Source organism: Massilibacterium senegalense, assembly GCF_001375675.1.
Lineage (GTDB): Bacteria > Bacillota > Bacilli > Bacillales > Massilibacteriaceae > Massilibacterium > Massilibacterium senegalense.
Map to the genome: position 1 here is coordinate 412843 of NZ_LN831785.1, position 57671 is coordinate 470513.

Consider the following 57671-nt stretch of genomic DNA (forward strand, 5'->3'; position numbering starts at 1 on the left):
TCCATTATCTAGTAACTTTACTCTCTCCTTAATCGCGATAAAATGTAGTTATTCCACTTTTATAAATAGTTAGCTATCTCACACTTAATTGCTCCGATACTTATATGCATCTAATTTCACTACCGGTTAATGCAATCTAAAAGCCAAAATTAATCACTAATAAAAGATATATAACTTATCACAATTTTCGCAAATACTTTTTCTAAATTTAACAACGCTCGTTCGTCGAAATCAAATTTTGGATGATGATGCGGATAATGGGTACGTTCCTGTTCATTTTGTGCCCCTACTTTAAAGTACGTCCCTGGTTTTTCCCGTAAAAAATAGGCAAAATCTTCTGCACCCATAGATGGTTGGAAAGCAATAATATTTTCTTCAGTAAACATAGTAGATAGCAATTTTCCTACTATTTCCGTTTCTTGTGGATGATTGTATAACGCAGGATATCCGTGCAAATAATCAATATGATACGAAGCACCAAAGGCTTCTGTTATTCCTTTCACTATTGTATGAATGTCATTTTTTACTTGCATTCGCACTTCTTCATCAAAAGTACGGACCGTTCCTTCTAAAGTAGCCTTGTCAGCAATTACATTGAAGGCACTTCCCGCTTGAAAGACACCAATCGTCACAACAGCAGGTTGCAATGGATTTACTCTACGACTCACTACTTTTTGCAAAGCACTTACTACTTCACTACCGATTACAATCGAATCTACCGTATGATGCGGTCGTGCTCCGTGCCCACCTTTTCCTTCAATGACTATTTTAAATTTATCAACGGCCGCCATTCGATATCCTTCCCCGACAGCTACTTTTCCTAGTGGAATTTGTGAATCTAGATGCGCACCAAACACATAATCGACACCATCTAGTACGTTTTCTTCCACCATAAACTTTGCGCCACCAGGAGGCGTTTCTTCTGCATGTTGAAAAATAAACAACACATTTCCGTTTAATTGATTGCGGTAAGTACTTAACACTTTCGCGACACCTAACAACGCAGCAGTATGGCCGTCATGTCCACATGCATGCATCGCACCTGGTGTTAAAGAACGGTAAGGAGCCTTTTTTTCATCTTGCATAGGAAGTGCATCAAAATCTGCTCGTAACGCAATAGTCGGACCAGGTTCCTTGCCCTTTAAAAAACCAACTAAGCCATTTCCGCCAATGTTTGTCTTCACTTCTATGCCAAATTGTATTAGTTTTTCTTTAATATATTGCGCTGTTTTTACTTCTTGAAAAGAAAGTTCCGGATGTTGATGTAGATACCTTCTCCACTCCACCACTTCTTGATAATTTTTTTCTAAATCTGTCCATATAGCAGCTAACACGTCATTTCTTTTTTCTAACGTCATCGTTTCCACACACTCGCTTTCTATCTATCCAACCATGTAAACACGAAATAAACTTTTTATCGCTATTGTTCGTCTAATAGTACGATACTCTATATATAATAGAAAAAGGAGGTGAACATCATGCATGCATCCATAAATGAAAGACATCTTGCATTACGAAATGCGGAAAAAAATGCGGAAAAGTTGTTCCAGGCAATTGAAGCAAAAGGAATTATCCGCAGCGGCGTCACAGAAAAACAAGTGAATAAAGAAATTTACGAACTCGCTTTCCAACTGTTTGGTATAAAAAAGTATTGGCATAAGCGAATTGTCCGCACCGGAAAAAATACATTGCACCCTTATAAAGAAAATCCACCCGATTTACTAGTTGCTCCTGATGATATTATTTTTCTTGATTTTGGTCCTATTTTTGAAGATTGGGAAGCAGATTTTGGACGGACGTTTGTCCTCGGTAGCGATCCTAGAAAATTAACGTTACGCGATGATATAGAAACCGCTTGGTATGAAGCAAAAAAATTTTTTGATTCTAATCCTACTATTACCGGCAGTGAGTTTTATTCCTACTGTGTTTCTTTAGCTGAAAAGTATGGATGGGATTATGGTGGGCCGTATGCTGGGCATCTTATTGGTGAATTTCCACATGAAGTCATTCAAGGAGAAGACGTAGAAAACTACATTCATCCAGACAACCATATCCCAATGCGAAGCACAGATAAAAACGGTCGCCCTCGTGACTGGATTTTAGAAATTCATTTTGTTGACCGAGAGCATGAAATTGGGGGGTTTTTTGAGCAATTATTAACTGTTCAGTAAAAAAATAAAGCAAACCTTGAAAAACAGGTTTGCTTTATTCCTATACGCGTTTTCCCGCTCCTAAAAATATTACTACTAATAGTCCCGTAAAAAATGTAAGGATACTAATTACCAACGTTCCGCCCGATGGAATGCCCGGAAAAACGACAAATAATGAGCCGATTATTAATCCAATAATCGATGCATATGTAACATGCGGAAAGCGGGCAAGGGCGTACTTAATTCCTTTACTGCTAACGATAAAGCCAACTACTACCCCTGCCCCAACAACAGCAATAATCGGGAAATGAAGTGCAGAAAGTGCTTGAATCACTACTGGATAAACACCAATTACTAATAAAACAAAAGAGCCACTAATCCCCGGTAACAACATGGCCATACTTGCTAGCCATCCTGAGAAAAATAAGATAGCAATCGTAGAAAGTGTTAGGGTACCTTCTATTTCTAATACATAATCCGTTTTTGCGAACGCCATTATAATTAATAGACTAATTGCAACAAACATAACAAGATAATGCGAAAGTTTGAAGTTTCTTTTCACTTCTGCCTGACGCGCCATAAATGGAACGACTCCGACAATGAGACCAAGGAAAAAAAATTGTGTCGGTGCGTGATAATTTTCTAATAAAAATTCAATCACGCGACTTAAAAGTAAAATGGCACTCCCCATTCCAATACCGAGAGGAAGTAAAAATCCAATATGTCGCTTCCACTCTTTACTAAAAAAACCGCTGATAGCCGTCAGTAATCTATCATAAATACCAAGAATAACGGCAATCGTCCCACCACTTACTCCTGGAATTAAATCACTAATTCCCATAACAAAGCCACGGTATAAATTTTTCCACTCCAACTCCTTATCTCCTTCCTAAAATAGGTCAATCTGTTCATGCATCTTGTTTTATATTAACAGAATCATAACAGTTAGATGGTATTTTATCTTTGTTTTATGAAAATAATCTGAATTTTTATGTAATAAACCATTTTTACACTAATGGACGCATAAAAAAATGTAAAGGTTCACCAACACCTTTACAGCCTTTTAATGCATCACTTTTTTCAATTCTCCTTTTACAGCGATCCTTTCCTTTCCACTAGTAGTGCAAGTAATTAAAGTAATCTCACTTTTTCCTTCTTGATCTCCTAAAACCGCTATATCTGTTGGTTCAATGACCTTGGTATCAACAATAGAATAAACAAATGTTTCCTCTTTTGTGTGTAATAATACTTCATCTCCGTTATGGACATTAGGGAGATGACGAAAATGCCGATCGCCTCGATACCCGCGATGACCAGCAATGGTGAAGTTCCCTTCTCCTGGTCTTTGATTTGGTTTTATTTGAGTTAATGTAACATTTAAATTTTCCGTAGTGGTTTCCGGAAGTACTTTTTGTTTTAACTGGATAGAAGGAATCTCTAATTCTAAAACTCCTTTTAATTGTTTTTTTGTAAATGGTACATTTTTCAGACTTGATTCATCTACTTCCTCTATCATTGCTAACGCTTCTTCTAACGCTGCAAGTTCTCTTGCTTGTTTCCACTCATAATAAAAAGGAAACAAAACAAGAGTGATGCCAACGAGTAGAAACGACATTCCAATCATCGTTTTCATTCTCCTCATCAAACATCACCCTTTCTTTATCCATTATTCTGTTTTACGTTTTTTATACATTAAGACGTAAACGCCGATTACCATAAGCATTGTTCCTACTAACAAGAAATATCGTAACGACTCTTCCCCTGTTTGTGGCAATGTCGATGTGAACGTTGATTTCTCGTTTTGTTTTGAATCATCCGTTTTTGATACTATTTTTTCCTTGCTATCTGTTTCTTTTTTATTGCTGATAATGTTGTCCAACGCAAGAACTTTTTTATTCCCAACTTGAATCATAAGCTCTTCTTCCCCTGGCTCCACTTTAAATGCAAATGGCGTTTTTAATTGTTCATATCCGTTAGGTGCTTTTGTTTCAACTAATGTATATGTGCCAGGAACTAATTGTACAACATCCGATTTTCCATTTTGATTTGTAGTAATAGTTGCGACTTTGGTTCCATTCTGATCATACAAATCAAATGTCGCACCTTCTAACGGTTCACCAGTGTCTTCATTTACTTTTTGTACAGTCACTCGAACTTCCGCAAGCCCATTTGTTGCCGTAAGTTGCAATACTTCTTGTTGGCCTTTTTCAATCGTAAAAGCAATTGGTGTTTTATCTAACTCATAACCAAATGGTGCTTTCGTCTCCACGAATTGATACGCACCCGGTTTTAACCCATCTACCACAATTTTTCCTTCTTTATTTGTTGTTAATTTCTCTTTTAACGTCTTACCTTTCGAATCTTTTAATGCAAAAACCGCTCCTTCTAATGGTAATCCATTGTTATCTTTATCCACTTTGCGTAACTCAACGGAACCTGTCGTTAACTCATTTGTTGCGGTTACTGTTTTTACTCCTTCTTGACCTTTTTCAATCGTAAAGGCAATCGGTGTGTTGTTTAACTCATAACCAAATGGTGCTTTCGTTTCCACGAATTGATACGTGCCTGGTTTTAAACCGTCCACCACGATTTTTCCTTCTTCATTTGTTGTGAATCCTTCTTGAACATTGTTGCCTTCTGCATCTTGTAATGTAAATACTACATCTGGTAACGGTGCATTCTCATTGTCTACGTCTACTTTTATTAATTGTACAGAACCGCGCGTTAATTCATTTCCTGCTGTTTTTTCCACTCGTTTCACGTCTGCTTCTGTTTTACTTTTTTCAATCGTAAAAGCAATTGGTGTTGCGTCTAAGTCATAACCAAACGGTGCTTTCGTTTCGACAAATTGATAATTTCCTGGTTTTAATTTGTTTACGACAATTTTTCCTTCTTTATTTGTCGTTAATCCTTCTTGAAGGTTGTTGCCCTCTGCATCTTGTAATGCAAATACTGCATCTGATAGAGGTGCATTTTTATTATCTATGTCTACTTTTGTTAATTGTACAGAACCTGTAATCCATTCGTTTTCAGCCGTAACCATTAATTTTTCTTGTTGACTTTTCATAATTTCAAATTCGATTGGTGCTGCATTTAATTGATAATAATCCGGCGCTTTTGTTTCGACGAATTGATACTTACCTGGTCGTAAATTCTCAACCACAATTTTTCCTTCTTCGTTTGTTGTTAATCTTTCTTGAAGCATGTCGCCTTTTGCGTTTTGCAATTCAAATGTCGCACCTTGTAAAACGAATGCATGATTATCTTTGTCTACTTTTATTAATTCCACTGATCCAGGAACTAATTCATTTTTTGCCGTTACTTTTACAACCGGATCTTCTGTTTCTGTTTTGATTCTATCAATCGTAAAATGGATTTCTTTTTCATTTAATTGATAATGTTCTGGTGCTTTCGTTTCAATAAATGTATAATTTCCTGGTTTTAAGTCTCCTACAGAAATGTGACCTTTTTCGTCTGTTTGCAGTGTTTCTTGGATAACATTCCCTTGTTCATCCATCAATTTAAATTCTGCACCAGCTAGTTGTGTACTTTCTTCATCTTTATCTACTTTTGTTAATAACACTTTTCCATGAATTAATATGTTTGATGCTTCTACTTCAACTGTGGCAGTTTGTCCTTCTATTATTTCAAATGTAATAGGAGTGTTATCCAATTGAAAATATGCTGGCGCTTTTATTTCAATAAATTGATAGTTTCCTGGTTGAAGATTTGGTACAAAAATCTCCCCATTTTCGTCCGTCACTAATTTAGTATGCACCACGTCTCCATTTTCATGACGTAGTTCAAATTCCGCGTTTTCTAGTACTTCATTGCAATCATCCGCATTGTACTTCAGTAATCGTACAGAACCTAATTTAAGATTTTCTGCTGTTACTTTTGTTACTTCTGTTTGGTTTTCCACCATTGTAAATGGAATTGGTTCTTTCCCTTTTTGATATCCTTTTGGAGCAGTATGTTCGACAAACTGATAGTCTCCAGGTTCAAGACCATCGCAATAAATTTTTCCTTCATCATTTGTCGTTACTTGTTCGATTGTTTGATACTCACTTTCTACTAGCTTTTGAAGATCAAAAACAGCATTTGCTAATACTTCACCAGTTTCTTTATCTTGTTTCGTTAATTCAACCGCATAGATAATTTGTTTATTTTCAACGGTTAATTCATTACTCTCACCATTTTTTGTTTCCTTATCAATGGTAATCATTTGACCTGCTTCATTCACTCCACTAACATATCCAGTTGGTGCTTTTGTTTCTTTTAATAAATACTCACCAAAAAGCAAGTTTTGAAACAGTACTTTTCCGTCTGCACCTGTCGTTAAAGTTTTAATTTTAATCGTACCAGTACTATTGAATAGACTGAATTCTGCCCCTTCAAGTGGTTTTTTCGTTTTTGCGTCTACTTTTGTAACTTCTAATTGGCCGATTCGACTATCAATATCACCGCTTGACCCTGTTAATTTAACGATATGGTTATAGTTTGTTTTGGTCGATTCTGTTGTAATTTGATACCCAGTAAAGGAAGCATCATTAGATACTGTTTGATTATTCCCCGCCATAATAAATGTGTCGTATTCTAACACGTAAGGACGATTAACCTCCTTTTTAAAGGATAATTCAAAGTACTCTTTTCCTTCCGCATCCTCTTTAAATGATAAAGTGTAATCCTCTCCTTCTGTTAAAAGGTCACTTTCATTTTTTTCTACAAGTCCATTTTGATCTACATTCGTTCTATATAGTTGAAAGGAATCTTTTAAAATACTTTGATTTGTACTAGGTTTATCTATTACGACTGCATCAGAAACAGTAGACTGCGTTGGGTTAATCCAAAGTTTCCATTCTAATACCCTTGGATTGTCTTTGTTTTGTGCTGCTTCTTTATTAGTGTATTTCCCACCATAGTTTTCAATTGATACTGTTGCCGGTAATGGGAACTCAGTAGCACCATCTTTTAATATCGCTGTATTCTCATAATTTTTAACGATTAGCTGGTCATGTAAATCGGTCTTATACACAATTACATACGCCCTATTTATTGAACCTAATGTTAGTTTAAACCCTGGCTCGTCATTTTTACCTTTAATAGCTTGTACTATATAATCTTTATCCTTATTTAGTGCGTCACCGTCTTTTATCCAATTTCCATCTGTATCGATTTTCATTTTATACACTTCAACAGTATTAATATCGAAGTTTTGATTCCCTAAAATGATATCTTCGACAATTGCATCGCTAATCGGTCGCTCAGTATAATTCACACCAACCTCCCACGTAATTTCTTTTGTTTGAGCATTGTATGAACCCCCTTTTGAACCATTCAATTGGGTAGCATTGTTGGGAGTAAACGTACTTGTTTTTGTCATTGTTTTCTTATCCACTTCATTTTTTGGCACCCAATCAAGTATCGCCCTATTCGTAAAAGAAGTTTCTCCATCTTCTATTTGGTTAAAGTCAAAAGTAGTTATATACTCCGCTCGAACAACATCTGTAACTGGGTTAGTAAAGGTGATAATCATCTCACCAGTACCCTCCGTATATGAAAGAGTATAATCTGTATCTTTAGTGAATGAAGTTCCTCCATGCGTAATGACGAGACTATTACTATCTAACGTTAGCCCTTTTGGAAGAGTATCTGTTATGACAACATTGTTCATGACTTGTTTATCTTTATTTATATCAAGACTCCATTTAGTTGTTCTGTTTTTGTAGTCAACGAAGCCACGATTTTTATGGAAAATTTGCTGCTTAATATTACGAGTCGCTTCTTTTGTTCTTCCATTTGCTTCTACTGTATTTGTAATTGTCGTATCTTTTTCCACGCGATCAATCGCTGTTGTTTGATAGGTTATTTTATAAGCATTCTCTATATCTTCCTTAAACCAAAGTATAAAGTCATCTCCATTATTTGTACTCGTATAATTATCAACTACATCGGCAGAAATCTCAGCCCCAGTGTTCGGATCAATGGTTACTTTTTCTACTTTCATCGTTCCATCTTTTAGTTTTTGATTCGCCCCTAACGTATCAGTTAACTTAGCATCTGCTTGGCTGATTGTTTTTTCGTTATAATTGTACTTAATTTCCCATGTAATTGTTTGAGTAGAAGGATCATAACTAGTAGAACGTTTCTCTAAAGGCTGGCCGCGTTTTACTCCTACCGATGCAGTTGCTGGTAAGTCTGTTATATTATCCCCTGTAAGTGTTGCTTTGTTTGGATAAGTTGTCCCCTCACCATCGGTAATTTTTGATTGAAATACAACACGGTAAGCTTTGTTAATAGTACCAAAATTCAACGGAAATGCTGTACCATATCTAGTTGTAACTTCTTCTCCCACTTTTACAGAACCATCTAACTGCACATCTAACTCATATATTTTTATCGAACCTGCTACAAACTCTTGATTTTTTTGTATTGGATCTTGAAGTTGAGCATTTTGAATCTCTTTTAGGTCTTTATTAAAATCAATTCCCCATGTAATTGTATTCGCATTATATTTCTTATCCGGTGTACCTCTTTTATCAATAGACTGTTTGACATTAGGTGTAAAAAATAGTGGAAAATCGATAGTCGTACCGTCATGAATTGGGAATTGCACTACTTGATTCGTACTACCTGTTAAATCTTCTCTAATTTCTGTCCAAATGTTTAAAGTTCCCTTTATTTCTGAACCCTTTTCAATCTCATCATTAAATGTCATCACTACTGTTCCATCTTCAAACACTTCAAATGTACCGAACTGCACACCTAATCCACTTTTTAAATCACCACCGGATTTATTATGAATTTTGAATACATCTGGTAATGTAAATGTATAGGTAGAACCTGCTGGATATCCATGGTTATTCGGAAGTTCAAAAGTATAACCTATTTTAAGGTCTAACACTTTCTCCGATGGATGAGGCATCGGATTAGGTAATTCACTTCCATCAGCTTGTGTTAATGTAACACTAATCATAATATTTTCAGTAATTGCTGTTGGTGTTGTTTCATTTAGCAACGCTATGTTTGATTTTTCTGCTACTGTTGTTTCAGCAGCTTCATCTATGATAGCATTCTCTTTTAGTGGAACATCTTCACCTATCGCTTCTGTACTTGGTTGTTCACTCGTTGTTTCTTTGTGATTAACTATTGATGCATCTTCCGTTTCAGCTACTTGTGTTGTCTGTTCTTCTTGTTGAGTATCCGTCATGGTAGCTGTTTCTTGTGTAACTTGCGTATCCACAGTTATTTCATTTTCCAAATTAAGCCCTTCAGCTTGAATAGACATTGGTGGAATGATTGTATTCAACAACAAAAAAAAGATGATGAATACGACAGACCATAATTTCCTTGTTCGCTTCATACCAACTCTCCTCCCTTTTTGATTGGAATGCAAAATATCTGTATTCACGTAGATTACTCTGCTTTTCAAACAATCATGATGGGAATCACACAGAATATTTGCTTCTATCCATTTTAAAAATGGGGACTATACAAATTCTCTACATAAATGATGGATTATTGGAAAAATAAAGATGGCGTATAAACAAGAAATATCTTGTTTATACGCCACCTTATTGTTTTCTACAGATTGATTAACAAAACTAGTTGAAGAAATCCCTTTGCTTCAGCTGTATGACGATTATTTTTTTATATCCTTTATCCTCTTCCTCTACCAGATTCTCCAGCAAACGATATCCAGCCATTTTTTAAAGCTTTTATCACAACACCTAATCGATTTTCTACATGTAGTTTATGAATAATATTGGAAACGTGACTTTTTACTGTTGTTTCACTTATTAATAACTCCTGGCTTATTGCACGATTGGATAATCCTTCACTTAATAAATAGACTATTTCGCATTCTCTTTTTGTTAATGGAGATTCGTGTGAAAAATGAAAACGGTGCATTGCTTTCGATTGTAAATTATGATTGTTCTGCCCATTCGTTCGGACCGCACGTAATAGATAACTGGAAATTTTATAATGAATGTAAATTTGATCGTTACTAACTACTTCCAGGCATTCCGACAAGGTATCCATACTAATACTTTTTACTAGATAACCGTGTATCCCTAAATAAAGTAAACTTTTAATTCGACTATATTGTGGATCAGTTGTAAACATAACATATTTTGTATTCGATAATTTCTGCATCAGCTGACGAATGAGTGTGCCGATTTTTGTTGAAATAGAATCATCGATTATAATGATTGTCGGATCAGCTTTTATGATATTTTGTACAGATAGTTCATGACTATTAAATAACTGGACCGTATATTTTCCCTCTTGTATAAAAATTTGTTGTAAACCTTCCGCAAATAATTGACAATCATCAATAATGACAACTTTATCCATCTTTTATTTCACCTTTCTACATACACTAGGTCTTTCTCTTATGTAAATCATCAAATTTAATAAATTCCAATATACACCAATTAAAACAAATACCTGTCGTAACTTGATTAGTTAAAGTGACTATAAAACTTTCATACAAGGAAATATTTACAATTAAATATGCATTATATAGTACTCAACTATACAAATTCTGTACAAAAAAAACTAACCTTTCAAAAAAGCCAGTTTGAAAGATTAGTTTTTTTATTACTACTAAGAAATGTGCATCGTGCCAACCTGTGAAAAGGAAACCCTTTGAATAGAAAATTTCTTCTTCTACATTTCCTTTTTAGGAATTTGAAAAGACACTTCTGTTCCTTGACTACGTATACTTTGAATATGGAGTCCATCTCCGTACATTTTTTTTAATCGTCTATTTATATTGGTTAAACCAACACTTCTATCTAACTTACCATGCAAAATCTTCCTTATTTGTTCTTCGTCCATTCCAACGCCATCATCCGTGACCGTGATTTTTGTGAAGTTAGCAACATCTTTAATTGAAATGCGGAGAGTTCCCCCCGCCCTTTTTTGTAGTATCCCATGATGGATTGCATTTTCTACTAGAGGTTGAATCGAAAGTGGTGGTAATTTCACTCGTATATTTTCATCCAAGTCCCACTCTACTTGCAAACGGTCCACAAACCTTTCTTTTTCAATATAAAGATAAGACTTTACAAGTTCCAACTCTTGTTCAAGTGGAACAATTCTTTTTAAGTTTTCTGGTGTAAAACTTCTTCTTAAATACTCTCCAAACTTATTCAAAAGAGCAACCATTCTATCAGAATCAATCATACTAAGAGAAGCAATTGTATTCAATGTATTAAACAAAAAGTGCGGTTGAATTTGTGCATGAAGCCAAGCCGCTTCCATATAAAGATGTTCATTTATCGAGTGCTTCATATTAATCAAAGCTTTCCCACGCGTTTTTAGTTCGAGGGAATTAATCGGTCTTACTACGTAATCATTAGCACCATAAGAAAACCCAACGTACACATCTTGAGGATAATTCCTTGATGTGATGATAAGAATTGGGAGTTCTAATGGTGTATAACGTTCTCGAATTAAACGTGTTAATTCATATCCAGATAAATACGGCATCATTGCATCAACAATCACTAAATCCCATTCGTTACCGTTCAATAAATGTATCACTTTTTGTGCATTCGTTACCGTCGTAACATGATAATTTTCCGTATGAAAAATAGTACTAATTACTTTTAAATTTACTGGATCATCATCGATAGCTAAAATGCGATATTTTCCCTTACTATCTTTTATTTTCTGTACACTAATATCCTCCGTATTTTGCGGATTTTTTTCCTCATTAGTCTTCACTTCTTGTTGACTGACTTCTGCCGCTGTTTCTTCTGCTAACGGTAAAGTAAAATAAAAATCTGAACCTTGATTCGGAGCAGTGTCTAGATATACAGTCCCACCATGTAATTCGATTAAGTATTTGCTAAGAGTAAGACCGAGTCCCATTCCTTTATCATTTGCAACTCCTTGTTCATACGATGCAAAAACTTTCTTTTTCATCTCTTCGTCTATCCCGATTCCATTATCACGAACATGAATAACAGCCATATTATTTTTTATTTCAGCATCCACCGTAATCTCACCACTATTTGTAAATGATATTGCATTACGTAACAGATTAAATAAAATTTGAATAAGCCTTCTTTCATCTGCTATTACATTAGGGAATGAGGGAGAAATATTAGATGTCATTTGAATTTGTTTTCCATCAGCAAAAAACGTAAGCATATCAATAACACCAGATATTACCCCTTGGATACGCAAGCTTTTTGGTTGAAAGGGCAGTTTCCCTTCCTTTAAACGAGTAAAGTCTACTAAATCTTGAAGGGTAAAGAACATCGTTCGACCAATATTAATCAGAAATAGCAAATTATTTTTATCTTGAGTAGCAAGTAAACTTTTTTTTCCATCGATAATCGTTTGTGCAATCGTAATCATTTCGTTCAATGGAGTCCAAAGCTTTTCAGCACTACTTTTTAAAAATTCATCTTTTAACTTATCTTCTTTTTGTAACTTTACAACTAGTTCAGCTGCTTCTTTATGCTTTTGATCATACCGTTTAAACCAAAACACAGCAAAACCAAGAAAAGCAAACAAATAATCAAAAGGATAAAATGGAATTTCAATATGTGCAAAAGCCTTTATTAATCCCCATACAATACCAGATGTGGTACTTACCATAATAAGTGCCAGATAAAATGATTCTTTTTGATCTTGCAAAAACTCTTGAAATGCAAATAACAGAACCGACAAAAAGGAAACAAAATAAAGAATAAAGAACACCGCATTTGCCGGCAGTAAATACTGCACTGGCATAATTAGAATCAATGCCGCACATATCCCATATAAAACAGAAAACAAGTAAAATAATTTATGCTGTTTATATTTTGTTAATAAAACTGACATAAATTGCACAAAGAAAAAAGAAGCAGCAAGATAAATCAAATTAGTAAGTTTTAACGACCAATGATAATCCAGTTGAAGCCAATCAATCAATCAATGACTTATCGTATGTAATAAGTTCATCAAGTGCAGGAAAGATAAATCCAATCGTAAAAAAAAGAACGATTTTATTTCGATAAATAAAAAAGTAAACTAATAAACTATACAAACTATGTAACAAAAGCACAACTACCATACCTGTGAGAAGGATTTTAATGAAATCTTGTTCTTTTGAAATGGCTTCTGCAGAGCCAAATTTTATCGATTTATGAATTCCGATATTTTCAACCGTATCAAAATTAGACACGTAGAGAATAATGTCCATCTCTTTTTTATCAGTAGTGAAATAAACCGTATAGGGGATATCTTTGCCTATATGTTGTGTTGGATGATCCGCCACTTCCCCTGATTTTCCTTTCAGCTCTCCGTCGATAAATAATGCAGACGCCGTTTTGACAGACGGAATCCGAAGCCCATATGTTCTTTCTTTATAATCCTTTTCATTTAACAAAATTTTCAATCGATACGTACCATAATCAGCTTTTCTATTATCTTCACTTGTTGTAGGAACAGCTATTGTTTCCCATTCTACATTTTCCTGTTCATGCTCACGTGGTAAATGACCTTCTGAAAACTTCCACTCACCATTTAACATCATTGTTTTATCATCTTTTAATTCGTAAGTACGTAAATCTAAAATCCCATTATGTGCTAATGGTTGATCAGAAGGAAAATGGTATGCTAACCACAAAAGGCGAAAAACCATGAGGACGAGAAAAAGAAGAATAAGTACGAGAATACTTTTCCATTTATAGTTCCGAACAATCAAAAAATTAGCCCCTTTCGAAAGAAACAAAAAAGGGACGAATTCTTCCTTTAGATATGTTACATTTTCAGGAAAAAGTATCCCTTATTCATTTCAGTATTCACTTGATTTCTTCCATTTGTTATACCATGTGACAGTATGTTCACTTGGCTCTAGATATAGTTCTTCTCTTAATGCCTTTTCTAACTGTTGATATTTTTTATGTACAAGTAATGGTTCATCTAATGAAGCATAGATTTTCATTAATGCCACATATGCTTCTTCCGCTTCTGGATGTTGCATACAAATTTTTTCATACCATGTAATGGCCTCGTGTACTTCTTCGTTTTTATCATACCAACCCGCTATTTGAAAAATGATATTTAACCATAATGTTTCTAAACGATGACGTTCCGCTTCCGCCCACCAATAATTATACTCTTGTAAATAACCACCTTTATACTGATTCACTATTTCAATATATTGATGGATTGTTTGTTCGCTAAGCGGAGAAAGTTCCTTCAAATTCTTTTCCCATTGTTCCGCATCTATTAGTACATTTTTTACATTTAACATGTAACCTTCTGTCGTGTTTTTAATGGTAAAATGATTAAACAACGTCTTTATTGCTTTTCTAACATGATACACCGTCGTATATAATTGCGAATAACTTCTATCCACATCATAATCAGGCCATAATAACTCTACTAATGTGGACTTCCGAACGAGTTGATCACGATGATGAAATAAATAAAGAAATAATTCCTGTGCCTTTTTTGTTCTCCAACGAATAGAAGTTACGTCTTCTTTATTTGTCGGTTTTATCGTCAATTGCCTAAAAACATTTATCTGTACCTTCTCTTCTTTCACTACCGGTTTTTCTTTTTTATACGTTAAGTATTCTTCTATTCTTTTAATTGTTTTTTCTAAACGATTGCGATTCACCGGTTTAACAAGGTAATCTAACGCATTTAATTCAAAAGCTTGTACTGCATATTCATCATAACCAGTCACAAAAATAACCGCTACTTCTGGTTTATATTCGATTATTTGCTCCGCTAGTTCTAATCCGTTTATCCCAGGTTGATGGATATCTAAAAAAAGGACATCTACATCTGCTTTTAGTATTTGTTCTTTTGCTATTATCGGATCTGTATATTTACCTAGTATTTCAATATTGTCTATTCTACTAAGATAATTATCTAACAAGTCTAAAGCAAGTTTTTCGTCATCTACAAGTACTGCTTTCATACGCTACTCCTTTACTTTTTCCTTTTACGCCTTCATTATAATGGCAAAGAAAATGGGTAATAATAGACCTTCCGTGCGTGGAAGATTATGTAACGATTAAAAATGCACGTATTTATTCTGTGACAAAGAATACATGTCTATTTATTTAAACAAACAATTATTTTTTTCACTCATCTACTTCTAGTATACCAATAGATAAAATACCCATAAAAGGTTCTAATAAACTAAAAAATAAAAGATGCTATATTTTATCCATAATAAGAACGAAGCCCTAAGACCTATTATATTCTTTTTATCACCATATCTTAACACAACTCTATTCCCCCACTTCATTATTTTTCGGTTTTACCATACCATTTTGAAGTGGATGTCTTACTGCCCGTTATTAAGGGAGAAACAAAAAAAGCCGTGAAACACGGCTTTTCTTCCACTATACATTTATACTTTTAACGCATAATTTTGCAAATATCATTTGAAAATTCAACTGGGTCTTGAACGGTTAATCCTTCAATTAACAATGCTTGATTATACAATAAGTTTGTATATAATGTTAATTTTTCTTTGTCGTTTTCAAACGCTTGTTTTAACGATTGAAATACATCATGGTCCACGTTAATTTCTAACACTTTATCCGCTTTAATGTTTTCATTCGTTGGCATTTGTTTTAAGATTTTTTCCATTTCAATGGTGACATCGCCATCTGCGGATAAACAAACAGGATGTGTTTTTAATCGTTTCGATGCTCGTACATCTTTTACCTTTCCACCAAGAGCTTGCTTCATAAATTCGAAAATATCTTTATTTTCTTCTGGTTTTTCTTCTTTTTCTGTTCCGTTTTCTTCTTCAATTCCTAAATCACCACTTGATACAGATTTGAATTCTTTTTCTTGATAGGTCATTAACATTTTTATGGCGAATTCATCAATATCATCGGTGAAGTACAGTACTTCATAGCCTTTATCTAACACCGCTTCAAGCTGCGGAAGTTTTTCGATTCTATCATACGATTCCCCAACCGCATAATAAATATATTTTTGATCTTCTGGCATGCGAGAAACGTATTCTTCTAATGTGACTAATTTTTTCTCTTTCGATGAATAGAACATAATTAAATCTTGTAGGTCTTCTTTATGGCTTCCAAAATCACTGTAAATACCGTATTTTAATTGTCTACCAAATGATTGATAGAATGTTTCATATTTTTCTCGTTCATTTTTTAATAAACTCTTTAATTGATTTTTAATTTTCGTATGGATGTTTTTCGCAATGATTTGAAGTTGACGGTCATGTTGTAACATTTCCCTTGAAATGTTTAATGATAAGTCTTCGGAATCTACCATTCCTTTTACAAAACTAAAGTAGTCTGGAAGTAATTCTGGACTTTTTTCCATGATTAGTACACCGTTTGAATACAGCTCTAATCCTTTTTCGTACTCTTGTGTGTAATAGTCAAAAGGAATATTTTCTGGGATAAATAAAATGGCATTATATCTTACGGAACCGTCTACTTTAATATGAATATGTTTTAATGGTTTATCAAATCCGTACCGTTTTTCCTGATAAAATTGTTCGTAGTCTTCGTCTGTAAGTTCTGACTTATTTTTTCTCCAAATCGGAACCATACTATTGATTGTTTGTTCTTCGATTACTTCTTCATATTCTTCTTCATTATCTTGTTTTGGTTTTTGTACCGCGACATCCATCTTAATAGGATAACGAATAAAATCAGAATATTTTTTAATGATTTCTCGCAACCGATACGTTTCTAAATATTCATCGTATGCTTCTTCTTCGGTGTTTTCTTTTAAATGTAAAATAATTTCTGTACCGACTGTTTCTTTTTTCCAAGGTTCGATTGTATACCCGTCTGTTCCGCTAGATTCCCACTTGTACGCTTCTTCACTCCCGAGCGCTTTACTAATGACGGTTACTTGATCCGCTACCATAAAAGCAGAATAAAAACCAACGCCAAATTGACCGATGATATCGTACCCGTCTTTGATTTCATTTTCATTTTTAAATGCTAAAGAACCACTTTTCGCAATAACACCAAGGTTATTTTCTAACTCTTCTTTCGTCATGCCAATTCCTGTATCTAAAATTTTTAGCTGTCTATTTTCTTTGTCTGCAACTATTTTAATATAGTAACTATCTTTATCAAACGTTAACTGATCATCCATTAATGCTTTGTAATAAATCTTATCGATTGCATCGCTTGCATTAGAAATTAACTCACGTAAAAAGATTTCTTTTTGAGAATAAATAGAGTGAATCATCATTTCTAATAATCGTTTGGATTCAGCTTGAAATTGTTTCTTTTCCATAACAACCTCTCCCCTGTACTTTTAATAATTAGCAGTCGATGAACTTAAGTGCTAATAACTAAATAAATAACATACTACATTTTTTCTGTCAATACATAGCAATTTTGAACACAAAAAAACCTTCCGTTTTATCGGAAGGTTGTTATCCAAGTGCCACATCTAAAACCATCATTACGGTAAATCCAGCCATTAATCCGAGCGTTGCTAAATCTTTACTTCCCGAAGCTTGTGATTGTGGAATGAGTTGTTCGACGACAACAAAAATCATCGCTCCTGCTGCAAACGCTAATGCATATGGAAGAATAGGTTGAACCATTAACACAGCAGCAGCACCTAAAACAGCAGCTATCGGTTCAACAATGGCCGATAATTGCCCATAATGGAAAGCTTTTAAACGAGACATTCCTTCTCCTCGAAGTGGAACAGAAAGAGCAGCTCCCTCTGGCATATTTTGAATCCCAATTCCAATTGCCAAACCAATGGCACCAATTAACGTAGCATCAGAAAACCCTAAAGCGGCTGCACCGAACGCAACACCGATTGCTAATCCTTCAGGGATGTTGTGAAGGGTAATAGCTAAAAAGAGAAGGGTAGACTTTTTCAGTCCTGTTTTTGGTCCTTCTGCTTGATCTTCTGGCACGCCAAGGTCTAAATGAGGAACAACAAAATCTAATAATCGAATAAATAATCCACCGAGTAAAAAGCCAATCGCCGGAGCTAACCAACTAATTTGCCCATTTTTTTCACTAAAATCTATCGCCGGAGCCAATAATGACCAAAAAGATGCTGCAATCATTACCCCCGCTGCAAATCCTAACATCGAATTCATCACATTTTGATTAAGCGAACGGAAAAAGAAGACAATAGACGCTCCTAATGCAGTCATTCCCCATGTCAATAACCCGCCAAATAAAGCTTGTATGGTGGGGCTAAATTGCGTAAACCAATCCATAAACATCCAAATCGTTCCTTTCCGACTAGCCAATTAATATTTAAGATTTGAGTGCCTACTCTTATTTTGCACTAAGGAAACATTTATTGTCAAGACCAATTATATGATGTTTACTATAAATTATTACACTATTTTCCTAAATATTCTTTTTATTTCGTGAAGTCTATTCCTTTTCTATCCTATATAAAAAGATCTTCCATCATTAGGGGCGTTTTGCTTTTCCCCATTGACAGAAGACTTCGTTATAATCTAGCTATAAATAGAAACTAGTAAAATAAAAAAGAAAGTAGACATTTTTCTCCACTTCCTTTTTATCCTCATTTCTATTTTTTATTTGTCACGTATTTTTCTACAAGGGTAGCATATGCTTCTGCCCCTGTTTTTGTTAAATGCACGCCGTCACCAGCAAAGTATTGTGGTTCATTGATACTTGCTTCATACCAGTTAATAACAGTCACATTCGAAAAAGCTTCGGCTACTTCGTTTAAGTCGTCGTTTACTACGCTTTCCCACGGTCTTGGAACACGTGTATTTACTAGATATACTTCTGTTTTATTTTCCATTGATTGGAGAACAGATGTTAATTGTTTTTTAGAAAAAGGTCCGTTCGTCCCTAAACTAATAATCACTACTTCTCCTAAACGTTGGTCTGTTTGTAATTGTTGAATAATCGTCGCTGCTTCAGACATTTGCCGTCCCACTTTCGCATCAATCGTAATCGTGGAAAATACAGATTGTAAATACGGTGTAGCATCGATAACAACTGAATCCCCGATTACTGTGACGGACCGTTGAAAAGTTTCTACCGGTTTTTCTTCTGCCGCCTTGGCCACTTTTTCAGGTGAGATAGGGGCTTCTTTTTCTACTGAAGTTTCTTTTTGTACGGTTTCTTTCACAGCTTCTGTCTGTTTTGCTGACTTTGCTTCAGATTGAGGGGCAATATATAATCCTACACTTGCGATAATGACGACAAACATCATACTGTTAATCGCCAACCATCGAAGCGGTGGAATATGTTTTAATCCCCAATATCCAGAACGAACGGCTTGCCACCATTTTTTAATCGCCCCTTTTCGTATTGGATCTTCGATATATTTCCAAGATAGTGAAGCAAAAAGAACAGTTAAAAATAGTGGAACAATCATTCGTACCGGATGTACTTCTCCTGTATGGACAGCAGGTGTCGTTAAAATAATAACGGGATAATGCCATAAATACATCCCATAAGAACGAACACCAATCCACTGAAGCGGCCGAACTCCCATCATAAGACCGATGCGACTTGCTGGATGCACTAATGCTGCAATGAGCATCGCAGCAGCTATAGAAACGATAAACATACCACCACGGTAAAGAAAGGCATCGTATTGATTAGAAAAACAAATCATACTTATCACTATCATAAGACCGATGAAACCAATAGTGTCTAAAAACAATCGACCTTGTTTCCCGACACGAGTGGCTAATTTATCGCTTGGCCAAATAATCGCTAACGCTGCACCGATTAACAAGGAAAAAACTCGTGTATCTGTCCCGTAATATACACGACTTGGATCGGTTCCTGGTTCATATAAAATCGCCATCCATAAGGCAGACAAAATGGCACCCATCATCGCATATCGAAACAAGTTTCCACGTTTTGTTACAAACGTCAATCCTGCTATTATCACAAGTGGCCAAAGCAAATAAAATTGTTCTTCAATTGCTAACGACCAAAAATGTGTAAATAAAGAGGGGGTTTCAAATGTTTCAAAATAGGATACATCTCGAAATATATAGGACCAGTTGCTGAAATATAATAAAGCTGCTAGAAAGTCTTTGCGCACATTAGAGAGCAACGATTGGTTGAAAAAAGTAATATATGCCGTAACAAAAACCATCGTTGTGACCATTGCTGGAATTAATCGACGTATTCTTCGCAACCAAAATTGCTTTAAGTCAATATGATTCGTTTCTTTCCACTCCATGATTAATAAATCGGTAATCAAATAACCGGAAAGTACAAAAAAGATGGTTACTCCTAATAACCCCCCAGGCGCCCATGGCATATATAAATGGTAAAAAATGACCGATAAAACAGCGATTGCCCTTAAGCCATCTAAACCTGCCATATACCTGCGATTACGTTTCGTTGGCGTTGGCATGCCATTCACCCCATTCCTTAACGTGCTTCATCTATTATTTCGTAAAAAGATCTCTTATAGAGTATGTCGCTTTTTATCCTTTGCTTTTACTAGATTAAAAGAGAAAAAAGCCTTAGGAAACATCGGTTTACCTTAGACTTTTTACATATCATTCAAAAAAATAAAGAGTTGGGCAGTTAATCCCCCGCTTATCTATCTCTTTTGCTAGATTTATAAAAGCGGAGGCATTTTTGCCCTTTATATGAGGGTAAAAATTTTTTTGCTGCTGTGCGATGCAACCTTTTCAGTATAACAAATAGACCATAAGATAGTAAGAGAACATAGTCCGATTATATTTTCTACTTTTTTCGCTAGTAAGAGGAATTTTTCGACTATTTTACTGATAAATAATACCCTCTCTTTTTAAAAAATACTAGGTATTTCTTCTTGTTTTATCTTTCGAAAAAAAACATCAATTTTTCTCCGCTTCTTCTACTTTATCCTTTGCTTTTCGACATTTATTTAAATGATGCATGCTTCTCCAAAGATGATACGCCACCCGATCAATCCAATGTAACGTATGCACCTTTTCAATCGCAGCATCCACGTCTGCTTGCTGAAGAACCGTTTTTTTGATAATCTCTTTTCGATTTGTTCGGCGAATTTCCGCTATTTCTAACGATGTTACTTTCACCTTTTTCACTAGATCTTTATGATTGTGATACGTTAAACTTTGTTCCATTTCTAAAAATAATTGTTTCATATTTTCTGAAAGATGTTGGACCGTTTTATTTTGGTTCGTATATTCATTCATATCAAACTCTTCTAGTGTTTTTAATAAACGAGTCAAGTGATCACTAGTATGAATAAGATTAACTTGTTGTTGGTATTCTTTTTGTGATGTTGAGTACGATTGATTGCTAATTTTTGATAAAAATTGCATTGTTTCGATTAACGCTATATTCGCTTCTTCTAGTTTTTTTTCCATAGACGGCGATAATACTTTAGTTGTAAATAACTCCGCTCCTACTCCGGAAATGGCTTTTGTAATCCGAATCAATGTTCTTCTTGCTGCTTCAATCGCAACGGAAGGAACAGAGGCAACACTCGCATCTAAATACTTCGTTAACTTATCTTCATTTTCTGGTACAAGTCGAATAATCCACTTCGTAAATAACGGTAAAACAGGAACAACGACCGCTATTCCCATGATATAAAACGCAGTGGAGAATAAAGCTAATAGCGTTGCATCATCATTTATACCTAGAAAACGACCAGTAGTAAAAATACCCGGAAGGATGAGTGGCAACAATAGAAAAACTAGTAAAGCAGTCATGCAGTTAAACAAAATGTGTGACATTGCAGTTCTGCGCGCTTGAATCGTCCCGCCTATCGTTACGACAAATGCTTTTGCCGTCGTTCCAATATGTTGACCAATAACAAGCAAAGCTGCTTGTTCAAACGACACCGCTTGTGCAGCAAGTGCCGTTAACGTAATCACCATGGCCGTACTCGAAGATTGCATGACGATGGTCATCACCATTCCGATTAACACGAGTAAAATATGCTGCAAAAAAACAGGTCCTCCTATAGAACCTAGTGTGACGTTTTCCGCAACGCCAGACATCCCATCTTGCAACGTCCCGATCCCAAGGAATAACAAACCAAACCCAGCAAGCGCCATTCCTAAAGGAGCATATCTTTGCGTCAAAAACTTTAACAAAGCACCGATTCCGATAAGCGGTAATGCAAATGATCCAACACTCACCTTAAGTCCAATCAACGACACAATCCAGCCCGTACTCGTACTCCCTAAGTTGGCTCCGAGAATGACACCAATCGATTGTGAAAAAGACAATAACCCAGCACTAACAAACCCAATCGTCATTAACGTCGTCGCACTAGATGATTGTAAAATAGCGGTCAAGACCGTTCCTGAAACAATCGCTGAAAATACGCCACCTGTAAATTTACTTAATAATTGCTTTAACGAATCACCCGCTAAAGACTTCAACCCATCGGTCATTAAAATCATCCCTAATAAAAAAAGACCGATTCCTCCTAAAACAATTGTTACTGTATCCATCCCATCACCTATTTATTAATAATCAATTTTTCTTCTGACGAACCTTTCCTTAATATAATTATTATACACATTCTCAAAAAAATAGAATATTTTCCCTGCTTTTATCTTCTATTCTAGTATACACCCGCTCTTTTAACAAAAAAGCAAAGCTAATTGTAGACAAGTAGATTCTACAATTAGCTTTGCCGTATTTAAAAAGTATCCGTTTACATTTATGTTTGTAAAAATGTATCTGGCATGACGACCGCAACGACTTCTCCTTTTGCACAAAGGCTGTCACCTGCGAAAACGTCTGTATACACCTTCCATTTCTTAGGATGAATTTCTTCGACCGTTCCAATTGCTTTTAATGGAATGCCTTGAGGAGTTGGTTTCAAAAAGTCTACTTTTAAAGATGCCGTAACAAATCGTGGTGGTTCGACCCCGTCCCCTACGTTATGCCCATTTTTCTTGTGTAATGTTAATGATGCAGAGCCTGTCCCATGACAGTCAATGAAAGAAGCAATAATGCCGCCATACACGAATCCTGGCAATGCAGTATGTTCGGGTTCCGGTTGATAAATAGAAATCGTCCGATCTCCTTGCCACCCTGTTCGAACATGATGACCATCTTCGTTCAATCTACCACACCCATAACACCACGCAAAGTCATCTGGATACTCATCTTGAATTGCCTGTACCACTCTTCCTTCCATAATACCCCTCCTTTGTAAATTAGCTTACCATATTTTATCGACGTTTCCTATAATAAATTTGAAAATTCAGAAAATATTCTACGTTTTTTTATATAAAGAAATCTTTCATAAGTGGGGGTTTTGCTCTTCCCTCACGTAACTATTCTGAACATTGTGAAGTGGTGTCTTACTGTCTGTTCATAAGAGATAAAATAAGATGAAAAAGATAGTAGAAAAATAATCAATATCCGTTCATTGGATATTTACTATAAATCGCCTATCTTTTTCACATAGGTATGATTACAACATATGTTTTATCAACTACTCTATTTTTCGTAATAATTCTTTCTGTTACAATTCATTAAAGGTCACTTAGTGATGCAGAAAAGCAAGAAAACGTGTACAAGGTTTATAATATAAAAGATGAAAAGTCTGAGGTTTTTTCGAGGTTTATTAGAACGATTATACATATTTTAACTTTGCTTCATGTTCTGTTGTTTTAATCGATAATAATTCGATTACTTTTTGTTGATTAGATGTCATTTCATTTAATGCTAATACTTCTTCATTAATTTTAAATATTGCTTGTTCCATAGAGGGAAGAATTTGTAGTGTGTTTTCTATGTTCGTTACTCGTTGCTCAAGAGAATCTAAACGTTCTTCTACTGCGCCCATACGTTGTTCCATGGAATCCATACGTTGCTCCATCGAATTCATGCGTTGCTCCATCGAATCCATACGTTGATTCATTGCATTCATTTTGTCATGAAGGCCAGAGATATCATCTCTCATGGCAATTACTTCACCACTAATAAACGTTACTTTCGTTAAAAGCTCTTTTAACATTTCTTCTCCCATCGTTTCTCCTCCTTTTCTATCTTTTAGTATACCACCTATGGATGAAAAAATGGACAAGCTTTCTGTCCAAACCTTTTATTAGAATGACTTCATACTGGTCTCTCTACAGGTTAATCATTTGATAAAGAGATCTTCCATCAATGATTGTTTTCAACGACTTCTTTTAAATCTAATCAATGGTAACAACCATTTTCCTAGAATACAAATAAAAAATTTTTTTCAATTCGCTTTCGGCATCTCCATATAGCTGTCTTTATATTTATAGGAAACCGTTCCATCCTCTTTTACTCTATCATCCATTCTTGCACTTTTTGAGACTCCCACGGCTAAAGCCACAAGCCCTGACATATGGGATTCTTGAATGGCTTTTCGTTAGCAGTCCATTTCTGTTTTGAACAGAGGGTGTCTCATCACCCCTCCATATCCAGTGCATATAGCAGATATGGCTACGCTACTATTACCATAGCGTACAGTTTTTTTCGTTCGTGGTGTTTTAGCGTCTTGTTCTTGACGACACATATTGTTTTACCAATCGCATGTATTAGGCGATCGAACCTTATACGATATCCAATTTTCAAAGAACGAGATTGTTTTAGAGACTTTTACTTGTTTATAGGAATAGGGTACCATTTCAGATGCTTTTTTATGGAACACACTTTCGGTATTTTAAATGTACATCGCATTTGTCCTCTCTATCATCCCTTGTCTAAAGACGGGCTAACGCCCTGTATGGACTTTCTCGTTCGGAAATTCTGTAAAATAGAAACAACGACTGTTTCCGTTTGAGCCACATTTTCGTTCAATTGGTTTGTTAATGTCATGACATTATAATTAGTTAATACCATTGGATTTTTTTTATGTATTTTTATTTCTTCTACCATTCTATTTGCTATATCTATTTGTTCTTCATGATGTTCTTTTAGCGAACGTACTCGTCTATCATCTGTCTCTAATTGTGTTTTTAAAGCAACAATCTCTGCTTGAATCATTTCTAGTTTCTCGGGTAAATGGTTCGTTCCGACGACAATTTTTGTTTCATTTAAATGATTCACTAACTCTTGATTAATATTTTTTTTTTCTAAATAAAAATGAATCGTTTCTTCTGATGTATCGAAAGAAGGAGAAAAAATAGCAAATGGAAGGGTTGGCAGTTGTCTAGGAAAAATCCAGGTTAAGAGAGCGTAAAAGTTCCAAGGGCACTACCAGCTACGAATAATGGTCTGCGATTTTGATAAGATGGACGTTTTTGTTCAAATTGATATGGTTCTTTATATCCTTGTACACGCCTTTCTCTATTTATCTGATTCATCTTTTTTCTAAAGTGACGCTTCCTTTTTTTAAATATTTTCCATTCCCCATACCGTATATAATAGGTTTTTTTGGAAAATAATCAATAAAAAAAGCTGTCTCCTATTTTGAAAAAGGAGAGCAGCTTTATCCACATATTTCGATTAATCTAGGTCATTCTCTTCTTCTACTTTTAGTATTTGCCCATTTTTTGCGAGAATCTCTATTTCATATACCCTATTTTGCGCGGTTAACACAAATACTTCATATACTAACACACCGTGCTCTAGATCCACATCTACGTGAATGACCTTTCCTGGGATATGTCGTAGCGCAATATTTTTTGCTTGCTGGAGTGAAATTTTTTGCCGTCCTATGGATGGTGGAACATCGTAATAAAACATCATTCTTCCCTCCTCAATCGTACCTACAATCTTTTTTTCATTAAATAATACAGAAACCAAACAGCATGATTTTGTTCGTCTACTGCTGCTCTTTTGAACGCTTCTTTTACGTATAGATTCGTCGCTTCATCTGCTATTTTCATATAAAAATCTACTGTGACTTGTTCATCATGGAATGCTTCTTCTAATCCTTTCACATACGTTTCTGGACATGCTTCTATCATTTTCGGTTGTGGTTGTTTTCCTGTTACATTTACGTAAAGTTGAGCAAATTGTTGAAAGTGAATCATCTCATCTTTTCTTATTTCTAATATTCGTTTACGCTCTTCTTCATTAGGTGCTAAATTGGCTAATTTGGTGTAACAAATAATGGCGCCATATTCACCATTAATCGCTTTTTCCATTTCTTTTATGAACGTTTCGTTTTGTCTGTTTAACCAATGATATACATACATTTATCATCACCCCCTATATCTTATGGGCGATTGGTCTATAACGTGCATCGCTTTTTATGTTTGTTGTTTCACTAAAAGAGGAAGGAATACACTGTGTCTAAAAAATCTTCCATCAACAAGGAATTCTGCTCGTTTATAAGGGATAAAGCTACAAGGAATGAAAAAAGTATTCATAGAATAGATACTTCATTAGTTAACTACTTTAGAAAGGAATTTGATACTGTTGCCTCTTACGTTGACTTTTATCATTATTGGAATCACCATTTTATTATTTATGACAAACTGGCTTCGTTCGGATCTCGTTGCACTACTAGCGTTACTTGCGTTCATTTTAACTGGGATTTTAGAACCTGCAGAAGCGTTTGCTGGTTTTTCTAATTCGGTTGTGATGATGATTGGAGGTTTATTTATTGTCGGTGCCGGAATTTTTCGAACAGGACTTGCGCAAATGGCCGGGAATGTATTACTTCATTCATCAGGAGATAGCGAAAAAAAACTATTTATTTTACTTTTAATAATCGTTGCTTCTGTTGGTGCTTTTTTAAGTAATACTGGAACGGTCGCGTTAATGATGCCGATTGTGGTTAGTATTGCCATGGGCATCCAAAGCAGTCCGTCTAAATTTTTACTCCCACTTTCCTTTATGGCGAGTTTTTCTGGTCTGCTCACCTTAATTGCGTCCCCACCTAATTTAATTATTAGCCAAAACTTAGTAGATAACGGGTATGAAAAACTCGGCTTTTTTGAGCTGACACCAATTGGGATTATTGGGGTTATCATTGGGATTGTTTATTTATTTTTGGTGCGAAATTGGTTGCTTCCAAAAGAAGAAAAAAACAATCGTGCCAAAGCAGAACACCAACTATCACCAAAACAACTAGCTAAAGACTATCAACTTAGCGAAGAATTATATCAAGTACAAGTACCGGAAGATTCGTCGTTAGTTGGAAAAAGATTAGCCCAATTAAAGATACCAGCAACGTATCACATGTGCATATTAAAAATTAACCGAAAATCAGGAGAAGGTATGAACCCACTTCCGATTACATACCAAGAGATGGCGGGACCAGGAAGCATCCTTCAACCAAAAGATATTTTACATGTTCAAGGAGCCCCTGCTAATGTCAAAAGGTTTGTGATGGATTTTTCGTTACAAATAGTAAAAGAACATGCAGAAGCAAATGAACTCGTATCAAAGGAATTGGGGATTGCCGAAGTACTCTTAACTCCTCATTCTAGTTTTATTAATAAAACAATTACAGCGATTGATTTCCGCGAAAAATATAATTTAAATATTATCGGTATTAATAGACAAGGAAAATATGTGTTAAAAGATATGTCAAAACATCGTCTTCGATTTGGTGACGCCCTGTTAGTACAAGGAACGTGGAACGCGATTGAATTACTTGCAAAAGAAACGAAAGACGTCGTCGTCATTGGGCAGCCGAAAGAACATGCTAGTATGGCGGCAGCAAGTGGAAAAGCACCGATTGCTGGCTGCATTATGTTGCTGATGATTTTACTAATGGTGTTTGATGTTTTTCCTGCTGTGCTGTCTGTTTTAATCGCAGCCGTATTCATGATTCTTACTGGATGCGTGCGCAATATGGATGATGCATACAGCCAAATGAACTGGGAAAGCATCGTGTTAATTGCAGCCATGTTGCCGATGGCTACTGCGTTAGAAAAAACGGGTGGTATGACGATACTATCAGAAACGATTATTGAATCGCTGGGCGGATTAGGTCCAATGGGGGTTCTTGCAGGAATTTTTGTCGTTGCGATGATTTTCAGCCAATTTATTAGTAATACGGCAGCCGCTGTGTTATTTGCGCCGATTGCGATGAATGCGGCTATTAGTTTAGGCGTACACCCTACTCCATTCTTAATCGCCGTCACCGTTGCTGTGAATATGGCATTTGCGACACCCGTCGCTTCTCCGACAAACGCACTCGTTATGACTGCAGGTGGGTATACGTTTTCCGACTTTGTTAAAATTGGTGTACCATTACAAATTATCATGACCATGATCATGATGATTATGATTCCATTACTTTTTCCTTTATCGTAAAGTAGCTAGTCGTCACGTTCAAGACGACTAGCATTTTTTCTCCCTAGCTCCTCGCTTCATTAAATAAATCAAAAGATAACTGTTCGGAAGTCGGTTCCATATTGTACATCCTGTCCAAGCGATAACATTTATCGGTTGCCCAGAACGGGAAGGCGATGGTTTATTTAACTTTGTTTTTGTCATTCATTCTAATGGTCAAATTATTGGAAAACAACAAAAAATAAATGTCCATTCCGACATATGGGCAACGTCTGGAAAATAATTAGCATCAATAAAGATTGACGGTGTCCAAATGGGTGTGATGATTTGTGCGGATGCTTACACAGAAAATGTCACAGCATCTCTTGCAACACAAGGTGCCGAAATTTTAATCGTCTCTTCGTTTTGGGGACCGGGATTATACGGACCGAACGGCGAATGGGAACAACGCTCACTCGATACTGGATTACCCATTTTTGTTTGTAACCGAACCGGTGAAGATGCAACCGTTTCTTTTTGGAAAGCAGAAAGCAGCGTTATTCAAAACGGAAAAAAACTTCTTTCCTATTCTTCTAGGCAATCTTCTATTCTTGTATTTGAATGGGATGTAGAAAACATGGAGTTACTTTCTACAACCTTTCAGGTCGAAATCATTCGTTGAAATCTTATCCCACTTAAAAGATTATCTTTATAAGCTGGACGCTTCCTTCTACAACTGCTACTTCCACATAAAAAAACCCTTTTTCTACCTAAGGGAAAAAGGGTTTTTTAGTTAAAACCAATATCGATTCATTTTTTCCAAAAAAGATGAGGTAATTGGAGATCCTGAACTTTTACTAATTACTGCGTCTATTCCACAATACGGACAAAGTGCTGTATCATTTTGGTCCACCCACTTTTTAATCTCACTAACATGGAAAATATTCAAACAGTAAAAACACCCACACGTTGAATCTCTTTCTAACAGCAGGCGATGATGATTACTATGGCGATGAGCTTTTTCTAATGCATCCATACTTATATTTTCTTCACAAATTCGGATTTTAGTTTCATCGCACCAAACCCATCAATTTTACAGTCAATATTATGGTCACCGTCTACTAGACGAATATTTTTCACTTTCGTTCCCATTTTTAATGTAGAAGAACTTCCTTTTACTTTAAGATCTTTCATAATCGTTACCGTGTCACCGTCCGTTAAAGTATTCCCGTTCGCGTCTTTAATAACATTCTCTTCTTCATTATTCTCAACTTCTGATTCTACCGTCCATTCATGTGCGCATTCTGGACAAATCAAAAGATTCCCATCTTCGTATGTATATTCTGAATTACACTTTGGACAATTCGGTAAATTAGACATGGCTTCATCCCTTTCATATTTTTCCAATATATTTAAAAATTCCTTGCATGCTTATATACTGTCATATTCTTTTATCATTAGCAACCAGTCTTTAAGTCCCTATTTTCACATAAAAGAATCTTTTATCATCGTGCGTCTTACTGCCCAGTAACGAGGGATATATAGGGTCTCCTATACATAAAAGATTTAGGAAAATAAAAATCAAAAAGGCTTTCTATCTATTTTACGGTAATAATTTAATACATCTAATGTTTTGGTTCAACTAATCAATCTGCTGTCGAGATTAGATTGCAACTACAGTTTAAATACATCTAATGTTTTGGTTCAACAAATCACCCCCACGATTTTTCTCCACGACCAGTTGAGTTTAAATACATCTAATGTTTTGGTTCAACTGATTCACGGGAAACGGCAGGTACTTACTTTACGAAGTTTAAATACATCTAATGTTTTGGTTCAACTCTTGAAGCCCAGTATTTTTTTTTGCCTTTACCCAGTTTAAATACATCTAATGTTTTGGTTCAACCTGTTAAAACTGCTTTAAAATATCCAAATAATCTTGTCGAGTTTAAATACATCTAATGTTTTGGTTCAACAAATATTATTAAAGAACGTAAATACGGCCAATCCATGTTTAAATACATCTAATGTTTTGGTTCAACTAAAATCAATAATTACAATGATGATACATTAATGTTTAAATACATCTAATGTTTTGGTTCAACTGTGTCGCGATACGATTTTCCTTTATAAGTTGAATCTGTTTAAATACATCTAATGTTTTGGTTCAACTAATAAGCTAGCAGTTTTTCAAAAAGAATTATCTTGTTTAAATACATCTAATGTTTTGGTTCAACAATTCCGCAGCTATAAGTTCCACGTCAGCATTGTGTTTAAATACATCTAATGTTTTGGTTCAACAAAAACAGAGATTGTTCATGGTTTGCCGAAAATTAGTTTAAATACATCTAATGTTTTGGTTCAACATTCACACTTAAAGCCACCAGTAACACCATGGAAAGTTTAAATACATCTAATGTTTTGGTTCAACTACAATAGAACATATGAACAAAAGTTTTAATAGGAGTTTAAATACATCTAATGTTTTGGTTCAACTAGGAATAAAAATAAGAAAACATGGTATTACATGGAGTTTAAATACATCTAATGTTTTGGTTCAACTTGGCGGTATGCGTGCGTATTCGTTATAAGAGAATTGTTTAAATACATCTAATGTTTTGGTTCAACTTTCATCTTCTTCTAAATAAGCGGACAATGAGTCAGTTTAAATACATCTAATGTTTTGGTTCAACTCGAAGAGTTAAACGAATTGTATGATTGCTATTTGTTTAAATACATCTAATGTTTTGGTTCAACACAGCAGAAGGGTTCGAAGAGAGAGTTGTTCTATAGTTTAAATACATCTAATGTTTTGGTTCAACTATTTTAAATAAAGAGAAACTAGTTGTAATGGCAAAGTTTAAATACATCTAATGTTTTGGTTCAACATAATAAAAAGGTTGTTGAAAAACAAAAACAGAAGGGTTTAAATACATCTAATGTTTTGGTTCAACTCATCAAGTGTACGTGCTGCCATTTAACGAATTTTAGTTTAAATACATCTAATGTTTTGGTTCAACACTTGTAATACAAAGTTAAACAAGGAGGAAAAATAAGTTTAAATACATCTAATGTTTTGGTTCAACACCGATCAAACAAAGGTTTCCTATATCAATAATATAACAAAAATGGCTTTATATCAATGCTTTGGACGTTTTTTCTCCAACCTCTTTTAAATAAACAGAGTTTTTGTATTTTCTCTTTAAAAATGTTGATTTAACAATGTTTTTAAATACTTTTAAACCATGAACGGTTGGAGAAAATTTATCCCCTATTAACGAGCAGTAAAATCCCCACTTCAAAATGTTAAGGTGGCAGTTAAGTTAGAGGGTGCAAAAACCCCCCCACTGATGAAAGACTTCTTTATAAAAATAGGGACTCTCCTTCTTCTTTTAAAGAAGTGCCTAACGTTATTTCCTCAAATGAAAATTCGTTCATCATTGTGATGATTGATACAAAATCATATTCATCATCAATAATTTTTTCGATTTCCTTACGCATTTTTAAAATATTAGATGGCGTAATATTTCCTCTAAAAACAGAGTTTTGATAATGGACTAAATATTTCTTACACACTTTAAATACCTTATTTACTCGTTTTTCGTGAACATCGTAAAATACAAAAGCGTAATTTGCATTCATTTTCTTTTTTGATGTCATTATCGTTTCTCCTTATCATCGAAAGGTTCAAACGTTTCTCCTTCAACAATACATTTAATTAATTTATAAGCATCTAGTTTAATAGCAGTATGATATGAAACTTTCCTTTTAAGTTTGGAATGAACAAATACTTTATTTAAACGTTCTTCAAATGATTGAATAAAAATCTTTTTCCCTGAATCGTTCAACAAACAATAATTTAGTTTTTTATCAAAATGTTTGCCTACTTGTAGCTTACGATTGTTCACATTTTCGAAAATTGTTCGAAATACAATAATTGGCTTGAACACCTCACATAAATCTAAGCTTAAAGAAAATCTTCCTTCTGATGGCTCGTGTAAAAAACTAATGGATTGATCTAAATGCGTTCGATAAATTTGAGAAATTGTTTTTGCATAAAGTAATGAATTCCCAAAAGAAATAAGCGCATTCATCGGATTATCAGGCGGACGTCTAACTCTTTTATTAAATAAAAAGTCTTCCGGTAAAAAATATTGAAAGGAATCATAAAACCTTTTCCAAATAGAACCTTCAATAAATAATAGTTGTTGAATAGAAATCTCTTTATCTAGCAATTCCGGCACTTCTTTTCTTAACCAGTCAAGGAACGGCTTTAATTCCTTTGAACCGTGTGTGTAATAATGATAAAGAACATAATACATATTATTTGCAATTCCTTTTACAATTGCTTTGGCGATGGGTAAACGAATGGATTGAAATGCATCTGCTTGCTTAATTGTTAATCGGCCGCTAACAAGCCCTTCCTTAGGATAAAAAGTTCCCGAATATTGCTGATAATAATTAAAAAAGTGAACGGTAATACCCGCTTTCGATAGTAAATCGAATAATTTGCTATTTAAACTTACTTCGTTTAAACAATATATTTCTTTCACACCTTCAATAGGAATGTAAACATGACCGCGCTCATTTCGAAAAATAAGCGAATGATCTTTACGTTTTAACTCCCCTTGTGAAGTTAAATATTTAACAGACTTCACTTTCTCAACTCCTTAAATATAACAATAATCGTAATAAGCACATTTGCGACATTTCTTTTCATTTAGCACACTGGCAATTTTATCTGCTGCTATATAATCACTAATCTTCACTAAAAGTTGTTCTAATTCCCGCTCTTTTTCCTCTGTTAATTCCACATAAATGATTTTTCTTTCTTGTTTTTTCTTTTCGATAAATTCAATCTTTCCCATCCGTTCAATGCCTTTTTCTTTTAGCACTTTCAAATAATATAAAGTTTGCCACTTTACTGCTTCAACATCGGCATCTGATTTTTTTACTTCTACTAAATAATCATCTGTAAGTTTATCAATACGGATATTTTCAATAGCAACTTCACTCTTTTTCGCTTTTTCAGCCTTTAACTCATGCAATATCTTCCCAATCCGTACATCTTCACTGTTATCTTCTAGATTTACTTTATTTGCAAACAACCAACATTGTCTTTTACAATGAATATAATAGTTGACCATTGTACCAGTAATTTTCATAACAACAATTCATCCCCTACAGCGTTTAACTTTTTTTCATTAAACACAAGCATATCCATAAATGGATCTCTCTCAAGGAAATGATCACCATTTTCTATATAATAAATTTCCCCAATAATCTTCTCATCACATTGATCTTGTATTGCAGGTTTTATATAAGTTGAAAAAAGAAAATAATCCATCTTTTCAGAAAGCAAGGATAGCTTCACTTTCCGTTCTGAAAAATCCATTTGTCTATCTAATGTTAAATCAACAAACTGTTGCCAAACATTTGTCCCACTTATAACACATCCATCATCCAAAACCATGTCATAAGCTAAAAATACTTGATACTTTTCTTGTTCAATTAGCTTCATATGTTGAGCAACTTCTTCATATTGCAACTGATGTACTTGTTTATAAAAACTTTCAATATGATTTTCATTTAGTTGGCCTTTAAAATCTTTTATACTATCAAAGACATGCTGATAATATGCATCGAATTGTTTATTTTCAAAATAATGTCGATATTGTTTATCTAAAATCGAAAAAGGTAATCGAAAATCTCCTCTATAAATATTCTTCGCTTCCGCCATATTAAAAAAGAAAACATCTCCTTTGCGCAAACAAGAACGATTAATTCTTCCAGCAAACTGTTCTTCACTATCAAGCACGGAAATATCTTTAAATCCAACATCCATATCAATATCTACACCTGCTTCAATCACTTGTGTCGCAACAACGATACAATCTTCTAATTTAAACGACCCATCGTTATTTTTTCCTAGTTGATTGATTACCTTTTTACGATAATAAGCGTGGTGACTTCCATTTAAACGAATCAAAGGAATCGATTGATCTATTAATTCCTCTAATCTTCCAAATAGTTCTTCTGAATCTTTTACACTAATACATTCAATTAAAATCCGTTTTGGACCATTTTGTTCACGGTAACTTACAATTTCTTCTGCTAATTGCTCTAACGTGATGTTCTCCTTATCTAGCAATTCATAATGGAACGAAACTCGATTTTTAAATAAAGGATTGTGAAAATATTTTTGCGCATTTGGTAATAATTCCACTACGCGTTGTTTTTCATGTAATAAACGGTCTAATTTTGGCAAAGTAGCAGACATAATAATAATTTTCAAATTCATTAATTTCGCAAACTGTGTAAAAAACTCAATAATCTCCATCCAACGCGCATTTTTATAACTCTGAATTTCATCAATAATAATCACGCTGTTGCACAAGTGAGTAAAAGCTAGATTCGACTCTCTTCCTACGCCAAATAAATAATTAAAAAAATTAACGTGTGATGTTACCGTAACCGGATATTGAATCATTTGTCGATACAACACTTCTTCTTTGTAGTCATAAAATGTACTTCCTGTTTTTTCAGATACATCGACATATTCTTCCGTATCCTTTTTTTCTTTTTTTTGGACAATTGGTGTTACAGAATTCACCACTTTAATAGGGTATTTGTTTTGCAATTGTTCAGGAAAAATGTTATCTAAATCCTTTTTCGTTTGCTCTACTAATGTGTTAAAAGGAAAAATGTACAGTATTTTATTTAAACCTTTTTGCTTCTCTAATAAGGTGAGGGCTAAATTAATCGACATATTCGTTTTTCCGCCACCAGTAGGAGCTTCTAGATAAAAAATAGATTCATCTTGATGACGGATGATTTCTTTTTCTGCTTCTATATACATGTCTGAACGGAGTTTATTAATCGGTGTTTTCTCAAAAAAATTAGGGTTTACTTTATACGCTTCAATTCCTTTGATCACTTTTGTTTCGTTATACGTTTTTCTTAAAATCGCAACATCTTCTTTACTAAGATAACGAAAATTCGGTTTCTTTCCTTTTTTATCATACGTATAAGTAGCATAAAAATCTGATGCTACGAGAGTTGAGTATAATAAACGATTTAAAATATAAAATGGATAATGTTTGTGACCTTCTTGTTCTAGAAAACTTTCACTCGTCCATTCTTCTAATGTAAATTCGTGATAATATTCAGAATTATTAGCGTAAAATTGAAGGAATAATGGCTTATTCGAAAATTTAGTATTTAAAATTTGTAATTCTACTTTATAATCGTCTAAAGAAAAATTTTTCAAATACGTATGATGACGCGAAATAAGATACGAAAACACGAGCAAAACATACGTTAAAAAGCCACACTTCTCCGCATCATCTTCAAACGCTTGTAAATCATCTTGGTGAACATGTAAATATAATAAAGAAGAGAACAATGAATGTTTCGATGTCATATCTCCGTCAAGTTCCAAGTGCTCTTGTTTCATTTTTATTTTTTGAAACGCTGGATTTATCTTTCCAATATCATGTAAATAAATTGCATCATAAAACCATTTTTTTATAATCGTTTGTTCTTCTTCTGTTAAAAGTTCTTCATTGAAGGTAAGGGATTGAATCGTACGAGTAACCGCTTCATCTAATCCATTCTGTTCTTGGAGTTGTTGACAAAAGTGCATTACTAAATCACTATGTTGTTTTAATGTTTCAGGATTATCTCTTCCAATATGCGCATAAATAGGACACTCATCTTTCAATAATTTCTCAATATTTAACATTAAATCCCTCCTACTATAAAGAAAGGGCAAATCATGATTTGCCCTTTACACTACTACTTAGTAAAATACGATTGAATGATTTTCTGCCGAAAAGACATTTACTGTCTCTTCTAAGCCTTTTACTTGGCGATTCGTACATATCATTTCTTTAAACAGATATCCATTTAACTCTTTATCTAAGGCATATGGTAAACGTTCACGGTAATAATGCATCGCTTCTTCCCCACGAGCAAAACCACCTAATTGTACGTCTCCGCTTTGAAATAAAGAATCTATCTTTTTTACTTCTTCTATCGATTCCAATTCTACTACACGTGGATTTAAAATATTGGCTGGGTGATCATTTTTTCCTAAATATGGAAGGTAAACAGCCAAACTAGCAAGAATAAGTTCTTTTAATTGAAAAAAAGATTCTGTACCGTCATTTAAAATATAAACAGTCCAACTAGGATGATCTAACCATTGTTCTTTCACGATTAAGTTATTACCAGCTTCTTGACTTGCATAACCAACCGAGTTGTTGAATACTTGAATTTTTTTAGGAAAATAACTACGGTCTCCATGTGGTACAAGACCTATTTGTAAATGTCGTAGTTTTGTATAAAATTCTGGAAACATGTTGTCTTCCTGAGCCCCGTTCTTTTCTATATCCCGCTTTTGTTCATGATACCCACCATAGCCGCATATTGCACCTAACAAACCTAATAAAGTGACTTTAGGGATATGATTATACGTAAAATAAACATTCGCATTTACATCTGGACGTTTAAAAAATGCATTTTTACCTGATAACTCAAATGATAAAGCTTCTTTCATCTCCCTCACATCCTCATACTAACACTTCATTTGTATAAAGATGTCTTGCTTCGTAAAAATCATCCGCGTTTTCTATTTTTACTTTTAGAGGGTTATAAAAAACCTCTACTTTTTCAATTTGTTGTTGAACTGATTGTAATAACGTTGTTAATTCTTCGACATCATAAACAATTTGATTGTTATCATTTTTGTAAACAGAAACATATTGATCAAGCTGCGGCAAATAAAGATTAGAAGATTCTTTACACGTTACAAATAACGTAAACTCATTTTCACTGCCAGATTTACTATTTGTATTAAGCGCAGTTGCACCTTTTATTAAACCATTCCGTAACTTTTCATACGCCTCTACTGTATAACCTTCAAACCCATCAATCATCCCTATATACGAATCATAATGATTCGGGTTCACACTAAAAGGATATATATAATGTGCTTCATCACTCACTATTTTCTTTCCTAATGATGATGCATCAGCCTCTTTCTTTTCTGAGTTACGGAATGGCGATAAAATATCTTGCACTTGCACTTCAGTATCCTCATATTTATTCATTCCTTGACCTACTTGCACAACACCCGTTAAAGCAATATTTTGTTTTTTCATAGCAAATGTTGCTCCGAAATTCATTACATCAATAGCAGAAAAAAGATTTTGTAACACCTCTTTAGAAGGTTCTTTATCCGTGATTGCCTTTCCGAACATTTCTTCATAGCGTTCTGATAAATCTTTCGGTTGAATTTTTCCACCAGCTTTGTCTGGAATCGTAAAAGATTTAAAGTATAGCACCGGTTCTCCTTCTTGAACCCATAAATTTTTCACTGAGTATTTTAACGCTTTATCACTTCCAAAAATAGTTCCATCACCAATTGTTTTCGGTCTACCTGTAAAATCCGCATTCCAATTCGCCATATACGATCCAATACCTACTATGCCATACACACGGTTATTCATTTTTACCACTATTTCCTTCCTCCTTAATTATCCGATTTTTCCGACTTTTGATACAATAAATTATTTGCGCATAATCCCGCAATTAACATACTCCGATTACTTCCTACAATTTTCGCATTCGTTTCATACCCTTGTACCATTGCCATCGCATTATTAAATGCTACATATTTCGTTAAAATTGCATGTTTATACGTATCAAACAAATCATTTAATTTATTTTGTAATATTTGTACGTTACGTGCTTTTAAAATCGGCTCTGCTAAACCATAGTTTTTATTTTCTTTTTCTGCTGCTGATTGTGATAATAAATAATAGCCAAGTTGTCCTGCTAAGAAAAAGAATTCTGCATCATTTTCACAAAAAACCATTCCTTCTTTTTCTTGCAATTTATCTTTTAACGAATTGTACACTTGCTTTAAATTGTTTTCCATATTTATCCCCTCCTCATAATCAAAATCTTTTAAAAGCGCTAAATATAAATGGAACGCATCTGTCACTTTGTGAAAACGAAGTCCTTGTACCGTTTGAAGCATTTGATTTTCCATTAGCTGCATCGAATACTTTTTAATAAAAGGTTCAATCGTTCCTTTTGTATCTTTCACGATATAATCAAATAAAGCCTGTCTAGTCATCGTATAAATAGATACCATTTCGACTGTAAAAATATTTACTTTTGGCTTTGGTGCTTCTGGATCTAACAAGTTATTTGGCATGAAACCATTAAAAAATAGTTTATTCATAACAGCTCGCAAGGCGGATTTTTTATAAATTGGTTCATAGGCCTTCATTACTGTTACACCGTTCACTTTTTCTTTCCTTTCCAGTACATTATCCATTACCAAAGACCATGCTTCATCAGGTTCGAAAGGGACATTTTCAAAGTATTGAATACTTCCGTTTTTATCAAGACTCAAATAATAGGCGCCTTTTGCGACACTTTTTGCGGATACTTTTTTACCTGTCCCTGGACCAAATGGTTCGTGAAAAGGAAGGGTAATTTCTTTGAATTTTCCTCTTTGTTGTAACCATTGATAAAAATCTTTAATCCGCAACGCCTCTTCTAACGAGACACGAGTAGGTACTTCTGTTTTTCTCGTTTTCATTTCGAAAAAAGGCTTTTTTGCATTCATGCTTACATCATAAGCAGGCAATCCAACAATTTTATTATTTAATAGCTCATTAAATTCATTCACATTAAAAATACGAGGTAAAACGTAAATTTCGTATTCTTGGGCATATTCTTTTAAGTCTATATCAAAAAAAACTTTAATATAATTTGTAACTTTATGTTCCTTCACTAAGTTGCGAATCCATTCCATAACCTCATCAAAATATAGCTCCCAAAATTTCGCAATCTGTTCTCGCTTGTTCACTCGTTCCTCTGAAGATAAATACGTCATTAATGGTTCATAATGCGTATGAAAAAACGTTTCCCGCGCAGATTCCGCTGCTTCTTTTTCAGCTCTTTTTCTCGCTTTTATCGGATACAATTCGAATAAACGATCGTCCATTTTAGGAATACTTTTTTGATAAAAACTTAAAAAATGGTTCTTCGCTTCATCCGTTTCTGATTCCCCATCTTTTCCAAATACATAATCTTTTTTCCAAAAAAGAGTAAATGCATTCGTACTATGCACTTTTTTCCCTGGTAAATCGATACATTTATTCATATCGTCATTAAGCACACTACTTAACCGATCCGCTGTATGAAACCATTTGAATAAAGCATCATACACTTCATCGTGTTGTTTCTTAACGACCTTATATTCGGTTTTTTCTTTAGAAAAAGTTTTACTAAGAGGTAATTTTATATAAATACCTTCTTTTAATTCATAGTTATCTTCGACTATACGAGGGGATTCCGCTAAAACTTCTGAAAACTGTGGTACTAAATCTTTTAACATTCATTTGTACCCCCTTTTATATAAAATTACCAAAACAAAAACCTAGGCCTAATGCCGAATTTTTTTCACCAATTCCAGCTCCTAATACGACATGTGCTAATTTTTGAGAATCTTCATCTTTTTTTACTTCAATTTTCACTTTATGTCCTAGTAATTTAATTCCTTTATATGACGTTCCAATTGGTTTGTGATTCGAAAACTCAATACTTTCGATAAAATCATAATGACCTACTTCTTCACCAAGTAACGTTTTTAATTTCTTTTCTGCATTTTGTTCTAAACGTTGAATAAATAAGTCTACATCATCCGTTTGCAACCAAGGTTGATTGTCTACTGTTACAACAACTGGCGTAACCGAATAAAGACCTTGAATAACTTTATTCGCATATGTACGTTTTTCAATAGCAATAACCTCAAACGGACCCCTTTTTTGTTTTCTCATGCAGCGATTCATTTTCTCTAAAAATATTTTATTCAAACTACGCACACGAAAAACATACACCTGATTTGCCTTATACGTTTTCGTTTTAAACTCTAAAGGGTAGAAGCTATTGTAGACATAACCTTTGATATCACTTTCACCATGGAATTCTTTTAAATCTGCATCATGCAACATCGATGCATTTAAAAAGTTGCCGATTACCTCTTGTGAATGTTGAAATGGAATGTCTTCTTTTAACATTACAGTAACGATTAATTCAGAAAAATCCAATTTAAGTCCCACTTCCTTTTTTGATAAATAATTCCTATTAATAACTATACCCTATTTAAATAAAAAAACAACATTTTTTATTTTAAACCATTAACTTTGATATCAAAATGTTATGTAAAGAATTAAAATAACGAAAGAATATACAACAAAAAAATGCAGGAATGTTAATCAAACAATATTCCTGCATTCTTGCCTTTAAAAATTTGTTTAATAGAATCTGTTTAGCAAATCCATGTACACAATGTGTTACGGTTTAAAATTAAGGAAGGTTTTATTTTAAAACCATGAACCTTTTTAAATACACTTTTTCAAATAGAATTTGAATGTAACATACTCCGTTACTTGTTAGGGTTTCATGGACATTATAGCATACTTTTATGAAACTAAATACATCCCATGTTACGGTTCAACAAAAGCGTAAACGCAAGGAAAAGAGCAAGTAAGTTTATTTAAATACATCTAATGTTACGGTTCAACGTTATATTCAAAGCAATACTTTATAAATAAACTGAAATTTAAATACATCTAATGTTACGGTTCAACCAATTTTCGATATTAAGCCACTAACAAGTGACATGAATTTAAATACATCTAATGTTACGGTTCAACTTCATTTCTTTTGATTGAAAAGGGGACTCTTCTTTATTTAAATACATCTAATGTTACGGTTCAACCTCTGTTAGAACAAAACCATCTTCCTTTTCTCCTTCATTTAAATACATCTAATGTTACGGTTCAACATCTTCATTAAGGAAGTAGTTACCGAAAAAGAAGGATTTAAATACATCTAATGTTACGGTTCAACCTGCCCAAGAGTTAGTTTATGGCCGAGCGTACCGAAATTTAAATACATCTAATGTTACGGTTCAACTTGTCAACTGTGAGTTTCAGTTAGCACATCTTTATACATTTAAATACATCTAATGTTACGGTTCAACCCTCCGTTTGATTTGTTACTCTTATTGTATATCAACATTTAAATACATCTAATGTTACGGTTCAACACGTGTACGTGGAAAAAACAAGGATGATAGTATAAGATTTAAATACATCTAATGTTACGGTTCAACTTGTTTAATAAAATTCCTGCATCATCATAATTCTTAATTTAAATACATCTAATGTTACGGTTCAACCAATTTTCGATATTAAGCCACTAACAAGTGACATGAATTTAAATACATCTAATGTTACGGTTCAACTAGATACTGTTCTGTTTGCAACTGGTGCAGAACTAATTTAAATACATCTAATGTTACGGTTCAACTCTTTAATCTGATTTCGGTATTCTGCTGTATTTTTCATTTAAATACATCTAATGTTACGGTTCAACAATGGGTGCCAATGGATTTGACGCAGCACAGGCATCATTTAAATACATCTAATGTTACGGTTCAACTGGTGTCATATATTTATTAGGCCTTTTTTCTAACAAAATTTAAATACATCTAATGTTACGGTTCAACGTAGCTTTATACGTGGAACTTAGCGAAATGGCGAAATTTAAATACATCTAATGTTACGGTTCAACTTGTAAAGTGATGGACTGGAACGAGCCGATACTTTTATTTAAATACATCTAATGTTACGGTTCAACACACGATTGAGGTGATAAAAAATGTTAGTCGCATTATTTAAATACATCTAATGTTACGGTTCAACTTTGTATTGATCTGTGTACGAAATGATGTATTCGCATTTAAATACATCTAATGTTACGGTTCAACAGCGTCTCATACGCCTCTTTCTCAATCCTTCGCAAATTTAAATACATCTAATGTTACGGTTCAACTAGATAAACACGTTGCTAAGACAATTGAATCAATTGTATTTAAATACATCTAATGTTACGGTTCAACGGGCGGTAGAAAGTCAATCCCGCACGATTGGTTTGTATTTAAATACATCTAATGTTACGGTTCAACGGTAGTTTTGGGAAAGAAGGACGTGCTTTGGTAATTGTATTTAAATACATCTAATGTTACGGTTCAACAACAAAAAACAAATGAAGCAAAGAATGCTGAAGCACATTTAAATACATCTAATGTTACGGTTCAACACATTGGGGCTTATTTAACTGCATATCTCGCGGATATATTTAAATACATCTAATGTTACGGTTCAACGCCGATAAATAAAGACTTTTATAATTTGATAATACCTCAAAAACGGCTTAAATTCAACATTTCGTCTAAAATTCTCCAACCTCGCGACTAATTTTCATTTTTTTTATTTTTCCGCTCATTTTCATTGATTTAACAACGTTTATAACTATTTTTAACATATATCCACTTGGAGAAAAAATAAAATATTATGATTTTTATCTACAATAAAACACATATTTTCCAAAGCCTATGAAACACTTTTCACATTCACTTGTTTATAAACCATCCAACTAAAAAAGAGAACGACTGTCGTAATAATTAATCCAATCGACAGCACCGCCAAGTGAATTAATTTTAGAAATACACTTGTAGCAATCACAATATAAAAATAAGCAAGTACTTGTTTGACTTCATGGTTTTTAAATCGTTTTAATTGCTTTGACCCAATCGGTGAACCAATAAGCGCTCCAGCAATTAATAATAAGCCATGTTTCCAGTCAATTGTTGTTCCTGATCCAAAGTAAGATAAAATACCAGATAACACAATGACTGACGCTGCTGTAATACTTGTTCCAATCGCTTTATACAAATCCATTTTTAACCACTTACTTAACAGTGGCGTCATGACAAATCCACCACTTACACCCATTAAAGAAGAGATCCATCCTGTTAATAAACCAATAAAGGCAGTATACGCTTTCCCTTTTTTCGGACTTTCTTTCGTTTCTTTATGCAAAAATTGATAAGCAAATCGAGACAATACTCCAATGTAAAGTATCGAGATAACGATAGCTGCTCCGTTTAATTGGTCTAACCATTTCACAATCGGTACCATCGAAACCGAACCGAGTACACCAAAGAAACCGAGAACAATCGCCAGTCGTCCTTCGACATTTTTCAAGCGAATATGAGCAAGGGCGCCCGACAAAGTAGAGCCTAGCGTAAGCATGAGTGATAACATAATCGCATGACTAGGCGCATACCCACTAATTAATAAAATAGGGGTTAAAACGATTCCACCACCTATACCGAAAAAACCTGACATGATTCCAATCAAAAGACCACCGATTAAAAACATCATCCATTCCATCCGTTCCACTCCTCTCACTTATATTGTAAGAGCAAATAGCTTATAATGAAAATGAATCATCGTAATGACTTTCATTAATAAACATAATGAGGTGGAATAATGCAACTGGATTGGCTCCGCACTTTTGTTACACTTGTAGACCTTAAACATTTTACAAAAACGAGCGAACATCTTCATTTATCACAACCGACCGTTAGTGTACATATTAAAAAATTAGAAGAAACATTAGGCGTCCCGCTCATCATTCGTTCTAAACAAAAAACGTTCGAAATAACCGAACAAGGAAAAATTGTGTATGAACATGGCATCACCATCTTAGAAAATTGGCTAAAGCTACAAAGTGCTGTCACCATGACAGAAATGACGAAACTTCGCATCGGAGCTACTCATACAGTCAGTGACGTCCTTTTACCTGAATTTATTACTCAGTTTCGTACATTATTTCCAAAAGCAAAACTACAATTAATGATTCAAAATCACGATACTATCATCAAAGCTTTAACCGATCATTCTATTGATATTGGCTTTGTAGAAGGAACGAAAGGTATTGAACCTTTTCATACACAAGTGATTAGTCAAGATGAATTAAAATTTTACGCAAATCGTGCCGTCTCTTTAGAACAAACACCACTTATCCTAAGAGAACGTGGTTCTGGCACACGTGCATATGCTGATCGCTTTTTACAAACACAACGCATTACACCTGTAGAAGTAATAGAAGTGAGTAGCCACTTTCTTATTAAACAACTTGCTGTTCGTGGGCTCGGCGTTGCTTTACTATCTAGTGCAATGGTAAAAGAAGAAGTTGCACGCGGGGAATTAATAGCTATAGAACCATACACCATTCATCGACCATTTTATGCGGTGTACGGTGAACACATTTTATCTGAACCTTTATTTCAAAAAATCATTTCAACTCTTCCACTTATTTAAAAACTTTAAATCGCAGTCTTCTGTTATTTCAAGCAATATATCTATCGTTGGCTTTGCTAATAAACCATTTACAAAAGTACTTCCTATATGATTTATTCGTTCAATATATTGATTACCGATTATGTTATTTAGAAGTTTTTCTTCTTGTAAATACCAATCTCTCCACAATGGATTATGTTCTTTCAATATAACTGGAAACAGTACCCACAATTCTTCAAGTGACATTTCTGATAATCTCTTCCCCACAATACAAGCCTCCTTTTTACTTAGTAAACTTTTTCACACATTATCGGACTTTATTTTAAACCAACAATTTGTCCTATTTTATTATTTTCAGATATGTATATTGCTACTAATATTAAAACAGCACCGATTATTTCTATGCCTTTAATATATTCTTGTAAAAAGAGAAAGGCAAAAATAGTAGCAAATACAGGTTCCGTCAACTCTAAAAATTGTACTTTATGCGCATCCAAATAATTGAGTGCTTTTGTCGTACAATAAAATCCGCCCAATGTCGGGAAAATTGCTAAACTAATTAGAAGCGGCATAGATGGTAAATTAGGTACCGCCAGTCCTTCAACATAAAATGGAACAAATAAATAAAGGACACCAAACAACATTAAATACCAAATTAGTGCTAAGCCACCTGCTAACGTAAATTTTTTAGTAAAAACTAAAAACAAGCCATAGCCTACACCTGCCACAGCAGCTAGCACAATTCCTAACGATTGCCCCTTAACTTCTCCTTCAGCAAAGTTCATCGTCAACAAACCGATTATTAATAAAATCAAACCCACATATTGGTGTTTACGTTTCGTTTCTTTTAATAAAATAGAACTAAAAATAAACGTCGTAAGTACAGATGTACCTAATAAGATAAAGACGACTAAAGGAACAGATTCATATTTATATGCAGCCGTTTCAAAAAAATATAGGACAAATACACCTAAAAAGGACGAAATCATCATATACTTCATCTTCATCTTCAATTGAACGATATTCATACGGATATTTTTATTCATCAGCGCTACAATTGATACCACCAAAAAAGCAACTAAACATTTATAAAAGGATATGCCTGTAGCTGTAAGATTACTTTGAAATAACCACTTACTAAAAACACCAACTGTACCGTTTAAGATTGCAGCACCTAAAGCTAAAGTCACTCCTAAAATATATGTTTTTTTCATGTAATCTCCTTCACCTCTTTCACTAATCTATCTTTTTATTTCAGCATTCGGATATCTATTAGAAAGTTCTTTCATTAACCGATCTCTGTTCATTGGAGAAATGAGAACAAAATCGTATTGACCATAAGTAATCTCCATTCTTTTTAACGATAACGCAGGACTTGATAATGGATTTTATTGATTGTAATGAAATTTTCTGTTTAAAAGGACCGTAACGAATGATTAAATACTCTTCATCTATCACATAAAATGCAGTGAACCACATCCATAATATACCTAATGGAAACAAAATAGTTAACAGAATTAAAATAAACAACTCTACTAAACTCAGAACTTCTGTTGCAAGTGCATAAACACCTATTCCAATTGTCATTAACATCGAACCAAAAATAATAACGGCCAACCACCAGTCTGTCTTCGATTTATACTTCAACCTATTCACCTACCTCAAAAAATTCATGACTTAATATATTCTACCAAAGTAATGGGAAACCTTTTTTATCGAAAAGTCCTCTTAATCTAGGTACCCTTCTTTTCGAACCCGAATATGGATCTTAGGCGCACCGTAGCGACCTTTACTTTCTTTATGAATAGCCGTGGTTCTTTCGCACAACTATTCATTGGCAACGTAATAGAAAAGGGTGTGCCATAGTAGCACCATAGCTCTTTCAAAGTGCATTTCAATCAGCCGCTACTAAATGCACTTATCATACATCCGGTTGAAGATAATGGATTATACGGGTTGCACTATCTGCTAACTTTTCAAACATCTCGTTAAGTTGGGCTCTAACTTTGGCAAATCCACAGTGGTACCGCATTGAAAATTTTTGATTATACTCTAAAAAACACGTAACAAGAAAGCGTCCCAGTGAATCTTCATTTAAAAACTGCCCTTTTCGTTTGATAGGACGCTTTAAATCTTTATTGAACCTATCGATTACACTTATTAAATAGGTACTTCGACAAATAGATGTTGAAAAATCATAAAAGACAAGTAATTGTTTATTATTCATCCTATTTTCGATGACCCTTGGATACGTTTTCTCGCAAGGTTACCAAGGCTTCGCCGGCAAGATCATGGTTATCAGATTGATAAATGGCTTTCGAATCATGAAGGATCTCTTTGCAATCTTTGACACGTACTTTGAGGAAATTTATCTTAAAACATGAACCAGAAAAACTTGTTGTTTAGCTTTAGGATGCACACGATGAAGGGCATCCGTCCTACCGGTTAAACCATCACAAATAAAGACTAGTATGTGTTCGACATCACGATGTTTAAGACTAGAAACAAACTCTTTCCAAACATAGGAAGAGCCTGTTGGTGCGATAGGAAAGTCAAAGACTTCTTTTTCCGTCGTTTGACGGCGAATCAGAATATACGTGGGATTTAAATAGATGCATACATCGGGGTGGTAATTTGGATATTTTTTATATAAAATGAAAAATAATATAGGAGGTGAACTATCTTGCAATCAAATCGTTATTTACATCCAAACGAAGGAAAAAACAGTGTTTTTCGATTATTACTAGTTTTCATTATTGCAGAAGTGAGTTATGTTGTGTTACCCATCATAACCATTATGCTATATCTTCTTTTTACACATGGTCCGCAACAAACAAGGATATTTTTTGAAAGTGATGATGAAAACCTAGCAATGCTTACCCCTTTTACAGGACATGTGCTACTTCATGTATCACTCATTATTTCTTTTTTGATTATTTGGCTATCTGTTAAATTGATTTTAAAAAGAAGTTTAACAAGTGTTTTTACACCAAACGTACGAATGAACTGGAAACTTATTTTTCGATCTTTTTTTGTTTTCTGTGGCTTAGGGCTTCTATCTATTTTGATAGATGTTCTTTTTTTACATGATACATATCAATTTAAATCATTTAATGCTCCATTATTTTTTAGCTTTATGGTTATTTCAGTGCTACTAGTCCCAATACAAACAACAATCGAAGAGTTTTCATTTCGAGGAATTTTGGTTCAATTGTTATCAAAAAAACTTAAAAGTGCCATTTTAATTTCTATTATGATTGGTTTTCTTTTTGGTGTTCTTCATTTTATTTCGATAGAATTTTCACTTGTTTTCTTCATTCATTTGCTAGATATCGTCTTTGTCGGATTTATGTTGACATACTTATCCGTGAAATTAGGAACTAGCGAATTTGCATTAGCTGCACATGCGGCCAATAATATGATGCTTACCTTATTTATTGATACTGGAGAAGGTTTACCAAGCCTTGTTCAAAGTGTTGCTTCTGACAAACCATTATTAGAATCTATTGTGTCTTTAAGTTGTTCTATTTTAATGTTTGGTCTTTATTATGCCTGGGCTTCTAAACAAAACATTCAATTGCGTGACTAATGATTGCTCTTATCATTGTCCTAACTTCCCAAAAAGGAATAAGTATACTATAAAGCTTCTATCAATGGGGTTTCGCTCTTCCCTCTCACTTATCTGTCTTTCGGTATTCCCTTCACACTTTGAAGTAGGGTCTTACTGCCCATTAATAGGATATACATGATTCTAAAAATAACATTAACTTCATCACCCACCATCATTCAAAAAAATAATAGGTGTTGTCAAACGTGACAATACCTATTAATTAAAACCATTCGGTAATGTTCATAACCGTTTTTTTTAACTCATTAACTATGAACGCTAACATTCCTTCCTTTCCTAGTATACTCGTTATTTACCAATCATTTTTGTTAAACGTTTTGCCCCCTCTGATAAAAATGTAGCCGCTTTAACAATCGCTCGTTCGTCTAATGTAAAGGACGGATGATGCCAATCTTCTTTGCCTTCTGTACCAAAAAAGACAAAGGAACCTGGAACCACTTGGAGGTAACTTGCAAAATCCTCACCAGCCATCGATAATTCTGGATGCACTACTCGTAAAGATTGACTTTCAGCCGTTCCCCGAAGGATTTTGGTTATTTTTTCATCATTCATTAACGGTGGTGGACCAGGTGACCATGTTATCGTCGCATCTTGTGAAAACGCAATGGCTATATGTTCAACGATTTGATTCATTTGTTCTTTTACTGCTTCCCGAATAGAAAGATCAAATGTCCTTACTGTTCCTTCTAATTTCACTTCACCAGGTATCACATTCCATGTGTTTCCTCCAGCAATTTTAGTTACACTTACGACAGCGCTTTGTAACGGAGATGTATGCCGACTAACAATGTTTTGCAAGGCGGTAATCAATTGTGCGGAAGTGGCAATTGGATCTTTCCCCATGTGCGGTTGCGCAGCATGACTACCTTTTCCGCGAATAAAGATGTCAAAACGATCTACCGCTGCCATTAATGGGCCTTCTTTTATTCCAATCGTTCCAACTGGTAAATCCGGTTTGTTGTGAAGACCAATAATCGCCGCCACTCCTTGTAACTGTCCATCTTTCATGACGTATTGAGCACCCCCGCCTGTTTCTTCCGCTGGTTGGAAAAGGAGACGAATCGTTCCGTGTAATTCAGACTGTGATTCTTTCAACAAATACGCTGCTCCAATCACGGCAGCAGTGTGGAAATCATGTCCACAAGCGTGCATTTTCCCTTTATTTTTTGACGCATAAGGAAATCCTGTCTGTTCTTCAATCGGTAACGCATCGATATCCGCTCGTATGGCAACAATTGGACCTGGGTGCTTTCCAATAATATCCGCAAACACTCCTGTTCGCAGGTTCGTTTCGCGAATAGGGATTCCTTTTTCTTGTAGCCACTTTTGAATTGATTTTGTCGTTTCAAATTCTTCTTTCGATAATTCAGGATATTGGTGCAAATGTCGTCGTATTTCGATTAAACGTTGTTCCAATTCTACTGCAGTCATCCAATCCCTCCATGATACACAGTTAACACGTGTGAATAATAAAATGTTGAAGTTCCTCTTACCTATTAACACATTGCAAGCATGATGTTTTTGCTAAGAGAAAAAATTCATCTATTTTATTCAAATAAATCAGTCGATAAATACCGTAAACCTGTATCAGGAAGAATGGCTACGATTCTTTTCCCTTTATTTTCTGGACGTCTTGCTAATTGCGTCGCTGCCCAAATCGCTCCACCAGAGGATGTTCCCACTAAAAGCCCATCTGTTTTCGCTATTTCTCTCGCTACTTCGTATGCTTGACTCGTTTCCACTTCTAATACTTCATCAATAACATCTAGATGAACGTTTGCAGGTACCCGTTCTTTTTCTTGATCAGAAAATCGGTGAACACCTGTAATTTCAACAACGTCAGGATTTTCAAACGTAGCGATGGATTGGTACCCGGGTTCTACACCTACTACTTGGATGTCGGGATTTTTCGATTTTAAATAGGCACCCGTTCCACTTAATGTGCCGCCTGTTCCGACGGTTGCTACTAAAATATCAATCTGTCCATCTGTATCTTCCCAAATTTCTGGACCCGTTGTTTCTTTATGAACGTTTGGATTTGCTCTATTATCCAGTTGGTTTAAAAACACACCTTCTTTTACATGTTCATCAATATATGGCTTAATAACATCATTAATCAGTGCAACAAAATCTCCATCTGTTTGTTCAAGTGTTTCTACACCACCAGGAATTTCAGATAATGGCGTAACTTCTGCACCGTATGCTCTTGCTACTTTTGTTCGTTCGACACTGACATTATCTTGAATATACAATTTCACGTTATATCCTTTCGCAGCCGCTATGGCCGATAAGCCAACGCCAGTATTGCCACTTGTTGTTTCAATAATGGTATCACCAGGTTTTAAAATCCCTTTCTTCTCCGCTTCTTCAATCATTGCTTTGGCGATTCTGTCTTTTGTACTGTTAGCTGGATTTAAATACTCTAATTTCGCAACGATTTCTGCTTCTAATTGGTGTTTCTTTTGGTAATTCGTCACCTCTAATAAAGGTGTTCCCCCTACAAGTTCTGTAATTGATTTTTTAATTTTACTCATTTTATTTCCTCCTCATTATGATTTTCACATTAAATTTAGTTATCACATGAAAATACTATGAATTATAGTAATAAAAATACATCTAACATTCGCTACTACGATCCTAACTATGTTATCTATTTACATATTCATATTCTGCTCTTATAAATCTAAACGAAAGCATTTTACTAACGTATCGTACTTTTGAAATTCTTTTGTTTCATCTCGTTTAAAACCTAACCATTCGTACAATTGTATAGCTTTTTGCATTCTGTCACTTGAATGTAAATAGATACTCGGTGCTCCTTTTTGCTTCGCATAATCTATACTTGCTTTCAGTAACGTTTGTGCTACACCTTGACCACGGGCCTTTGGATGAACAGCTAGTAACCGAATAATCGGTGAAAATATTTGAAGTTCTGGTATACCATATGCTTTTTCAGAAGATTCGAATAATTGTAATGTCCCAAGAACATCTTGATTACTTTTAGCTACTAAAATCTTATCTACTTGTGGGTTATCAATCGATGCACGAATTTGCTCTAAATACTCTTCCCAAATTTCTTGGCTTGCATATTTATCTTCATACTGTTGATAACTTTCCACTAATACTCGTCGGACAAGCTCTTTTTCCTCTTCTTGTAATTCAGTAACGACCACTGGAATCGCCATAAGCTCCCTTCTCCCTTCATTTCCGTTAAAAAAATACTTTTAACACTTCCTCTAAATGTTCAATTCCTACCTTTGTAACGCCTTTATATATATTTCCTTGCCCAATTTCAATAACAGGGACATGACGGACGCCGTATTTTGTTTCTAAAATATCTCGTCTTTCATCATGATTCGTAACATCTACTGTTTGATATCCTACACCTTTTTCTTCTAAATACGCTTTCACATCCGTGCAATAAGAACAACCTTCCTTAGACCAAACGACAATGGATATTTCTTTACTCATTTTTTCATTCCTCCTAGTAATGATCATGTTTTATGGATTCACTGTTTCCTTTGTATAACGATTGATTGGAAACGGTAATCCTAAATTTCCTCGTAACGTATCTGATTCATATTCGGTTCGATAAATGCCTCTCTTTTGCAAAATAGGGATAACGTAATCAACAAAATCATGCAATGCATTCGGCACAACAGAAACAATCGTAAACCCATCTGCTCCCTTTTCTTCAAACCATTCCTGCACTACATCTGCTACTTTTTCTGGCGTCCCTGTAAAAGGAGAACGCGGTGTTGCTTCCCTTAAAACCACTTGTCGAAGTGTTAAATGTTCCTCTTTTGCTTCTTGTTTAATACGATCTGTTGTACTTTGAAAACTATTCTTCCCTATGTCCCCGAGTTCAGGAAAGGGAGCATCTAGTTCATATTGTGAAAAGTCATGATGATCAAAGTATCGTCCTAAATAATGTAAAGCATTTTCAATGGAAACAAGGTTTGCTACTTCTTGATACTTCCGCTCTGCTTCCTCTTCTGTCTCCCCAATAATAGGAGAAAGAGATGGTAAAATGAAAATCTCATCAGGGTTGCGTCCGAAAGCTTCTGTTCTATTTTTTACTTTTTGATAAAATTCCTTAGCATCTTGTAAGGACGATTGCCCCGTAAAAATAGCATCAGCTTCTTTTGCTGCTAAATCAATGCCCGCTTCGGATGATCCTGCTTGAAAAATAATAGGATGCCCTTGTTTAGACCGTGCTATATTAAGTGGCCCTTGAACCGAGAAAAATTCTCCTTGATGATGTAACGCATGTAACTTAGAAAGGTCAAAAAATACTCCGGATTCTTTATCACGAATAAACGCATCGTCTTCCCAAGAATCCCAAAGTCCTTTCACTACTTCTAAATATTCTGATGCTATCCGGTAACGCGTCGCATGATCTGGATGTTGCTCAATTGTTTTACTGTAGTTTAATGCCGTACTTTCAAGGGGAGTAGTTACGACATTCCACCCTGCTCGGCCTTGACTAATATGGTCCAATGAAGCAAATTGCCGCGCAACCGTATAAGGCTCACTGTACGACGTGGACACCGTTCCAATTAGTCCAATATGTGTAGTCACTGCAGCTAGTGCAGATAAAATGGTCAATGGCTCAAATCGATTTAAAAAGTGCGGAATCGATTTCTCATTAATATAAAGACCATCTGCAATAAAAATTAAATCCAGCTTTCCTTCTTCCGCCTTTTTAGCCTGCTCTTTATAAAATGCTAAACTAATACTAGCATCTACTTGCACATCCGGATGACGCCAACTAGCGATATTTCCACCAACCCCGTGGACAAGTGCACCAAATTTTAACTTTCTTCGTTTTGTCATCTTTATACCCCCCTACAATGTTAGAAACGTTATACATACTGTTCGGATAAAAATCCCGCTAATAAACAACTTTTTCACTCTTATACACTTGAAGCGGTCGTAATAACTGGAAAGATTGCAATCGTTTTTCTTTGTTTAAAATGGGATTATGCAAAATAAATTCATCAATGCCGTATTTTCTATGCAACTCTTCTAATTTTGCTTTAACATAATCAGCTGTTCCAGCAATGGCACCAGAATCTTGTTCTTCTATTGTGTAAGGTATCCCCGCTTGTTTTCCGAATAACTCTCCTTGTTCTCGTGTTAAAACTTTAACGGAACGCCCATCTTCCAAATAAACTTTCAATATTTTTTGATCATTTGCTAATTGTTCTGCTTCTTTTTGAGTAGAAGTCGCTATCGCTGATACTCCCACAATGAACGTTCCTTCTCGAAAACGTTCATGATATATTTGACTTGCTTTTTCCAATTCTTCTAAATGGCTGTTAAAAAAAAGACCAAAAACAAAAGTCATTTTTTGATTAGCCGCCAGTTCTGCACTTTTTGCGCTAGCCCCTAATAAAAAGCTTTCCGGTTTTTCGGTTGGAATGGGTGTCGCTTGAATGCCAGCTAATGGATGAGTATCATTTACTGAATTTTCAATTAATTGTTGCAAAAAAGAAAGCCGTTCTTCAAAGTCGGAACCATCATTTTCTGTACCAAATTGTAAAGCCCTCGTTGATAGCGGAAGTCCTCCTGGCGCTTTACCGATACCTAAATCCACTCGTCCTGGCGCTAAATGCGATAACACATGAAAATTTTCCACTACTTTATATGGGCTATAGTGTTGCAGTAAAACCCCACCTGATCCAATACGAATCGATTTTGTTTGTGCTAATAAATAGGCTATTAACACTTCTGGTGATGAGCCTGCTAGTTGGTCAGAATGATGATGTTCAGATACCCAAAACCGAGTATATCCCCATTTTTCTGCTTGCTTGACTAATTGTATTGTTTGTTGAAATGCTTCAACAGTCGATTCTCCTGGAAATATGGGGCTTTGATCTAAAATCCCAAGCTTAAAACTCATCTTCTACTCCCCCTTTTCATTCAGTTTTTTTAATTACACTTATCCTATCATCTTAGTATGATTAATGGCAATGGTTTTACTGATAGAAAAAATTTTTATCTTGAAAAATTAATTTTATCTATTTTTCAAATGCTTGTGCAGATAACAAAATATCAGCTAAAAGCAAAGGAACTTCTTCACCATGTTTTACATAAGTCGCATAAACGTGCTGCTTCATATTCATGAAATGAGACACATCTATTTCTATTAATGTCCCTTGTTCTAACTCTTTTTTTATACACAAATAAGGTAAAAAGCCAATTCCACTTCTGCTAAGGATAATCGACTTCGCCACTTCTAAATGATTCACTTGAAATTCAATACGCGGTTCTACACCAGAAACTTCAAAAATTTTATGAACGGTATTCCAATCAAATGCACCACATTCGAAAAATACCATCGGTTCTTCCGCTAGTTCTTGTGCGGTTAACAACGTATGCGATTGAAAACGATGCCCGGGATACACAACTAGACGAACGGAATTATCAAGAATTTCATGGTTTTGCAAACGATTGTGTAACACATCTTTGATAAGGGCGACATCTACTTGTTTTTTTAGCAATTTATCAATTAGTACATCATTAGAAGCCGAAATAAATGTAAAATGCAAATGAGGATGTGCTTGTTTCCATAACGGAAGAGCAAAGGGAATAAAATATTGGGAAGTAATAATATTTGCCCCAATGACAATTTCCTTTTGGTTATTCCCGCCTTTTAACTGTTTCTTTCCTTGGCGGTAAGAATGGATCATTTGTTCCGCATATGGAACAAAAGCTTTTCCTTTTTCCGTTAACGTCATCCTTCTCCCGTGTCGATTAAACAGTTCGGTATCTAACTCCTTTTCCAACGCTTTAATTCTTGCAGTTACTGTCGGCTGTGATAAAAATAATGCATCTGCTGCTTTGCGGATACTGTTTAAGTGAACAACATACATAAACGTTTCAATATGATCAAGGTTCATCCTTTTCCCTCCTTTGGTGCTGAAAGTAAAAAGTTTCAGTGTCATTTTATTACCTTCCTAATAAAAACATATTTTCCCATTACATATAGTTTATTTAATTTTAACTTTATAAACATATAAGTAAAGTATGATTTATGAATAGCATATTCAACCCTTTTAAAATAAAAAAGGACACAAAAAAGGGTTACTTTTCAGTGACCTAGAAAATAATATCTCTTCCTTCATTGGTATTGATAAACTATTTTTTAACAAAAAATAAGCCGCACCAGGCAATAAGACCCCGTTAGAAAATGGTTGATCGTTTTCTTTATCTATCCTTTCAAACAAAACAATCCAACATCTTTCGTTATCCATCAAGTGCTTTGTTTTCGTAAAATAGATAGCCCCGTTGTTAATTCTTCAAAAGAGGCATATGCATATGATAGACGAATATGATGTAGGTTATTTGATTCATAGATATATCCTGGATTAATTAATACGTTTTGTTTTAACAAGTTTAAAAAATAAGCTTTATTGACAATCGGTTTGTTGAATCGCAACCAAATATAAAACCCACCTTCTGATGTTTGCCAGGTTGCTATTTCCTTAAAATCTTTTTTCAATATATTTTCGACAAACGTAGCTCTTTTTTTCAATTGTTGACGAAGGGTTTGTATATGTTTGTCGTATAACCCCATTTCTAACCAATACGCCACAATCTCTTGAGAAAAAGCACTAGAACCATAGTCTGTTTGCATTTTAATATCTGCTAAGCGCTCGATTACTGGAGTCGGGCCAACAATCCAACCAATTCTTAATCCAGGGCTTAATGTTTTCGAAACACTTCCGATATAGAGTACCTGTCCCGATCTGTCGAATGACTTTATCGGCAAAGCAGTTCGATCAAATAACAATTCACTATACACATCATCTTCTATAAGAGGGACTCGTAGTTTTTTACATGTGTCATACACTTGTTTCTTTTTCTCTAGCGACCAACTACGCCCTGTTGGATTTTGTAAAGTTGGGATACAGTACAAAAGCGATTGTCTTTTTCCCTGTAATAAAGACAATTGTTGTGGTGATTTTTTATCGAGTGAGACAGGTACGATACGCATTCTTGCAGATTGAAATGGATGGACGGACTGTAGGTAAGACGGTTGTTCTTGAAACACGATAGAATGTTGTTCCAATACGCCAATTGCAATTAATTGTAACGCTTGCAACGCTCCTGATACGATTAAAATATTTTCGGCTTCCGTTTGAATTCCCCTTTTACGCAAATGACGACATAAAAGTTGACGTAGTTTGAGACTTCCTTGTGGCGGCGAATAACCGATTGCTTTAGGTTCTATCGAAATGCTTTTTAATGATTTTTCTAATTGCTTTGTCGGTAATAATGTAGGAGATAATTCTCCTGTTCCTAGTCGAATGATATTGTCTTTCTGTTCGTATTCATTAATTAATTGGATAGTATGATTGTTTGGCTCATGAATACTCGATTCAATGTGACGAGTCCAATTCGGTTGCACGCTATTTAACATGACATTCCATGAGTTGTTTGCTACATATACCCCTGAACCAACCTTTGATTCAAGTAACCCCTCTGCTTTTAGTTCATCTAAAACGAGCTGTACAGTACTCCGATTCACCTTCCATGCTAAGGCTAATTTCCGTTGACTTGGAATTTTCATTCCAACCGTCCATTCTCCTCTTTCAATCCGCTCCCTTATCCAATTCAAAATTTGCTGTTGAATGGTTAAATGAGATTGACGATTTGGTTCCCAATTCATCCAATCACCCCTTAAAGTGGATGGATAAACTTCCATCCAATTGGTTGTTTTCTTTTAGTTGTACCATAGTAGAATGAATCTTGAAAGGAAGTCGATGACATGGAAGCAATCATTCACGGGATCATTTTAGCATTTGGGCTTATTTTACCTTTAGGTGTTCAAAACGTATTTGTCTTTTCGCAAGGGGCCACTCAACCGTATTTATATAAAGCTTTACCTGCTGCTATAACGGCGGCCATTAGTGATACACTCTTAATTCTTCTAGCCGTTTTGGGATTGTCATTACTAGTCTTACAGTTTGCCTGGCTACGGTTCGTATTAATGATGATTGGAATCATTTTTTTACTTTACATGGGGGGTATGATATGGAAATCTGAAGGAACGACAACCAATGAAAATAAAGCACTCTCTTTCCGCCAACAAATTCTTTTTGCCTTATCCGTATCTTTACTCAATCCGCATGCTATTCTTGATACAGTTGGAGTAATCGGGACAAGTGCTATTACATATAGCGGACTAGATCAAGTACTATTTACCGTTGCTTGTATTTCAGTATCTTGGGCTTGGTTTTTAGGACTAATTGTGGCAGGGAATCAGATAAAAAAATTGAATTCAATTCAATTTATGCATATTTTTCATAAAGGATCTGCTTTATTTATTTGGGGAACAGCAGTTTATCTTTTATTTGGGCTTATTGAATAAAGAAATCTTCCATAGGGGGATTTTACCTCTCCCCCTCTTACCTTACCATTTTAACATGGATGTCTTACCGCCCATTCATGAAAGATAAAAAAATCATTTTGATTCCAACGATTTATTAACAGCTTCCAACGCATGTATGACAGTTGTATCAAA

The 57671-nt window shown here is 34.7% G+C and carries 44 protein-coding genes, 2 pseudogenes and 2 CRISPR repeat arrays (1 of these 48 running past the window's edge); of the genes and pseudogenes, 6 read left to right on the forward strand and 40 right to left on the reverse strand.

What is annotated here, in order from left to right; translation table 11 throughout:
* Window positions 1-149: 149 nt before the first annotated feature.
* Window positions 150-1358 carry a M20 metallopeptidase family protein gene (locus tag BN1372_RS02825; RefSeq protein ID WP_062197458.1) on the reverse strand — a complete coding sequence of 403 codons (1209 nt, stop codon included), beginning with the start codon at window positions 1356-1358 and terminating at the stop codon, window positions 150-152.
* 120 nt (window positions 1359-1478) lie between these two features.
* Here BN1372_RS02825 and BN1372_RS02830 point away from each other — a divergent pair, with 120 nt between their 5' ends.
* The gene (locus BN1372_RS02830) at window positions 1479-2171 is read left to right on the forward strand and encodes a M24 family metallopeptidase (protein ID WP_062197344.1); all 693 of its coding nucleotides are present in this window, start codon (window positions 1479-1481) and stop codon (window positions 2169-2171) included.
* Between the two features lie 40 nt (window positions 2172-2211).
* On the opposite strand, the gene BN1372_RS02835 is transcribed toward BN1372_RS02830, so the two are convergent.
* The 16 genes from BN1372_RS02835 to BN1372_RS02910 all read right to left on the reverse strand — a co-directional run bounded on the left by BN1372_RS02835 (window position 2212) and on the right by BN1372_RS02910 (window position 26247).
* The gene (locus tag BN1372_RS02835) at window positions 2212-3024 is read right to left on the reverse strand and encodes a DUF368 domain-containing protein (RefSeq protein ID WP_062197345.1); all 813 of its coding nucleotides are present in this window, start codon (window positions 3022-3024) and stop codon (window positions 2212-2214) included.
* Between the two features lie 189 nt (window positions 3025-3213).
* Window positions 3214-3792, reverse strand: a complete 579-nt coding sequence (locus tag BN1372_RS02840) for a class D sortase (protein ID WP_062197346.1) — start codon at window positions 3790-3792, stop codon at window positions 3214-3216.
* A gap of 24 nt (window positions 3793-3816) precedes the next feature.
* Complete coding sequence (locus BN1372_RS02845; RefSeq protein ID WP_062197347.1) at window positions 3817-9513, reverse strand: SpaA isopeptide-forming pilin-related protein; 5697 nt, start codon at window positions 9511-9513, stop codon at window positions 3817-3819.
* A gap of 296 nt (window positions 9514-9809) precedes the next feature.
* A complete protein-coding gene (locus BN1372_RS02850) occupies window positions 9810-10508 on the reverse strand; it encodes a response regulator transcription factor (protein WP_062197348.1) in 699 nt (232 codons plus the stop codon).
* Window positions 10509-10823: 315 nt separating this feature from the next.
* Window positions 10824-13082 carry an ATP-binding protein gene (locus tag BN1372_RS02855; protein WP_062197349.1) on the reverse strand — a complete coding sequence of 753 codons (2259 nt, stop codon included), beginning with the start codon at window positions 13080-13082 and terminating at the stop codon, window positions 10824-10826.
* Window positions 13075-13857 carry a hypothetical protein gene (locus BN1372_RS14895; RefSeq protein WP_062197350.1) on the reverse strand — a complete coding sequence of 261 codons (783 nt, stop codon included), beginning with the start codon at window positions 13855-13857 and terminating at the stop codon, window positions 13075-13077. The genes BN1372_RS02855 and BN1372_RS14895 overlap by 8 nt, the downstream gene beginning before the upstream one ends.
* A 90-nt stretch (window positions 13858-13947) precedes the next feature.
* Window positions 13948-15084, reverse strand: coding sequence for a response regulator (locus BN1372_RS02865; RefSeq protein ID WP_062197351.1), 1137 nt, complete (start codon window positions 15082-15084; stop codon window positions 13948-13950).
* Between the two features lie 446 nt (window positions 15085-15530).
* Window positions 15531-17408, reverse strand: a complete 1878-nt coding sequence (gene htpG / locus BN1372_RS02870; protein WP_062197352.1) for a molecular chaperone HtpG — start codon at window positions 17406-17408, stop codon at window positions 15531-15533.
* Window positions 17409-17550: 142 nt separating this feature from the next.
* Window positions 17551-18360 carry a ZIP family metal transporter gene (locus BN1372_RS02875; protein WP_062197459.1) on the reverse strand — a complete coding sequence of 270 codons (810 nt, stop codon included), beginning with the start codon at window positions 18358-18360 and terminating at the stop codon, window positions 17551-17553.
* A 323-nt stretch (window positions 18361-18683) separates the two neighbouring features.
* Window positions 18684-20504: an acyltransferase family protein gene (locus BN1372_RS02880; protein ID WP_062197353.1), complete on the reverse strand. Its 1821-nt coding sequence runs from the start codon at window positions 20502-20504 to the stop codon at window positions 18684-18686.
* A 451-nt stretch (window positions 20505-20955) separates the two neighbouring features.
* A complete protein-coding gene (locus BN1372_RS02885; RefSeq protein WP_062197354.1) occupies window positions 20956-22569 on the reverse strand; it encodes a Na/Pi cotransporter family protein in 1614 nt (537 codons plus the stop codon).
* A gap of 212 nt (window positions 22570-22781) precedes the next feature.
* Entirely contained in the window at window positions 22782-23264 is a 483-nt protein-coding gene (locus tag BN1372_RS02890) for a PaaI family thioesterase (RefSeq protein ID WP_062197355.1), read from the reverse strand.
* 441 nt (window positions 23265-23705) lie between these two features.
* Window positions 23706-24101, reverse strand: a complete 396-nt coding sequence (locus BN1372_RS02895) for a hypothetical protein (protein ID WP_062197356.1) — start codon at window positions 24099-24101, stop codon at window positions 23706-23708.
* Window positions 24102-24796: 695 nt separating this feature from the next.
* Window positions 24797-25153, reverse strand: coding sequence for a hypothetical protein (locus BN1372_RS02900; protein ID WP_062197357.1), 357 nt, complete (start codon window positions 25151-25153; stop codon window positions 24797-24799).
* A gap of 399 nt (window positions 25154-25552) precedes the next feature.
* The gene (locus tag BN1372_RS02905) at window positions 25553-25792 is read right to left on the reverse strand and encodes a PepSY domain-containing protein (protein ID WP_062197358.1); all 240 of its coding nucleotides are present in this window, start codon (window positions 25790-25792) and stop codon (window positions 25553-25555) included.
* Window positions 25793-25815: 23 nt separating this feature from the next.
* The gene (locus BN1372_RS02910; protein ID WP_062197359.1) at window positions 25816-26247 is read right to left on the reverse strand and encodes a ferritin-like domain-containing protein; all 432 of its coding nucleotides are present in this window, start codon (window positions 26245-26247) and stop codon (window positions 25816-25818) included.
* Window positions 26248-26464: 217 nt separating this feature from the next.
* Here BN1372_RS02910 and BN1372_RS02915 point away from each other — a divergent pair, with 217 nt between their 5' ends.
* Both BN1372_RS02915 and BN1372_RS02920 read left to right on the forward strand, forming a co-directional pair.
* Window positions 26465-28318 (forward strand): SLC13 family permease, encoded by a 1854-nt coding sequence (locus BN1372_RS02915; protein WP_187118387.1) that lies wholly within the window; start codon window positions 26465-26467, stop codon window positions 28316-28318.
* Between the two features lie 277 nt (window positions 28319-28595).
* Window positions 28596-28958, forward strand: a complete 363-nt coding sequence (locus BN1372_RS02920) for a carbon-nitrogen hydrolase family protein (RefSeq protein ID WP_267902237.1) — start codon at window positions 28596-28598, stop codon at window positions 28956-28958.
* A gap of 356 nt (window positions 28959-29314) precedes the next feature.
* Here the strand turns inward: BN1372_RS02920 and BN1372_RS02930 are convergent, their stop codons facing one another.
* From BN1372_RS02930 to BN1372_RS02975, 10 genes are all read right to left on the reverse strand, one after another.
* Window positions 29315-29656 (reverse strand): zinc ribbon domain-containing protein YjdM, encoded by a 342-nt coding sequence (locus tag BN1372_RS02930; protein ID WP_062197460.1) that lies wholly within the window; start codon window positions 29654-29656, stop codon window positions 29315-29317.
* A 233-nt stretch (window positions 29657-29889) separates the two neighbouring features.
* A CRISPR array of direct repeats spans window positions 29890-31362; the repeat unit is 30 nt; unit sequence GTTTAAATACATCTAATGTTTTGGTTCAAC.
* Between the two features lie 277 nt (window positions 31363-31639).
* A complete protein-coding gene (gene cas2, locus BN1372_RS02935) occupies window positions 31640-31936 on the reverse strand; it encodes a CRISPR-associated endonuclease Cas2 (RefSeq protein WP_062197363.1) in 297 nt (98 codons plus the stop codon).
* Window positions 31936-32934 carry a type I-B CRISPR-associated endonuclease Cas1b gene (gene cas1b / locus BN1372_RS02940; RefSeq protein ID WP_062197364.1) on the reverse strand — a complete coding sequence of 333 codons (999 nt, stop codon included), beginning with the start codon at window positions 32932-32934 and terminating at the stop codon, window positions 31936-31938. The genes cas2 and cas1b overlap by 1 nt, the downstream gene beginning before the upstream one ends.
* Window positions 32935-32946: 12 nt before the next feature.
* Window positions 32947-33441, reverse strand: coding sequence for a CRISPR-associated protein Cas4 (locus BN1372_RS02945; RefSeq protein WP_062197365.1), 495 nt, complete (start codon window positions 33439-33441; stop codon window positions 32947-32949).
* On the reverse strand, window positions 33438-36020 hold the full coding sequence (locus tag BN1372_RS02950) for a CRISPR-associated helicase/endonuclease Cas3 (RefSeq protein ID WP_062197366.1): 2583 nt from the start codon (window positions 36018-36020) through the stop codon (window positions 33438-33440). Before BN1372_RS02950 ends, BN1372_RS02945 begins: the two co-directional genes overlap by 4 nt.
* Before the next feature lie 57 nt (window positions 36021-36077).
* Window positions 36078-36836 carry a type I-B CRISPR-associated protein Cas5b gene (gene cas5b / locus BN1372_RS02955; RefSeq protein WP_062197367.1) on the reverse strand — a complete coding sequence of 253 codons (759 nt, stop codon included), beginning with the start codon at window positions 36834-36836 and terminating at the stop codon, window positions 36078-36080.
* A gap of 13 nt (window positions 36837-36849) precedes the next feature.
* Window positions 36850-37788, reverse strand: coding sequence for a type I CRISPR-associated protein Cas7 (locus BN1372_RS02960; protein ID WP_062197461.1), 939 nt, complete (start codon window positions 37786-37788; stop codon window positions 36850-36852).
* 23 nt (window positions 37789-37811) lie between these two features.
* A complete protein-coding gene (locus BN1372_RS02965; protein ID WP_062197368.1) occupies window positions 37812-39692 on the reverse strand; it encodes a hypothetical protein in 1881 nt (626 codons plus the stop codon).
* 16 nt (window positions 39693-39708) lie between these two features.
* On the reverse strand, window positions 39709-40404 hold the full coding sequence (cas6, locus tag BN1372_RS02970; protein WP_062197369.1) for a CRISPR-associated endoribonuclease Cas6: 696 nt from the start codon (window positions 40402-40404) through the stop codon (window positions 39709-39711).
* A gap of 381 nt (window positions 40405-40785) precedes the next feature.
* Window positions 40786-42530: a CRISPR direct-repeat array (repeat unit 30 nt; unit sequence ATTTAAATACATCTAATGTTACGGTTCAAC).
* A gap of 226 nt (window positions 42531-42756) precedes the next feature.
* Window positions 42757-43599 carry a sulfite exporter TauE/SafE family protein gene (locus BN1372_RS02975; protein WP_062197370.1) on the reverse strand — a complete coding sequence of 281 codons (843 nt, stop codon included), beginning with the start codon at window positions 43597-43599 and terminating at the stop codon, window positions 42757-42759.
* A 99-nt stretch (window positions 43600-43698) separates the two neighbouring features.
* On the opposite strand from BN1372_RS02975, the gene BN1372_RS02980 reads away from it, so the two are divergent.
* Window positions 43699-44532, forward strand: a complete 834-nt coding sequence (locus tag BN1372_RS02980) for a LysR family transcriptional regulator (RefSeq protein WP_062197371.1) — start codon at window positions 43699-43701, stop codon at window positions 44530-44532.
* Here the strand turns inward: BN1372_RS02980 and BN1372_RS02985 are convergent.
* The 4 genes and pseudogenes from BN1372_RS02985 to BN1372_RS15810 all read right to left on the reverse strand — a co-directional run bounded on the left by BN1372_RS02985 (window position 44512) and on the right by BN1372_RS15810 (window position 47200).
* The gene (locus BN1372_RS02985; RefSeq protein WP_230198785.1) at window positions 44512-44778 is read right to left on the reverse strand and encodes a GrpB family protein; all 267 of its coding nucleotides are present in this window, start codon (window positions 44776-44778) and stop codon (window positions 44512-44514) included. The two genes, BN1372_RS02980 and BN1372_RS02985, sit on opposite strands and share 21 nt — an antisense overlap.
* Before the next feature lie 50 nt (window positions 44779-44828).
* Entirely contained in the window at window positions 44829-45725 is an 897-nt protein-coding gene (locus tag BN1372_RS02990) for a DMT family transporter (RefSeq protein ID WP_062197372.1), read from the reverse strand.
* Between the two features lie 27 nt (window positions 45726-45752).
* A pseudogene (locus tag BN1372_RS02995) lies at window positions 45753-46104 on the reverse strand (PH domain-containing protein).
* A gap of 328 nt (window positions 46105-46432) precedes the next feature.
* Window positions 46433-47200, reverse strand: a pseudogene (locus BN1372_RS15810) (transposase).
* On the opposite strand from BN1372_RS15810, the gene BN1372_RS03010 reads away from it, so the two are divergent.
* On the forward strand, window positions 47195-48100 hold the full coding sequence (locus tag BN1372_RS03010) for a CPBP family intramembrane glutamic endopeptidase (RefSeq protein ID WP_062197376.1): 906 nt from the start codon (window positions 47195-47197) through the stop codon (window positions 48098-48100). The pseudogene BN1372_RS15810 and the gene BN1372_RS03010 sit on opposite strands and share 6 nt — an antisense overlap.
* A 327-nt stretch (window positions 48101-48427) precedes the next feature.
* Here BN1372_RS03010 and BN1372_RS03015 read toward each other — a convergent pair whose 3' ends face one another.
* The 8 genes from BN1372_RS03015 to BN1372_RS03050 all read right to left on the reverse strand — a co-directional run bounded on the left by BN1372_RS03015 (window position 48428) and on the right by BN1372_RS03050 (window position 56816).
* A complete protein-coding gene (locus BN1372_RS03015; RefSeq protein ID WP_062197377.1) occupies window positions 48428-49570 on the reverse strand; it encodes an amidohydrolase in 1143 nt (380 codons plus the stop codon).
* 116 nt (window positions 49571-49686) lie between these two features.
* A complete protein-coding gene (locus BN1372_RS03020; protein WP_062197378.1) occupies window positions 49687-50673 on the reverse strand; it encodes a PLP-dependent cysteine synthase family protein in 987 nt (328 codons plus the stop codon).
* A gap of 141 nt (window positions 50674-50814) precedes the next feature.
* Window positions 50815-51324 (reverse strand): GNAT family N-acetyltransferase, encoded by a 510-nt coding sequence (locus BN1372_RS03025; RefSeq protein WP_062197379.1) that lies wholly within the window; start codon window positions 51322-51324, stop codon window positions 50815-50817.
* Window positions 51325-51349: 25 nt separating this feature from the next.
* Window positions 51350-51610 (reverse strand): glutaredoxin family protein, encoded by a 261-nt coding sequence (locus BN1372_RS03030; protein WP_062197380.1) that lies wholly within the window; start codon window positions 51608-51610, stop codon window positions 51350-51352.
* Between the two features lie 30 nt (window positions 51611-51640).
* Window positions 51641-52975 carry an LLM class flavin-dependent oxidoreductase gene (locus tag BN1372_RS03035; protein WP_062197381.1) on the reverse strand — a complete coding sequence of 445 codons (1335 nt, stop codon included), beginning with the start codon at window positions 52973-52975 and terminating at the stop codon, window positions 51641-51643.
* 58 nt (window positions 52976-53033) lie between these two features.
* Window positions 53034-54044: an LLM class flavin-dependent oxidoreductase gene (locus BN1372_RS03040; RefSeq protein WP_062197382.1), complete on the reverse strand. Its 1011-nt coding sequence runs from the start codon at window positions 54042-54044 to the stop codon at window positions 53034-53036.
* Between the two features lie 118 nt (window positions 54045-54162).
* Window positions 54163-55044, reverse strand: a complete 882-nt coding sequence (locus BN1372_RS03045; protein ID WP_062197383.1) for a LysR family transcriptional regulator — start codon at window positions 55042-55044, stop codon at window positions 54163-54165.
* Between the two features lie 353 nt (window positions 55045-55397).
* A complete protein-coding gene (locus BN1372_RS03050) occupies window positions 55398-56816 on the reverse strand; it encodes an aminotransferase-like domain-containing protein (RefSeq protein WP_062197384.1) in 1419 nt (472 codons plus the stop codon).
* 99 nt (window positions 56817-56915) lie between these two features.
* Between BN1372_RS03050 and BN1372_RS03055 the strand changes: the two genes are divergently transcribed.
* Window positions 56916-57518, forward strand: a complete 603-nt coding sequence (locus tag BN1372_RS03055) for a LysE/ArgO family amino acid transporter (protein ID WP_062197385.1) — start codon at window positions 56916-56918, stop codon at window positions 57516-57518.
* Window positions 57519-57611: 93 nt separating this feature from the next.
* On the opposite strand, the gene BN1372_RS03060 is transcribed toward BN1372_RS03055, so the two are convergent.
* On the reverse strand, window positions 57612-57671 hold the end of the coding sequence (locus BN1372_RS03060) for an aspartate/glutamate racemase family protein (protein ID WP_062197386.1). The gene runs 636 nt beyond the window's last position; 60 of the gene's 696 nt are visible here — the last part of the coding sequence; its start codon lies off the right edge, out of view — the gene reads right to left on this strand; the stop codon is at window positions 57612-57614.

Bases quoted from the DNA above. Each gene is read 5' to 3' on its own strand.
- BN1372_RS03040 (WP_062197382.1), bottom strand. From the start codon at position 54,044: ATGAGTTTTAAGCTTGGGATTTTAGATCAAAGCCCCATATTTCCAGGA.
- BN1372_RS03055 (WP_062197385.1), top strand. From the start codon at position 56,916: ATGGAAGCAATCATTCACGGGATCATTTTAGCATTTGGGCTTATTTTA.
- BN1372_RS03045 (WP_062197383.1), bottom strand. From the start codon at position 55,044: ATGAACCTTGATCATATTGAAACGTTTATGTATGTTGTTCACTTAAAC.
- BN1372_RS02840 (WP_062197346.1), bottom strand. From the start codon at position 3,792: ATGAGGAGAATGAAAACGATGATTGGAATGTCGTTTCTACTCGTTGGC.
- BN1372_RS02975 (WP_062197370.1), bottom strand. From the start codon at position 43,599: ATGGAATGGATGATGTTTTTAATCGGTGGTCTTTTGATTGGAATCATG.
- BN1372_RS02875 (WP_062197459.1), bottom strand. From the start codon at position 18,360: ATGGATTGGTTTACGCAATTTAGCCCCACCATACAAGCTTTATTTGGC.
- cas5b (WP_062197367.1), bottom strand. From the start codon at position 36,836: ATGAAAGAAGCTTTATCATTTGAGTTATCAGGTAAAAATGCATTTTTT.
- BN1372_RS02880 (WP_062197353.1), bottom strand. From the start codon at position 20,504: ATGCCAACGCCAACGAAACGTAATCGCAGGTATATGGCAGGTTTAGAT.
- BN1372_RS02830 (WP_062197344.1), top strand. From the start codon at position 1,479: ATGCATGCATCCATAAATGAAAGACATCTTGCATTACGAAATGCGGAA.
- BN1372_RS03030 (WP_062197380.1), bottom strand. From the start codon at position 51,610: ATGAGTAAAGAAATATCCATTGTCGTTTGGTCTAAGGAAGGTTGTTCT.
- BN1372_RS02965 (WP_062197368.1), bottom strand. From the start codon at position 39,692: ATGTTAAAAGATTTAGTACCACAGTTTTCAGAAGTTTTAGCGGAATCC.
- BN1372_RS02990 (WP_062197372.1), bottom strand. From the start codon at position 45,725: ATGAAAAAAACATATATTTTAGGAGTGACTTTAGCTTTAGGTGCTGCA.
- BN1372_RS02945 (WP_062197365.1), bottom strand. From the start codon at position 33,441: ATGAAAATTACTGGTACAATGGTCAACTATTATATTCATTGTAAAAGA.
- BN1372_RS02980 (WP_062197371.1), top strand. From the start codon at position 43,699: ATGCAACTGGATTGGCTCCGCACTTTTGTTACACTTGTAGACCTTAAA.
- BN1372_RS03020 (WP_062197378.1), bottom strand. From the start codon at position 50,673: ATGAGTAAAATTAAAAAATCAATTACAGAACTTGTAGGGGGAACACCT.
- BN1372_RS02850 (WP_062197348.1), bottom strand. From the start codon at position 10,508: ATGGATAAAGTTGTCATTATTGATGATTGTCAATTATTTGCGGAAGGT.
- BN1372_RS02930 (WP_062197460.1), bottom strand. From the start codon at position 29,656: ATGTCTAATTTACCGAATTGTCCAAAGTGTAATTCAGAATATACATAC.
- BN1372_RS02825 (WP_062197458.1), bottom strand. From the start codon at position 1,358: ATGACGTTAGAAAAAAGAAATGACGTGTTAGCTGCTATATGGACAGAT.
- BN1372_RS02905 (WP_062197358.1), bottom strand. From the start codon at position 25,792: ATGTTTTATTACGATGTTCCACCATCCATAGGACGGCAAAAAATTTCA.
- BN1372_RS02890 (WP_062197355.1), bottom strand. From the start codon at position 23,264: ATGGAAGGAAGAGTGGTACAGGCAATTCAAGATGAGTATCCAGATGAC.
- htpG (WP_062197352.1), bottom strand. From the start codon at position 17,408: ATGGAAAAGAAACAATTTCAAGCTGAATCCAAACGATTATTAGAAATG.
- BN1372_RS02845 (WP_062197347.1), bottom strand. From the start codon at position 9,513: ATGAAGCGAACAAGGAAATTATGGTCTGTCGTATTCATCATCTTTTTT.
- BN1372_RS03015 (WP_062197377.1), bottom strand. From the start codon at position 49,570: ATGACTGCAGTAGAATTGGAACAACGTTTAATCGAAATACGACGACAT.
- BN1372_RS03035 (WP_062197381.1), bottom strand. From the start codon at position 52,975: ATGACAAAACGAAGAAAGTTAAAATTTGGTGCACTTGTCCACGGGGTT.
- cas2 (WP_062197363.1), bottom strand. From the start codon at position 31,936: ATGACATCAAAAAAGAAAATGAATGCAAATTACGCTTTTGTATTTTAC.
- BN1372_RS02865 (WP_062197351.1), bottom strand. From the start codon at position 15,084: ATGAAAGCAGTACTTGTAGATGACGAAAAACTTGCTTTAGACTTGTTA.
- BN1372_RS02960 (WP_062197461.1), bottom strand. From the start codon at position 37,788: ATGAATAACCGTGTGTATGGCATAGTAGGTATTGGATCGTATATGGCG.
- BN1372_RS02895 (WP_062197356.1), bottom strand. From the start codon at position 24,101: ATGGGAGAAGAAATGTTAAAAGAGCTTTTAACGAAAGTAACGTTTATT.
- BN1372_RS03025 (WP_062197379.1), bottom strand. From the start codon at position 51,324: ATGGCGATTCCAGTGGTCGTTACTGAATTACAAGAAGAGGAAAAAGAG.
- BN1372_RS03050 (WP_062197384.1), bottom strand. From the start codon at position 56,816: ATGAATTGGGAACCAAATCGTCAATCTCATTTAACCATTCAACAGCAA.
- BN1372_RS02950 (WP_062197366.1), bottom strand. From the start codon at position 36,020: ATGTTAAATATTGAGAAATTATTGAAAGATGAGTGTCCTATTTATGCG.
- BN1372_RS02885 (WP_062197354.1), bottom strand. From the start codon at position 22,569: ATGGATACAGTAACAATTGTTTTAGGAGGAATCGGTCTTTTTTTATTA.
- BN1372_RS02910 (WP_062197359.1), bottom strand. From the start codon at position 26,247: ATGTATGTATATCATTGGTTAAACAGACAAAACGAAACGTTCATAAAA.